Below are 57,671 nucleotides of genomic sequence, written 5' to 3'. Positions count from 1 at the left end.
GACGTCCACCGCACGGTCTTCGACGCGGAGTACCTGGTCCTCGGCCTCGGCGACGTGTACCTGGGCGCCCCCGTGGCCACCCCGCTGGATCCCCGCCACCGCCTGGTCACCACGAAGTACAACCCGGCCCGCACCTGGACCGCCGAGAACTCCGTCGGCATCGGCGGCGCCTACCTGTGCGTCTACGGCATGGAGGGCCCGGGCGGCTACCAGTTCGTGGGCCGTACGACCCAGGTGTGGTCGGGCTGGCAGCAGCGCGGCGCGTTCGAGCCGGGCATGCCGTGGCTGCTGCGGTTCTTCGACCGGATCAGGTGGTACCCGGTGTCCGCGGACGAACTCCTCGACCTGCGCGCGGACATCACCTCGGGCCGTTTCGTCCCGCGCATCGAGGACGGCACCTTCTCGCTCGCCGCGTACGAGGGCTTCCTCACCGAACACGCCACAGCCATCGAGGAGTTCAGGTCGCGTCAGCAGACGGCCTTCGCGGCGGAGCGCGACGCGTGGGAAGCGGCGGGCGAGTTCGCGCGGGCGGAGGCCTCGGCCGCACCGGCCGCCGCACCGGCCGAGGTGTCCGTCCCGCCGGGCGGCCGTCTGATAGAGGCCGAGTACGCGGCGTCCGTATGGCAGCTGAACGTGGCGCCGGGCGACGAGGTGACGGCGGGCCAGCCGCTCCTCGCCCTGGAGGCGATGAAGATGGAGTCCAGGGTGCACGCGCCGGTTCCCGGTGTGGTGACGGAGATCCTGGCCCGGCCCGGCGACCAGGTGGAGGCGGGGACGGCCCTGCTCGTCCTGGCGCCGGCCGCGAACTGAGCGACAGGAGCGAGACCATGTCCAGCACCCTCTCCCGGGTCCATGCCGCCTACGCACGCATCGAGGCCGTCGACCGGCCCGAGATCTGGATCGACCTGCGCCCGCGGGCCGAGGTGGAGGCGGAGGCCCGCGCGATCGACGAGCGGGTGGCCGCGGGGGAACACCTTCCCCTCGCGGGCCGCCTGTTCGCCGCCAAGGGCAACATCGACGTACTCGGCCTGCCCACGACGGCGGGCTGCCCGGCGTACGCCTACGCACCGGAGGCCGACGCACCTGCGGTGGCCCGGCTGCGCGCGGCCGGCGCACTCGCCCTCGGCACCACCAACCTCGACCAGTTCGCGACCGGCCTGGTCGGCACCCGCTCCCCGCACGGCGCGGTCCGCAACGCGATCGACCCGAGCCGGATCAGCGGCGGCTCCAGCTCGGGCTCGGCCGTCGCCGTGGCCCTCGGCATCGTCGACCTCGCCCTCGGCACGGACACGGCGGGCTCCGGCCGGGTCCCGGCCGCCTTCAACGGCATCGTGGGCCTGAAGCCGACCCGGGGCCTGGTCCCGACGGCCGGTGTGGTCCCGGCCTGCGCCTCCATCGACTGCGTGACGGTGTTCGCCCGGACGCTGGCGGAGGCGGAGCAGGCACTGTGGTATGTCACACACCACCCGGACCGCCCCCTCCCGCCCCTCCCCCAGCGTCCCCCGGGCCCCTGGCGCATCGCCGTCCCGCCCCTGACCCAGCTCGGCGAGCTGGACGAGGGCTGGGCCGGGGCCTACGAGGCGGCGGTGGACCGCCTCGCCGCCGCCGGCGCGTCGATCCGCGCGCTCGACCTGACCCCCTTCACCGAGGCGGCCGCGATGCTGTACGAGGGCGCGTTCGTGGCCGAGCGCTACACGGCGGTGGGTCCTTTTGTCGACAAGTTGATCGCGTCCGGCGGCGCGGGCCTCGACCCCACGGTGGCCGGCATCATCACCCGGGCCCGGGACATCCCGGCCCACCGGCTCTTCACCGACCAGGACCGGCTGGCGGACCTGCGCACCCGAGCCCTGGCCGCACTCGGCGACGCGGACGCCCTGCTGCTCCCCACCACCCCCGGCCACCCCACCCTCGCCGAGGTGGCCGCCGACCCGCTGGGCGCCAACGCCCGCCTGGGCCGCTTCACCAACTCCACGAACCTCTTCGACCTGGCCGCGGTGGCGGTACCGGCGGGCGAGGTGGACGGCCTGCCGTTCGGCGTGATGCTGATCGGCCCGGCGTTCACGGACGAGCGGCTGGCCACGATCGCCCGCGCCCTGGAGCCGCGGGTGAGCCTGGCGGTGGTCGGCGCCCACCTGACGGGCCAGCCGCTCAACCCCCAACTCCTGTCACTGGGGGCGGTCCTGGACCGTACGACGACGACGGCCCCGGTGTACCGCCTCCACGCCCTGCCGACGACTCCGCCCAAGCCGGGCCTGGTCCGGGTGGGCGAGGGCGGGGCCGCGATCGAGACGGAGGTGTGGAGCCTGCCCCCCGAGGGCCTGGGCCGCCTGCTCGCGACGCTCCCCCACCCCATGGCTCTCGGCCGCGTCGACCTGGCGGACGGCACCAGCATCCCCGGCTTCCTGTGCGAACCGAGCGCACTGACGAACGCCGAGGACATCACACGGTACGGAAGCTGGCGGCACTACCTGAACGAGGGCTGACGCACCCCACCCGCTTGAGGGCGCGGGAAACTGCGCGACCAGCCACAGCCCACCCGCACCCGCACCCGCACCCGCACCCGCAGACGAACCGCTACCCCACCGACGAGTACGCCACAACCCCCCGCAGCACCAGGTCGACCGCCTTCCGCGCGGTCTTCCCCACGGTCGAGCCCTCCGCAGGTGAGGCCGCCGAGAGCTGCCCGAGCACGTCGATGACCTGCTTGCACCAGCGGACGAAGTCACCGGCCGGCATCTCCGCCTCCCGCAGCACCTCGTCCAGGCCCGTCCCCGAGGCCCACATGTAGACGGCCCAGGCGAAGCCGAGGTCCGGTTCGCGCTGCCCGACGCCCTCGGTCTGGCTGATCCGGAAGTCCTCCTCGAGGGCGTCGAGGCGCCCCCAGATCCGCACCATCTCGCCGAGCGCGGCCTTGGCCTTCCCGGAGGGCAGCTTGGGCGCCATCGCGTCGTCGCCGACCCGGGCCTCGTACACCAGCGCCGAGACGCACGCGGCGAGTTCGGCGGGGCCGAGGCCCTCCCAGACGCCGGCCCGCAGGCATTCGCTGGCCAGCAGGTCGAGTTCGCCGTACAGCCGCGCCAGCCGCTTGCCGTGTTCGGTGACCTCGTCGCCGCGCAGGTAGTCCAGTTCGGTCAGCAGCGCCACGATCCGGTCGAAGGTCCGGGCGATGGTGTTGGTCCGCCCCTCGATGCGCCGCTCCAGCTGGGAGGTGTCCCGGATCAGCCGGTGGTAGCGCTCGGCCCAGCGGGCGTGGTCCTCGCGGTCGTTGCAGCCGTGGCAGGGGTGCGCCCGGATGGCGGTGCGCAGCCGCGCGATCTCCCGGTCGTCGGCGGCCTGCGAGCGCTTCTTGCGGGCCCGTTCCGGCGGGATGTGCCCGGCCTTGGTACGCAGCGCGGAGGCGAGGTCCCGGCGGGACTGCGGGGAGCGGGGGTTGAAGGACTTGGGGATCCGCATCCGCTCCAGCGCCTCGACCGGCACCGGGAAGTCGATGGAGGCGAGCCGCTTGACCTGACGCTCGGCCGTGAGGACCAACGGCCGGGGCCCGTCGTGCTGTTCGAAGCCGCGGTGCCCGTTGGACCGCCCGGCGGGCAGCCCGGGGTCGAGGACCAGGGCGAGACCGGCGTACTTGCCGGTCGGCACATGGATGACGTCGCCCGGCTTGAGCTTCTCCAGGGCGACGGCCGCCTCGGCGCGCCGCTCGGCCATGCCCTGCCGGGCCAGTTCGGTCTCCCGGTCCTTCAGCTCCCGCCGCAGCCGCGCGTACTCCTCGAAGTCGCCGAGGTGGCAGGTCATGGACTCCTTGTAGCCGGCGAGCCCCTCCTCGTTGCGCTGCACCTGACGGGAGATCCCGACGACCGACTTGTCGGCCTGGAACTGCGCGAACGACGTCTCGAGCAGCTCCCGCGAGCGGTGCCGCCCGAACTGGTCGACCAGGTTTACCGCCATGTTGTACGACGGCTTGAAGCTGGAGCGCAGCGGGTAGGTGCGGGTGCCGGCGAGCCCGGCGAGGTGCTCGGGGCTCATGCCGCGCTGCCAGAGCACCACGGCGTGGCCCTCGACGTCGATGCCGCGGCGGCCCGCTCGGCCGGTCAGCTGGGTGTACTCGCCGGGGGTGATGTCGGCGTGCTGCTCGCCGTTCCACTTGACGAGCTTCTCCAGCACCACCGAGCGGGCGGGCATGTTGATGCCGAGCGCGAGGGTCTCGGTGGCGAACACGGCCTTCACCAGGCCGCGTACGAAGAGTTCCTCGACGACCTCCTTGAAGGTCGGGAGCATGCCGGCGTGGTGGGCGGCGATACCGCGCTCCAGGCCTTCGAGCCACTCGTAGTAGCCGAGGACGTGCAGGTCCTCCGGCGGGATCGACGAGGTGCGCTCCTCGACCAGGGCGCGCACCTTGTCCCGCGCCTCGTCGTCGTTGAGCCTGAGACCCGCGTGCAGGCACTGCTGGACGGCGGCCTCGCAGGCGGCGCGGCTGAAGATGAAGGTGATGGCGGGCAGCAGGCCCTCGTTGTCGAGCCGTTCGATGACCTCGGGGCGGCCCGGTGTCCACGCCCGGGAGCGCTGCCTGCGCTCCCGCTCCCGGTCGGCCTCGCGCATGGCCCGGCCGCGTCTGCGGTCCTGGTACGAGGGGCGCTGTGCCTCCATGCGGGCCAGCCGGGCGAGGTCGGGGTTGACGGCCTTCTTGTGGCCCTCGCCCTCCTCGAACAGGTCGTACATCCGGCGTCCGGCGAGCACGTGCTGGAAGAGCGGGACCGGCCGGTGCTCGGAGACGATGACCTCGGTGTCGCCACGGACGGTGTCGAGCCAGTCGCCGAACTCCTCGGCGTTGGAGACGGTGGCCGACAGGGAGACCAGGGTCACGGACTCCGGGAGGTGGATGATCACTTCTTCCCAGACGGCGCCGCGGAAGCGGTCGGAGAGGTAGTGGACCTCGTCCATGACCACGTAGCCGAGGCCGATGAGGGTCTGGGAGCCCGCGTACAGCATGTTCCGCAGGACCTCGGTGGTCATGACGACCACGGCGGCGTCCGGGTTGATGCTGTTGTCACCGGTGAGGAGGCCGACCATGCCGTCGCCGTAGCGGCGGCACAGGTCGGCGTACTTCTGGTTCGACAGCGCCTTGATGGGTGTCGTGTAGAAGCACTTCTTGCCCTGCCGGAGGGCGAGGTGGACGGCGAACTCGCCCACGATCGTCTTGCCGGAGCCGGTGGGGGCGGCCACCAGTACGCCCTTTCCTGCTTCGAGCGCCTGGCAGGCCTCGATCTGGAAGGGGTCGAGGCCGAAGTCGTACATCTCGCGGAACGACGCGAGCGCGGTGGCCTGCTCGGCGGCCCGCTTGCGGGCCGCCGCATACCGCTCGGCCGGTGAGAGGTCCTCTGTCATCGTGCTTTCGAGCGTACCGGTCCCCACTGACAACAGGACGATCATTATCCGGAACATGGGACGACGGACAACGAAGAGGTGCCCGCGTCGGGGGACGCGGGCACCTCCCGGTGGCTGTGGTCGCCCTGTCAGGTCACGTCGTCGTAGCCGTTGACCCGGTCAGGGCCCTCGGGCAGCGCGCGGCTGGCGGAGACGGTCTCGATCTCGCCGATGTCCTCGGGGCTGAGGTCGAGGTCGGAGGCCTCGTCGTCGTCGAGGCCGTCGTCGTCGCGGCGGCGCTTGCGCCGGTCGTTCAGGAGGGAGAACAGGACCGCGCCGAAGTACAGCACCCAGATCGGCCCGGCGAGCGCCAGCATGGAGAGCGGGTCGGTGCTCGGGGTGGCCACGGCCGCGAAGACCGTGATGCCGAGGATCATCGCCCGCCACCAGCCGAGCATGCGCCTGCCGGTGATGATGCCGGTGAGGTTGAGAAACACCAGGAGCAGCGGCAGCTCGAAGGAGAGGCCGAAGACGATCACCATGCGGGTGACCAGCTGCAGCAGGTCGTCGAGCGGCAGCAGGTTGCTCACCCCGTGCGGGGTGAAGCCCATGAGCACCTTGGCGGTGGTCGGCAGGATCTTGTACGCGAAGAACGCGCCGGCGAAGAACAGCGGGACGCCGGTTCCGACGAACGCGTAGGCGTACTTCTTCTCGTGCCGGTGCAGACCGGGGGCGACGAACGCCCACAGCTGGTACAGCCAGACAGGCGAGGCGAACACCACACCGGCCATCAGGGAGACCTGGAGGGCGAGCGTGAAGGGCGCGAGCAGACCGTTGATCGTGATCTGGGCGCACTGCTCGTCACGGGTGGTCTTGTTGATCTCCGAGAAGGTGTGGGCGCAACCGACGGAGTCCAGGATCGGCTTGGTGAGGAAGTCGATGATGTTGTTGTAGAAGAAGGCGGCTACCACCGTGATGACGATGATGGCCAGCATGGCCTTCGCGAGCCGGTTGCGGAGCTCACGAAGATGATCCGCGAGAGGCATCCGCCCCTCGGGATCCCTCTCCTGTTTGCGGGCAGACTTTGGCAACCCACGTCCTCATCTCGTGCGGCAGGCCGGGGGCTACCGGCCTTGCGTCAGCGCTGGGTGGTGTCCGACGGCTCGTTGACCGGGCGGGCGCTGGTCACGTCGCCGGGGGCCGCCTGGATGGTGCGCTGGGCCTGGGACTGCTCGCCGGAGGCGGGCGCCTGGGCGGAGCCGGTGGTGTTGCCGTCTTCCTTCATCGCCTTCGCTTCGCTCTTGAGGATGCGAGCGGACTTGCCGAGCGAGCGCGCCATGTCGGGAAGCTTCTTCGCGCCGAACAGCAGGATGACGACGACGAGGATGAGAATGATCTCGGGGGCGCCGAGCCTTCCGAACATAAGTCTTTACCTTCTCACCGAGGCGGCTGGGTGGGATGCTGTGCGATCCGTCGGACACGCGTCCGAGTGATCGTGCTCTCAGCGATCGTAACGCTCAGGGGTAAACGTCAGGCAATCCCCGTGCGTACTCCCGGTCCGCGGCACGGGCCTCGTTCTCCGTGCCGCGTTCAGCAGCGTACCTTTCCCTGCGGGCACCGTGACAGGGCGAAGTGACGCAAACCGCTTATGGCCCACTACTCACACCGCTCGCACAGCGCGGGTCACAGTGCGTCCACAGTGCGGGCCGCGCTCCCGGCCGCCCGCTCCAGGTCCTCCGCGGCCCGGTTGATACGCCGTGCCGAGTCCGCGACCTGGGCGCCCAGCCGTCGTGCCTCCAGGAAGACCCGGACGGCGAGCACGCCGAGCACGGCGAGACCCACGAAACCCACAGCTACCGCGACCATCGCCCACAACATGGGGCCGAGCCTAGACGGTGGGGTGCAGCCGCAGTGTCCTGACCCCGCCGCCGGTGAGAAGTTCGACGATCCGCTCGCCGGCGGGCTTGCGGACGGCGGCCCCGCAGTCGGGGCAGGTGAACGAGTAGAACGTCGTCTTGCTGGTGGCTCCGATGGCCAGGCGCAGGGCGCTCGCGGTGAGCTCGAAACTGCTCCGGCAGTCCGGGCAGCCGGCTCTGAACACCACGGGGACCACTCTTCTCATCCCGGCGAAGGCGGCCGCGACCGTTATCTCCCGGGCGCCCACGCCGCCCGCACCCGAAGACCCGTCCAGAACCCCCGACGACTCGTTCACCACCCCTGCCCTCCTTCTTGACCGTTCGCCTTCGGCGCGCCCCTCCGGCTCACTCGTGCCCTTCCTCGTCGCCGTGCCCGACGTGGTCGTACGCCGCCAGTGCCTCACGGGCCGCCCGGCGGGCGCTGTCGGCCAGCTCGGGCGGTGACACGATCCGGCCGTCGCCGCCGAGCCTGAGCGCCAGCCGGCGCAGGGAGGCCGGATCGGGGGTGCGCAGAGTAATACGCAGTCCGCCGTCGGGAAGCTCATCCGCGCTGTCGTGCGGGTAGTACTCGGCGACCCAGCGGCCGGCCGGGCCGACCTCGACGACCACCTCGGGGTCCTCGGCGGCCGGCTGCACCAGGGCCTCGGACAGGTCGCGCAGCTCGATCTCGGGGGGTGCGGACGGCTCGTCGAGGATCTTGATCTCGGCGACCCGGTCGAGCCGGAAGGTGCGCCGGGCCTCGGAGCGGCGGCACCAGGCCTCCACGTAGGTGTGCCCGACGCTGACCAGGCGGATGGGGTCGATCTCGCGCTCGGTGACCTCGTCGCGGGCCGGTGAGTAGTAGCGGATCCACAGCCGGCGGCGCTCGGCGATCGCCCGGTCGACGTCGGCGAAGACCCCGCCCTCGGACTCGAAGGTCACCGACAGCCGGGCGCTGGCGTCGCCCGCCTCGCCGGCCGCGGTCTCCACCTTGGCGGTGGCCCGCAGCAGCGCCTGCCGGTCGCCCTCGCGCAGCCCCGGCAACGTCGCGACGGCGCGGGCGGCGACGAGCAGCGCGGTCGCCTCGTCGGCGGCGAGCCTGAGCGGCTCGGCGGCCTCCTCGCCGAGCGCGGACGCGTTGTGCCACCAGATCCGCTCGCCGTCGGTGTCGATGTCCAGCAGATCGCCGCCCCGGAAGCTGGTGCCGCACATGGGCAGCACGTCGAGGTCGGAGACCAGCTCGTCCTCGGTGATCCCGAAGGCGCGCGCCACGTCCGCGATCCGAGCGCCGGGGCGCTCGCGCAGGTAGGTCACCAGGGAGAGCATCCGCCGGGTCTGGTCGATGGCGTTCACGGGCCTGACCGGTTTGCCTGCCACTGCCTTGCTCCGCTCCCCCTCAGCCCTTGGCCACGGCACGCAGCCGGTCCACGACGTCCGCCCGCAGCTCGGCCGGCTCCAGGACCATCACGTCCGGTCCGAACTCCACCAGCCAGGCGTCCAGCCCGTGCCCGTACGGAATCTCCAACTCGTCCCACCCGTCTCCGAGTTCCCGGACCGCGGTGGCCTTCGCCCGAAGGGGGTAGCCGGCGCCGGAGCGCAGCCGGATCAGCGCGGAACGGTCCGCGACCTCACCGGCCCAGCTCGCCACGGTCTCCCGGACGGTGACGACGTCCGGGACCGGCGCGGTGAAGGCGGTGCCCCGGGAGCGGACCTTCCCGGTGATCCGGGACAGCCGGAACACCCGCTCGGCGCCCCGGTCGCGGTCCCAGCCCGCCAGGTACCAGTGGCCGCGCCAGCACTCCAGGGCCCAGGGCTCCACGTTCCGGGTCTCGGGGTGGGCGGCGGTTACCTTGCGGTAGTCGAAGACGACCGGGCGACGGTCCCGGCAGGCCAGCATCAGCGGCTCGAAGGCGGCCTCGTGCACCGGGATCCGCGGCTCCAGGGCGCCGTGCGCCTCGTAGGGGTCGACGTCCTCGGGCAGGCCCGCCGCGCGCAGTTTCTGCAGGGCACCGCTGGCGGCACCGGCCAGCCGGGCCTGCTGCCAGACCTTCGCGGCGAGACCGAGGGCGGCGGCCTCCTCGGCGTCCAGGGTGATGGGCGGCAGGCGGTTGCTGTCGCGGCGCGCGAGGTAGCCGACCTCGCCGTCCAGGTTCTCGACGGTCTCGATCACCAGCCCGAGTTCGCGGAGATCGTCCTTGTCCCGCTCGAACATGCGGCTGAAGGAGTCGTCGCTGCCGGCTTCCAGGTAGGCCTCAATGGATTCCCGCAGCTCACGCTTGCTGAGCGGCCGCCGCGTCCCCAGCAGGCACAGCGCCAGGTTCATCAGCCGCTCGGCCTTGGCAATGGCCATCGACGCCCTTCGCCTTCCCTATGGTGCTCCTGACGGATGACCGTACCGCCCCGGAGTGTCACGGCAAAAGCCAGTCCAAACAATGACGGCCGAAACGGACACGACGCGACAAACACCGAGGGCCCGCGCACACGGCACGGGCCCTCCTCCAGCCGGTTCCCGGTCAGGAGCGGACGGCGCCCGAACGACGCCGGCCGGGGACGGGGATCAGACCCCGAGCAGGTCCACGACGAAGATCAGCGTCTCGCCGGGCTTGATCGCCGGCGTCGGGCTCTGGTCGCCGTAGGCGAGGTGGGCGGGGATGGTCAGTTGGCGGCGCCCGCCGACCTTCATGCCCTGCACGCCCTGGTCCCAGCCCTTGATGACCCGGCCACCGCCCAGCGGGAAGCGGAACGGCGTGCCGCGGTTCCAGCTGGCGTCGAACTCCTCGCCGGTGCTGAACGCGACACCCACGTAGTGCACGGTGACGGTCTGGCCCGCCTGGGCGACCTCGCCGTCACCCTCCCAGATGTCCTTGATCTCCAGGTCGGCCGGGGCCGGGCCCTCGGGGAAGTCGATCTCGGGCTTGTCGATGCTCACGTCTTCTGCTCCTGCTTGTGTACGACACGGAACCCGGACAGTCTTTCATCCCCGACCGGCTCACGCCCCCGCGACTACATCGCCGCAAGAATGTCCACCGTGAACACCAGCGTCGAACCCTTCTTCACCACACCACCGCTCGGCGGGTTGTTCCCGTAGGCCAGGTCCGGCGGCGTGACGACCACGATCCGGCTGCCCACCTTCTTGCCGGTGATGCCCTGCGCCAGCCCCTTGACGACCTGCTGCATCTGCTCGACCGAGAACTGGGCCAGCCGCCCGCTCTCGTACGTCTGCTCGAATACCTTGCCGCTGTCCCAGACCTCGCCCTTGAACTGGCACAGGACGGTCTGCGCCGACTGCACCTCGGGGCCGTTGCCCTCCAGCACGTAGTTCGACACCAGCTGCTTCGGCGGGTCCGCCTTCGGGATCTCGATCGAGGGGGCCTTGCCGTCCGTGTTCGTGCCGATCCTGGGCAGCGCGGCGTCGCTCTGCGCGACCTCCTTGCCCGTGCTGGAGCTCTTCGAGTTGAACGAGTTCAGGATGTCCACCACGAACACCAGCGTGTCCGTGCCCTTGATCCCCGCCTGCGAGTTGCCCGAGCTGCCGTATCCCCAGGTCGGCGGCACGGCCATCAGCACCCGGCTGCCGACCTTCTTTCCGGCCAGCCCGTACCGCCAGCCGTCGATGATGCTGCCCGCGGCGAGCTGCATCAGCAACGGCGTGCGGTCGTAGGACTGGTCGAAGACCTTCGCCGTGGACCAGATCTGCCCCAGGTAGTTGGCCTGGATGAAGTCGTTCTCCGCGACCGTCCTGCCGCTGCCCGCGATCACCGTCTTGACCGCCAGGTTCTTCGACGGATCCGCGCTGCCCTTGGCGACCGTCGGCTTCTCGTCGAACTTCGTGCCCGCCGTGATCGCCGGCAACGGCCCGTCCACGATCTTCGGCGGCGGCACCGAGGCGGACGCCGACGGCGAGGCACTCGCCTTGCTGGAGGAGGACGACTTGTCACCACACCCGGCGAGCGTGACCAGTCCCACGGGAAGCGCGGCAAGGAGAAGAGAGCGTCGGCGCACGGAAGAGCCTCGTAATCGGTCGATCTTGCGGATGGCGTGCGCGCAACTCTACGACGTGAGAAGGGCGCCGTACGGAAAACGTACGGCGCCCGTGTGGCGTTCTGTGCCGATCTCTCACATGCCGGCGATGAGCTTCTCCACCCGGTCGTCGACCGAACGGAACGGGTCCTTGCACAACACCGTTCGCTGCGCCTGGTCGTTGAGCTTGAGATGCACCCAGTCGACCGTGAAGTCCCGGCGCTGCTCCTGGGCCCGCCGGATGAAGTCACCGCGCAGCCGCGCCCGAGTCGTCTGCGGCGGAACCGACTTGCCCTCGAAGATCTTCAAGTCATTGCAGATCCGCGTGGCTTGCCCCTTCTTCTCCAGCAGGTAATACAGACCCCGACGACGGTGAATGTCGTGATAAGCGAGGTCTATCTGCGCCACGCGCGGATGCGACATGGTCATGTTGTGCTTGGCCCGGTACCGCTCGATGAGCTTGTACTTCATCACCCAGTCGATCTCGGTGCCGATCCGGTCCAGGTCCTCGGCCTCGATCGCGTCCAGCGTGCGGCCCCACAGCTCCAGCACCTGCTCGACCGTGCCGGTGCGGATACCGCGCCGCTCGCAGAAGTCCACGGCCTTCTCGTAGTACTCCCGCTGCACCTCGAGGGCGGAGGCCTCCCGGCCGCTGGCCAGACGCACCTTGCGCCGGCCCGTGATGTCGTGGCTGACCTCGCGGATCGCCCGGATCGGGTTCTCCAGGGTCAGGTCCCGCATCACCGTGCCCGCCTCGATCATGCGCAGCACCAGGTCGGTGGCGCCGACCTTGAGCAGCATCGTCGTCTCGGACATGTTCGAGTCGCCGACGATGACGTGAAGTCGGCGGTAGCGCTCCGCGTCCGCGTGCGGCTCGTCGCGCGTGTTGATGATCGGCCGGGAACGCGTCGTCGCCGAGGAGACGCCCTCCCAGATGTGCTCCGCCCGCTGGCTCACGCAGTACACCGCACCGCGCGGCGTCTGCAGCACCTTCCCGGCGCCGCACAGCAGCTGCCGGGTCACCAGGAACGGAATGAGGATGTCCGCGAGCCGGGAGAACTCCCCGTGCCGCGCCACCAGATAGTTCTCGTGGCAACCATAGGAGTTGCCCGCCGAGTCCGTGTTGTTCTTGAAAAGGTAGACGTCGCCCGCGATTCCTTCCTCATGCAGGCGTCGTTCGGCGTCCACCAACAGCCCTTCGAGAATGCGCTCGCCGGCCTTGTCGTGGGTGACCAGTTCGGTCACATTGTCACACTCGGGTGTCGCGTATTCCGGATGTGAGCCCACGTCGAGATAGAGCCGGGCGCCGTTCCGCAGAAAGACATTGCTGCTACGGCCCCATGACACGACACGGCGGAAGAGGTACCGCGCCACCTCGTCAGGCGACAGGCGGCGCTGTCCCCTGAACGTGCACGTGACGCCGTACTCGTTCTCCAGCCCGAAAATGCGGCGGTCCATGACTGAACATTACGCCCGATCCCCTGAGCTGAAACGGGGTTCGACAGCACGATTTGGATCATTTTCCGAACCGGCCGCAACCACCGCACCCCCACCGGGAGCTGCGAGGACCCGCCCCGTGACCGCCAGGACCAGCAACGACACACCACCCGCCGCGCCCGGCACCGCGAACCCCCACAGGGCCCCGCCCGCCTCGACCACCGGCCCCGCCACGCCCGTTCCCACCGACGCGCCCACCGTGAACGTCGTCACAAGCCAGGAGAACGCCTCGGTGACCGTGCCGCCCGGCGCATGCCGGTCCACCAGCACGAACGCACACGCGATCGCCGGCGCCAGGAACACCCCGGCCAGCACGGTGAGCAACACCATGGCCAACGCCCCCGGCATCAGCATCAACGGCAGATAACACACCGCCAGAAGAGCCACCAGCACCCGCAGTCGCCGCGCCGGCTCCCCCGCCCACCGCCGCGCCCCGTAGACACTGCCCCCCACCAGCGCACCCAGCCCCAGCGCCGCCATCATCCAGCCGTACACCACGTCACCCCCATGGCCGTCCGCGTACGGCACCGACGCCACGGTGATGGACCCCATCGCCACCCCCACGAACAGGAACGCCGCCAGCAGTGCCAGCAGCCCGGACGAACGCAGCGCACCCAGCCAGTGCGCCTCACGCGGCGCCGACCGCCACGCGCGCGACGGCGCCGACACCACCACCGAGAGCGCCCCGAGCACCCCCAGCACGTTCACCACCAGCAGCGCCGCCTGCGCCGACCACAGCGACACGCACAGCGTCACCAGCAACGGCCCCGCCGTGAACATCACTTCCTGCGCCACCGCGTCCATCGCGTACGCCGTGTGCACCTGCTCCTCCGCACCCAGGACACTCGGCCACAGGGCCCGCAGCCCGCCCTCCAGGGGCGGGGTGAACAGCCCCGCCGCCGCCACGGCCGCGTACGCCACCGGCCGGGACCCGGTACCCGCGAAGGCGAACACGGCCATCGCCCCGGCCGACGCGAGCGCCGCGGGGAGCTGCACCCGCGGCTGCCCGCACAGATCCACCAGCCGCCCCAGCACCGGCTGACCCACCGCGTTCGCCACCCCGTACACCGCCGCGAGCACCCCCGCCAGGCTGTACGTACCGCCCTCCGCCCGCACGAACAGCACGATCGCGATCGCCGCCGTCGCGTTCGGCAACCGCCCCACCAGCGTCCCCGCCAGCAGCCGGGCCGCGTGCCTCGCCCTGAGGATCTCCAGGTACCCCGCGGCCATGTCCCACCTCCACGTTTTACGTATAACCCCGCCTCCCATACGTACCATGTGCGCTGTTCACACGTCCAGACGAAGGAGCCCACCCCCGGTGCCACCCAGCAGCACGCGCCCCACGAGCCGCGACGTCGCCCAAGCCGCCGGCGTCTCCCAGGCCGCCGTGTCGCTCGTGCTCGGCGACAAATGGCGCGGCCGCGTCTCCGAGGCCACCGCCGAACGCGTCCGCGAAGCCGCCCGCGACCTCGGCTACCGCCCCAACCTCGCCGCCCGCAACCTGCGCCTCGGCCGCACCCGCACCGTCCTCCTCGTCGTCCCCGCCCTCACCACCGAGTTCTTCGCCGGCGTCTACACCGGCGCCGCCCGCGTCGCCTCCGCCCACGGCTTCGGCGTCCTCCTCTACCCCTCCCCCGAAGGCATCGGCCCCGCCCGCAACCCCTTCGCCTCCGCCCAGGCCGCCCTCGACGGCGTCATCGCCTCCTCCATGGCAGCCGACGCCCTCACCGCCATCCGCGGCGACCAGCTCCCCCTCGTCATGCTCGACAGCGACCCCGACGGCAGCCTCGGCGCCGCCACCGTCAACCTCGACATCGCCGACGGCGTACGCCAGACCGCCGACCATCTCCTCGACCTCGGCCACCGCCACTTCCTCCACCTGGCCGCCGACATCGCCTCCTGGACCTTCGAAGTACGCGCACACGAACTCGCGGCCCGCACCTCAGACGTCCCCGGCACCTCACTGCGCACGATCCGCGCCCCGATCTCCATCGAAGACGCCCAGGCCGCCGCCGAAGCCGCCCTCACCACCCCCGGCCCTCGCCCCACCGCCCTCGTCTGCGACGACGACAAACTCGCCGCCGGCGCCTACAAGGCCATCCGCCGCCAAGGCCTGCGCATCCCCGACGACATCTCCGTCACCGGCCTCGACGACCTCGCCCTCGCCACCGCCATCGACCCCGAACTCACCACCGTCCGCCTCGACGCCGAACTCTTCGGCGAACGCGGCATGCAAGCCCTCCTCGCCGTCCTGGACGGCCGCGAACCCGAACACGGAGACATCCCCGTAGAACTCGTCGTACGCGGCTCCACAGCACCCCCACGGCAGCCCTGACCCCGCCAAAACGCCCGCGCCCCGCCCGGAAAACTCCCAGGCGGGGCGCTGAGCGGATGAAACACGAACAGGACTACTCGACGTCCCCGCCGGACTCCTCGGCATCCTCGGCCTCCGCGGCCGTCGCCGCGCCACCCGACTCCAGCAGCCGCGACAACTGCGGACCCACGATCCGCTTGAACTTCCGCTTCTGCGGACGCGTCCGGTCCAGCACCGCGACCTCCAGACGCTCCGCCGGAATCTCCCGCTGCGTGCCGTTCGACTCCCGCGACAACGCCGTCACCGCCAGCTTCAGCGCCTCCGCCAGAGTCATGCCCTCCCGGTGCTCACGGTCCAGATACGTACTGATCTGCTCCGCACTGCCACCGACCGCCACCGAACCGTGCTCGTCCACGATCGAACCGTCGTGCGGCAACCGGTAGATCTGGTCACCCTCCGGAGTCTCCCCCACCTCCGCGACGACCAGCTCCACCTCGTACGGCTTCTCCGCCGCCGACGAGAAGATCGTGCCCAGCGTCTGCGCGTACACGTTCGCCAGACCACGCGCCGTCACATCGTCACGGTCATAGGTGTAACCCCGCAGATCGGCGTAGCGCACACCACCGATCCGCAGGTTCTCGTACTCGTTGTACTTACCGGCGGCCGCGAAACCGATGCGGTCATAGATCTCGCTGAACTTGTGCAGCGCACGGGACGGGTTCTCACCGACGAACACGATGCCGTCGGCGTACTGGAGCACAACCAGGCTGCGGCCGCGCGCGATGCCCTTACGGGCGTACTCGGCACGGTCCGCCATCGCCTGCTGAGGTGAGACATAGAACGGCGTCGACACCGGTATCCGTCCCCTTCCTTAGGGTTCCGTCGAAGTCACTGGGATCACCTTGATAAGAACGCCGACGCCCTACAGCAGCGCCGCGCGGGGACCGTCCGGCTCCTCCAGGCGACGCGCCAGCACCGCACGGGCCAGCCCGGAGGACTCGTCGTCGGTGAGCCGGCGGAAACCGGCGTCGGTGATCACGGTGATGATCGGGTAGATCCGGCGGGCGACATCGGGACCGCCCGTCGCCGAGTCGTCGTCGGCCGCGTCGTACAGAGCCTGCACCACCAGTGTGGTCGCCTGCTCCTCGGACAGGTCGTCACGGAACAGCTTCTTCATCGCACCGCGCGCGAAGATCGAGCCGGACCCGGTCGCGGCGAAGTTGTGCTCCTCCGAACGGCCCCCCGTCACGTCGTACGAGAAGATCCGCCCCTTGTCCCGGTCCACGTCGAACCCGGCGAACAACGGCACGACAGCCAGGCCCTGCATCGCCATGCCCAGGTTGGACCGGATCATCGTCGACAGCCGGTTCGCCTTGCCCTCCAGCGACAGCTGGGCGCCCTCGACCTTCTCGAAGTGCTCCAGCTCCAGCTGGAAGAGCTTCACCATCTCCACCGCGAGACCGGCGGTGCCGGCGATTCCGACGGCCGAGTACTCGTCCGCCGGGAACACCTTCTCGATGTCCCGCTGCGCGATCACGTTGCCCATCGTGGCCCGACGGTCACCGGCGAGCACCACGCCTCCGGGGAAGGTCACCGCCACGATCGTCGTCCCGTGCGGCGCCTCGATCACCCCCTGCGTCGGCGGCAACTGCCGCCTGCCGGGCAGCAACTCCGGCTGGTGCTCACCGAGAAAGTCCATGAACGAAGAGGACCCAGGCGTCAGGAAGGCAGCTGGTAGACGCCCGGTGCTACGAGTGTTGGCTTCCACAAGTTTCCTTCCAGGTAAGCAGCGGCACGGCGAGCGGCGTCGGGCTTGTCCCTCAATTTGCCGATGGCCGAATTGCAGTTGAAGCACAGTACGCCTCGGACCCTACCCGTCTTGTGGCAGTGATCCACATGAACGGGCGGGGCATCTAGGCAGATCGCGCACATCCCGTACTGGGCGGCGGTCATCGCGTCGCGCTCGGCTTCGGTGAGGCCGTAGTTGCGCTTGAGATGACGCTGCCGCCCCTTGACCGCTTTGCAGGCCTTGCAGAGGGTTCCCAGGCCGTCCGAAGCACTGCTGTTCCGCGGCCACTCACCGTGCGGCTTGATCTCGCCGCACGTACGGCAATACCTGTGCCCTTCGGGTGCCTTCACCCTGGGCCGTGCGTTGAGCCCCTTGGCCAGCTGTCTCTGCTGGTGGTACGCGGATGCGCACTCTCTGCAGTAGGCCTGCATGCCATCACGCATGGACTTGTCGCTCGCAAAGGCTGCTCGCGGCTTGTGTTCCTTGCACCGCGAGCAGCGCCTCGCATCCTCTTCGCTCGCCAACCCAGCCCCCCGCCCGCAACCTTCGATTCGAAGGCTACTGGCCGCCCTTCTGAACGAAACTACGAACGAAGTCCTCTGCGTTCTCCTCCAGGACATCGTCGATCTCGTCAAGAACCGAGTCCACGTCGTCGCTCAGCTTCTCGTGCCGCTCCTTGAGGTCCTCGGAGCCCTGCGACTCTGCCGCCTGCTCCTCGACCTCCTCGGTCGAGTGCGTCGCCTTCTGCTGTCCGCCGCCGGTGTCCTTGGTTGCCATGACACTCACCCCGCTCAGTTCGCCCGACATGGTCGACAGGTCGGCATTCCTGCCGATCGGTGATGATCAGACCCTACAAGCCGGGTCCGACATCGGCCCCGCAGTTTCTCCAACGTACGGGGGCCACCTCGATGATTCCCGGGCGCCGGGGTTTTGACCCCGGCGGCCCGGTGCGGTCCGGGGGTCCGTTCAGCCGCCGGAGAGGACCCTGACCAGGTCTTCTGCGGTGCGGCAGCGGTCCAGGAGCGCCTTGACGTGATTTCGCGTTCCGCGTAGCGGTTCCAGGGTTGGGACGCGCTGGAGGCTGTCGCGGCCGGGGAGGTCGAAGATGACCGAGTCCCAGCTGGCGGCGGCGACGTCGTCGGCGTACTGCTCCAGGCAGCGGCCGCGGAAGTAGGCGCGGGTGTCCTCGGGGGGGCTGGTGCGGGCCCGTTCGACGTCGGCCTCGTCCAGGAGCCGCTTCATGCGTCCGCGGGCCGCGAGGCGGTTGTAGAGGCCCTTCTCGGCCCTCACGTCGGCGTACTGGAGGTCGAGGAGGTGCAGCTTGGCGGCGTCCCAGTCGAGGTCGTCGCGGCGGCGGTAGCCCTCCATGAGCTCCTTCTTGGCCACCCAGTCGAGTTCGCCGGAGAGACTCATGGGGTCGTTCTCCAGGCGGTTGAGGGTGTCCTCCCAGCGCTGCAGGACGTCGCGGGTCTGGTCGTCGGCGTCGGCGCCGTAGCGCTCCTCCACGTATTTACGGGAGAGCTCGTAGTACTCCATCTGGAGCTGCACGGCGGTGAGTGTGCGGCCGCTGCGGAGCGTGACCAGGCGCTTGAGACCGGGGTCGTGCGAGACCTGGTGGAGGGTGCGTACGGGCTGGTCGACGGCGAGGTCGACGGCGATGAAGCCGTCCTCGATCATCGACAGGACCAGGGCCGTGGTCCCGAGCTTGAGGTAGGTGGAGATCTCCGACAGGTTGGCGTCGCCGATGATCACGTGGAGGCGGCGGTACTTCTCCGCGTCGGCGTGGGGTTCGTCGCGGGTGTTGATGATGGGCCGTTTGAGGGTGGTCTCCAGGCCGACCTCGACCTCGAAGTAGTCGGCGCGCTGACTGAGCTGGAAGCCGTGTTCGTGGCCGTCCTGGCCGATGCCGACGCGGCCGGCGCCGGTGACCACCTGGCGCGAGACGAAGAAGGGGGTGAGGTGGCGCACGATGTCCGAGAAGGGGGTTTCCCGCTTCATCAGGTAGTTCTCGTGCGTGCCGTAGGAGGCGCCCTTGTTGTCGGTGTTGTTCTTGTAGAGGTGGATGGGCTGGGCGCCGGGGAGTGCGGCGGCTCGTTCGGCGGCTTCGGCCATGATGCGTTCGCCGGCCTTGTCCCAGAGGACGGCGTCGCGGGGGTTGGTGACCTCGGGGGCGCTGTATTCGGGGTGTGCGTGGTCGACGTAGAGGCGTGCGCCGTTGGTGAGGATGACGTTGGCGAGGCCGATGTCCTCGTCGGTGAGCTGGCTGGCGTCGGCGGCGTCGCGTGCGAGGTCGAAGCCCCGGGCGTCCCGTAGCGGGTTCTCCTCCTCGAAGTCCCAGCGGGCCCGGCGGGCCCGGTGCATCGCCGCCGCGTAGGCGTTGACGATCTGGGACGAGGTGAGCATGGCATTGGCGTTGGGGTGGCCGGGGACGGAGATCCCGTACTCCGTCTCGATGCCCATTACTCGCCGTACGGTCATGCGGCCCTCCTTGCCCGGCGGAGCCCTCGGTCGTGGGCTGCGCTCGCGTACCGCTGGCGCTCCGGTGCGTGTGCGGTGCCCGTCCCCGCACTGCGCGACTCGGCGGTAGGAAAGAGCCTAGAACGCCTTTGCGCTGGTGGGGAGATCATTTGCGTCATTGCCTTGCTCGCCTCGGTTTCCGGTTTTGGCCGGAAAAACAGTCGGCTGCGGGTACCCGGTGAGGGCACCCGCAGCCGCCCTGTGTTTTACAGGTACTGTCCGGTGTTCGCCACCGTGTCGATGGAGCGTCCGGTGTCCGCGCCCTGCTTTCCGGTGATGAGGGTACGGATGTAGACGATCCGTTCGCCCTTCTTTCCGGAGATCCGGGCCCAGTCGTCGGGGTTGGTGGTGTTGGGCAGGTCCTCGTTCTCCTTGAACTCGTCCACGCAGGCCTGGAGGAGGTGGGAGACGCGGAGGCCCTTCGAGTTGTGGTCGAGGAAGTCCTTGATCGCCATCTTCTTGGCGCGTCCGACGATGTTTTCGATCATGGCGCCGGAGTTGAAGTCCTTGAAGTAGAGGACTTCCTTGTCGCCGTTGGCGTAGGTGACTTCCAGGAAGCGGTTTTCCTCGGATTCGGCGTACATGTGTTCGACCGCCGTCTGGATCATGCTCTCGACGGTGGTGGCCTTGCTGCCGCCGTGTTCTCCGAGGTCGTCGGCGTGCAGCGGGAGGCGTTCGGTGAGGTACTTGCCGAAGATGTCCTTGGCGGCCTCGGCGTCGGGACGCTCGATCTTGATCTTCACGTCGAGGCGGCCGGGGCGGAGGATGGCGGGGTCGATCATGTCCTCGCGGTTGGAGGCGCCGATGACGACCACGTTCTGCAGGCCTTCGACACCGTCGATCTCGGCGAGCAGCTGGGGGACGATGGTGTTCTCCACGTCCGAGCTGACGCCGGAGCCGCGGGTGCGGAAGAGGGATTCCATCTCGTCGAAGAAGACGATGACGGGGGTGCCCTCACTGGCCTTCTCACGGGCACGCTGGAAGACGAGGCGGATCTGCCGCTCGGTCTCGCCGACGTACTTGTTCAGGAGCTCGGGGCCCTTGATGTTGAGGAAGAAGCTCTTGCCCTGGGCCTGGCCGGTGACCTCGGCGACCTTCTTGGCCAGCGAGTTGGCGACAGCCTTGGCGATGAGCGTCTTGCCGCATCCGGGGGGCCCGTAGAGCAGGACGCCCTTGGGTGGGCGCAGTTCGTGCTCCTTGAACAGGTCCGGGTAGAGGTAGGGCAGCTCGACCGCGTCGCGGATGGCCTCGATCTGGCCGCCGAGACCGCCGATCTGCTCGTATCCGATGTCGGGGACCTCTTCGAGGACGAGCTCCTCGACCTCGCTCTTCGGAACGATCTCGTAGACGTAGCCGGAGCGGGGTTCGAGCAGGAGGGCGTCGCCGGGGCGGATGGTCACGTCCAGCAGCGGCTCGGCGAGCCGTACCACCCGTTCCTCGTCGGTGTGCCCGAGCACGAGGGCCCGCTCGCCGTCCTCGAGGATCTCCTTGAGGGTGACGATGTCGCCGACGCGCTCGTACTCCATGGCCTCGACCACGTTGAGCGCTTCGTTGAGCATGACTTCCTGGCCGCGCCTGAGGTCGTCCAGGTCGACGCTTGGGCTGACGTTCACCCGCAGTTTGCGGCCGCCGGTGAAGATGTCGGCGGTGCCGTCCTCGTTCGCCGTGAGGAAGACACCGAAGCCGGCCGGCGGCTGTGCGAGCCGGTCGACTTCCTCCTTGAGGGCCACGATCTGGTCGCGGGCCTCGCGGAGGGTGTTCGCGAGTCGCTCGTTCTGGGCGGACACGCCGGCCAGGTTCGTCTGCAGCTCGACGATCCGCTCTTCGAGAATCCTCGTGTGTCGCGGAGAGTCGGCGAGCTTGCGTCGCAGGACGGCGATCTCCTGCTCAAGATAGGCGATCTGCTCGGACGGGTCGTCGGACCCTCGTCCCGGGCGGATGCCGCGGTTCATGTCGTCGTCGTGGGCTGCCACGGTCCTCACCTCCTCCAAGGGGAGCTGGACGCTTCCAGACCCTACCTGGGTGGGTGTCGATTGAAACCCCTAGATCACAAAGACTGTCAAGGTGTGTCGTCGGTCACCCATTGCGTTCTCCCTCGTGCCGGGTGGATACCCACTCAACGCGATTCAGAAGCGGCGTGTTCCAGGCCCGGAGTGGTCAAAACCCTTCGTTACTGACCGGAGTTGTCCGCTCCAGTGCCGGTTCAGGGGTTGTGCCCCGGTGGCGGATTTCTTACACAGAGCGACCGGCCGGATGTACTGCGTGTGCACGGCGGCAGGGCCGCGGTTGGCTCGGTTCGATCGGTCGGGTGGCCGGACGCCGCCGTCCCGCGCCGGTGGACGCGCCGTCCGCGCGGGCGCGGGGCGTGCGCGGAGGGCGCTCCGGAGGGTGCGCGAGGAGGGTGCGCGGGGGGCTGGGGGCCGGAGGTAGGGTCGGAGGCGTTCAACACCCGCCGGGGCGGGACCGGGTGACCCCCGGGCCCGGCCGTCCGGCGCTTTCGACGGCAGGAGAGATGACCGTGCAGCAGGAGGCCCTGGCCGGCGACGAGGCGCTCGAGGTCTGGATCGACCAGGATCTGTGTACGGGCGACGGGATCTGTGCCCAGTACGCCCCGGAGGTGTTCGAGCTGGACATCGACGGCCTGGCCTATGTGAAGGGCGCGGACGACGAGCTGCTGCAGGCGAAGGGGGCGACGGTGCCCGTGCCGCTGCCGTTGCTCACGGACGTGGTGGACTCGGCGCGGGAGTGTCCGGGCGAGTGCATCCATGTGCGCCGGGTCGCGGACCGCGTCGAGGTGTACGGGCCGGACGCGGAGTGACTTTCCGGCCACTCCGCGTGGCGTGGGCTGCGGACCTGCCGCGCGGACGCGGTCGACGCGGTCGACGTGGCCGGGGTGGCCGTCAGACGCTGTGGGCGGCGGCCGGGGTGGAGCGGACGAACGCGTGGCCGTTCCACTGCCACTTGGCGCCGGCCTTCAGGTCCGGGCAGCAACTGGGCACATCGTCCGAGGAATAGCCGAGCAGGGTGGCGGTGACCGCTCCGCGGGCGACGGCGAAGTCGGTCACGGTGTAGCGGTCCTTGGGGTCGACCAGGGTGGCGACGACGCGGGGGCTGGTGGCACCGGCGGCCTGGGTGAGGACGTAGACGCCGTCGGGCGGGGTGCCCATGGCCGAGTCGCAGTGGACGACGACCACGGTTTCCGGCCTGCCGTCGCCGTCCAGGTCGCCGCTGGCCTTCTTGACGACCAGCTCCTTGACGGGGCCGCAGTCGAGGGGGAAGTCCACGCCGGTGGTACTGGGCGGCGCGGCGGCAGCGGGGGCGGGTTTCGTCCCGGTCGCGGCGGTGGGCTGGGCGGCTTTGGCCGAGCCCGGCTGGAAGAGGGACGACAGAGCCACCACCCCGGCCACGGCAGCGGCGGTGGCGAGCCAGTGCATGGGGCGGGTGTCGGTGTGAGCGAGCTCCGGGACCACGGATTGCTGCACTAGGAGTGTCTCCTGTGAGGCCTGTGCCGGTGGGGGTGGCCTGCATCGTGCCACACGTCACAGTGGGGAGGGAACGGCGGGGTGGGCTTTCACGGCCGGTGGGGTGCCGCACTGTGATGGGTGGCTTCAACGGGTGAGCGCCGCCGCCGAGTTCCGTGGTGTCCGGGAACTCGGCGGCGGCGCTCGTGCGTTGCTGAGGTTGCGGGGCCGGGCTCAGCGGCCGGCGCCGCCGTCGGCGTTGGGGCCGTCGTAGTCCTCGCCGTAGGCGCCCTTGGCAGGGCGGCGGCGGCGCATGGGCGGCTCGACGCCGTCGGCGAGGCGGCGGGCGGTGAGCAGGAAGCCGGTGTGGCCGATCATGCGGTGGTCGGGGCGGACGGCGAGGCCTTCCACGTGCCAGTTGCGGATCATCGTCTCCCACGAGGTCGGCTCGTTGAAGCAGCCGATCTCGCGGATGGACTCGACGGTCCGGGCGAGCTGGGTGGTGGTGGCGACGTAGCAGCACAGGATGCCGCCGGGGACGAGGGCCTTGGAGACGGCCTCCAGGCATTCCCAGGGGGCGAGCATGTCGAGGATGACGCGGTCGACGTCAGTGTCGGAGAGGTTGTCCTGGAGGTCGCCGACGGTGAGCTGCCAGGCCGGGTGCGGGCCGCCGAAGTAGCGCTCGACGTTCTGCTGGGCGATCTCGGCGAAGTCCGCGCGGCGCTCGTAGCTGTGCAGCATGCCCTGGTCGCCGATGGCGCGCAGCAGGAAGCTGCTGAGCGAGCCGGAGCCGACGCCGGCCTCCACGACGCGGGCGCCGGGGAAGATGTCGGCGAAGGAGAGGATCTGCCCCGCGTCCTTGGGGTAGACGACGGCTGCCCCGCGGGGCATGGACAGGACGTAGTCGGGGAGCAGGGGGCGCAGCGCGAGGTAGGCGACGTTGCCGGTGGTGCGGACAACGCTGCCCTCGGGAGCGCCGATCAGTTCGTCGTGCGGGAAGGAGCCCTTGTGGGTGTGGAAGTTCTTCCCGGCTTCGAGCGTGAACGTGTAGTGGCGACCCTTGGGGTCGGTCAGCTGTACCTGGTCCCCGACCTTGAAGGGCCCGCGCCTGCGGGCGGCACCGGTCGGTTCGGACATGTGAACAGCCTACCGGGCCCTGCGGGCGGCTCGGACCAACGAGGGGCGCCTTCGGTCGTGGGACCGGTGCGGGTGGGTCGTGGGTGCCCGCGCAGTTCCTCCCCCGGCCTTCGACCGGGAGTACCCCCAGCGCCCCTTGCGGGGCGCTCCAGTGCGGGGTGCCTCGAGGGCGGGGTGCCTTCAGGGTGGGACGCCTTCGGGGTGGAGGTCAGGACGGCCTTGCCATTGCCCTGACGAAGGCGCGCTCGACGTCCGCCGCCGAGAGGACGCCGTAGATCTCGCCGGTCTCCTCGACGACCAGGTATTCGGTTGCGGGGGTGGCGCGCAGGACGTCGAGGAGGTCCTCGCCTGCGAGTTCCGCGGAGACCCGCATGCCGTCGGTCAGGTCCTGGGCGAGGCCGCTGACGGCGACCCAGGGGCGGCGGTGTTCGGGTACGCCGACGATCGCGGCCTCGCGGACGAGGGAGAGGGGGTTGCCGTCGGCGTCGACGACGACCAGGGCGCGGGCGCCGGCGGCGTTGGCGCGGCGCAGGGCCTCGGAGAGGGGGGTGTCGGTCTCGACGGGGACGGCGCGGCGGGTGAGGGTGCGGGCGCGCAGTTCCGGGAGGTGTTCGCGGAGCCGGGCCATGCGCAGGCTGTTGCCGGCGCCGGTCCAGATGATCGCGGCGAGGATGGCGGCGAGCAGGGCGTCGGTGACGGCGTCCATGCCGCTGCTGTCGTCGGTGCCGCCGCCGAAGGCGCCCCAGTGGTTGAGCAGCGGGAGGCCGATGAGGACGGAGACGGCGAGGGCCCGGCCGACCCAGGCGGCGGCGACGGTGCCGCTCATGGGTTTGCCGGTGATCTTCCAGACGACGGCGCGGAGCATCCGGCCGCCGTCGAGGGGCAGGCCGGGCAGCAGGTTGAAGGCGGCGACGATGAGGTTGGAGACCATCAGGCCGGCCAGCAGGACGCCGGGGACGGTGCCGGGTTCGACGGGCTGCATGGCGAGGTAGAAGAGGCCGGAGAGGACGAGGGAGAGCAGCGGGCCGACGAAGGCAAGGACGAATTCCCGGCCGGGGGTCTCCGCTTCCTTCTCGATCTCGGAGACGCCGCCGAAGAACTGGAGCTGGATGCGGCGGACGGGGAGCTTGAAGCGGATCGCGGCGACCGTGTGGGCGAGTTCGTGGATCAGGACGGAGGCGTAGAAGGCGATGGCGAAGAAGAGGGAGACGAGGTAACGGGCGGCGCCCAGTTCGGGCAGTACGCGGTCGAGCTGGCCGCCGAAGACCCAGGTGATCAGTGCGGCGACGACGAACCAGCTGGGGGCGACGTACACGGGGACGCCGAAGGGCCGGCCCATGAGCAGTCCGCCGCCGGGTTCCTTGGGCCGCTGCGGCGGCTGTCCCTTGGCCATGCCGGAGCGTGCGGGGGACGGCCCGTCGCCCGGGTCGGGGGCACCGGTGGGTGAGCCGGGTGCGTCGGGTGGCTCCCGGTGGGCCGGTGCCGTGGCCGCCTGGGGTTTCTCCGGTGCCTGCGTGGTCTGCGGTTGTTCCGGCTGTTCGGGGTGTTCCGGTGTCTGCGGGGCCGGGGCCGGGGGCGCGGGCTCCTCGCCGGTCGTCTGCTGCGCCGGTTCGGCGTTGTCCGACCGGGGCTGCCCGCTGCCGCCGCTCACGTCCACGGTGTCCCCTCGTTAGATGCGTCTTCTCCGGTCGATGGTATGCGGCCGTCGCGGCGTGTTCTGCCCCGGCACCCCCTGTGTTGGCCGGGGCGTCGCGCGGGTTGGGTGACTGTCAGTGGCGGGCCGTATGGTCTGTGGTCATGGACAGCAGCATCGGGGACGCCGCGCGGGATCGGGGCGCGGTCGTCGCGCAGGGGGACGGGCCGGTCACGGCGGTGGCGGGCAGGGCGGCCGGGCCGCCGACGTCGTTGTCGCCGTCGCGGGCCAGTGACTTCATGCAGTGTCCGCTGCTGTACCGGTTCCGGGTGATCGACCGGTTGCCGGAGAAGCCGAGTGCGGCGGCGACGCGGGGGACGCTGGTGCACGCGGTGCTGGAGCGGCTCTTCGACGCGCCGGCGGCGGAGCGGACGGCACCGCGGGCCAAGGCGCTGATCCCGGGGCAGTGGGACCGGTTGCGGGAGTCCAGGCCGGAGCTCGGGGAGCTGTTCGCGGAGGATCCGCAGGGCGAGCGGCTGGCGCGCTGGCTGGGTGAGGCGGAGCAGTTGGTCGAGCGCTGGTTCACGCTGGAGGATCCGGTCCGGCTGGAGCCCGTGGAGCGGGAGCTGTTCGTGGAGACGGAGCTGGAGTCGGGGCTGCGGCTGCGGGGGATCATCGACCGGGTCGACGTGGCTGCGACGGGTGAGGTGCGGATCGTCGACTACAAGACGGGCAAGGCGCCGCGGCCGGAGTACGCCGAGGGTGCGCTGTTCCAGATGAAGTTCTACGCGCTGGTGGTGTGGCGGCTGAAGAACGTGGTGCCGAGGCGGTTGCAGCTGGTCTACCTCGGCAGTGGTGACGTGCTGACGTACGACCCGGTCCTCGCCGATCTGCAGCGGGTGGAGCGCAAGCTGCTCGCGCTGTGGGAGGCGATCCGGGAGGCGACGGAGTCGGGTGAGTGGCGGCCGCGTCCGACGAAGCTGTGCGGCTGGTGCGACCACCAGGCGCACTGCCCGGAGTTCGGCGGCACTCCCCCGCCGTATCCGCTGCCGGTGAGGTCGGCGGGGTCCGAGGAGGCGGCGCAGGGCAGAATGGGCGCGGACTAGCAGAAGGAGACTCATCGTGGCCATCCGCGTCCTACTGGTCGACGACCAGCCGCTGCTGCGTACCGGGTTCCGGATGATTCTGGAGGCCGAGCAGGACATCGCGGTCGTGGGCGAGGCCGGAGACGGCCTGCAGGCACTCGACCAGGTGCGCGCCCTCCAGCCCGACGTCGTGCTGATGGACATCCGGATGCCGCGGATGGACGGTGTGGAGGCGACCCGGCAGATCACCGGTCCGGGCCGGGACGGTCCGGCGAAGGTGCTGGTGCTGACCACGTTCGATCTGGACGAGTACGTGGTGGAGGCGCTGCGCGCGGGGGCCAGCGGCTTTCTGCTGAAGGACGCCCCGGCCAACGAGCTGGTGCAGGCGATCCGGGTGGTGGCGAACGGCGAGGCGATGCTGGCGCCGAGCATCACGCGCCGGCTGCTGGACAAGTACGCGACGCATCTGCCGTCCGGTGAGGAGCCGGTGCCGGACACCCTGCACACGCTCACCGACCGTGAGGTGGAGGTGCTGAAGCTGGTGGCGCGGGGGTTGTCGAACGCGGAGATCGCCGCGGATCTGTTCGTCAGCGAGACCACGGTGAAGACGCACGTGGGGCATGTGCTGACCAAGCTGGGGCTGCGGGACCGGGTGCAGGCGGCGGTGTACGCGTACGAGAGCGGTCTGGTGCGCCCCGGCGCGCAGTAGCGGCGGGACGGCCGTGTACGACAGGAAGGGCGCCCGGCTCGTGGAGCGGGGCGCCCTTCCTGTCGTTTGACCGGGCGTCAGCTGCTGGAGCCGCGGCCCAGCTCCCACAGCTGGAGGCTGGCGGAGGAGTTGAGGGCGTAGGCGACGCCGGTGATGTCGTTGCGGGCGGCGACGTACTGCTTGCCCTGCCACAGGGGCAGCACCGGGACGTCGCCGGCGACGTCGTTCTGGATCTCGGTCAGGCTGCCGGCGGCGCTGGCCCGGTCGGCCTCGCGGCGGGACTCGGGGATCAGCGTGTTGATGATCCGGCTGTTGACGTAGGGCGACTTGAGGAAGTTGTCCTTGTCGAGGAACGGCGCGAGGAAGTTGTCGGCGTCCGGGAAGTCGGGGAACCAGCCCATGCCGTAGACGTCGTAGGCGCCCTTGCGTTCGGCCGTCTGGTAGGTCGACCAGGGGGTGCCCTGGATGCTGACGTCGAACAGCCCGCTGCCGTTGAGCTGCTGCTTGAGGACCTCGAACTCCTGCTTGGTGGCCGGACCGTAGTGGTCGGTCGTGTAGTGCAGCGTGAGCTTCACCGGGGTGGTGATGTTCGCCGCGGTCAGCAGGTTCTTGGCCTTGGAGACGCTGGGGTCGCCGTACTTGTTGAAGAAGGAGTTGGAGTGGCCGGTGACGGAGGCCGGGACCAGCGAGTACAGCGGCTCGGCCTGGGAGCCGTACACCTTGGCGACGAGTTCGTCGCGGTTGATGAGCTGGGCCATGGCCTGGCGGACGGCCTTGGCCTTGACGGACGGCGCGTCGGTGTTGAAGCCGAGGTAGCGGATCTCCAGGCCGGACATCTCGACGAGGTCGACGTTCTTGTCGGTGCCGGCGTCGAGCTTGTTGATCTGGGCCGGCGACATGGAGCGGGTCATGACGTCGATGTCGCCCTTGTCGATCGCCTCGCCCATGGCGTCGGCGTCCTTGAAGGAGCGCAGGACGACCTGCTCGTTGTTCACCTTCACGCTGCCCTTGTAGTTCGGGTTCTTGGTGAAGGTGGAGGAGACGAGCTCGTCGTTCTTGACGTCGGCCTTGAAGGTGTAGGGGCCCGAGCCGTCGATGTCGAAGCCGTCGCGGAGCTTGTCCTTCTCGTAGTCCTTGGGGTTCAGGATGCCCGCGACCGGGGTGGACAGCTTGTACGGGAAGGTGGCGTCGGCGGTCTTGAGGTGGAAGACGACCTCGCGGTCGCCCTGGGTCTCGATGGTGTCGATGTTCGTGAGGAGGCCGAAGACACCACTGTCCGACTTGATGCGCAGGGCACGCTCGATGGACCACTTGACGTCCTCGGCGGTGACGGCGTTGCCGTCGGAGAACTTCAGGCCCTCACGCAGCTTGCAGGCGTAGCGCTCGCTGCCGCTGTCGGTGAAGGAGCAGCTCTCGGCCGCGTCCGGGACCGGGTCACCCTCGCCCTTGGGCTGGGACATGAGGGTCTGCACGGTCTGGCGCAGGATGTTCCAGCCGCCGACGTCGTAGGAGTAGGCCGGGTCGAGGGGCGCCGGGGCGTCCTTCGTGGCAGTGAACCCGTCGGTGGTGCCGACGACGATCGCGTCGCTGCTGCTGCTCCCGCTGTCGGATCCACCGCACGCGGCGAGCACCGGAGTGAGCAGGCCGACCACGGCCGGCAGCACCAAAGTCTTACGGTTCATGCTCGAAGTTCTCCAGAGCTGTTCGTGTCCGTGTATCCCGCATACATGGGGTGTCGAAGCGGATCACGGGGGTTACGACGATGTTCTCGCGACGAGATTAGTCGGCGCCCGCAGGACGGTTGGCAGCGGCGTGAGTTGAGGGTCCATCACGCAGGGGAACCGGTCGTGGACGGACCGAAAACCCGACAGCGGCAGGATTAGTGCAGCGTCTCCCCAATCGGGACACAAGGTCGCCCCGTTTCCCCCCGAAGGGGGGTGCTCTGCACAGTCGGGCAACGTTGTCGAGCGTCCTCACACGTGGGGAACGTCACACGCGTATTTCCGTGATGGGGTATCGGAATTCAGCCGGTTGAACAGTTGCGAATTCCGTTGAATGACCACTGCCGGGATTTCGACCATTGGAGCTTTGCACGCTGGGTGAACGGCTAGACCATTTCCGTCATCAGGCCGCGTAGGAAAGCCAGGTCGACCTCTTCCAGGGAGGTCACCACGGTACGCCGTACGGCCGGGGCGATCGGCGCGACCGACGGGACGGCGACCACCTGGCAGCCGGCCGCCTCGGCGGCGGCGACACCGGTCGCGGTGTCCTCGACGACCGCGCACCTGGCCGGATCCACCCCCAGTCCGGCGGCGGCGAGCAGGTACGGGTCCGGGTAGGGCTTGGTGCGCGAGACCTCGTCGCCGGCGACGGACAGGCTGAAGTGCTGGGGGCCGAGCGAGGTCAGGACCCGGTCGATGATGCGCCGGTGCGAGGCGGAGACCAGGGCGGTGGGGATCTGCTGCTCGTACAGCTCGGCGAGGAGCCGCTGGGCGCCCGGCATCAGCGGCAGGGCGGTGCCGATCCGCTCCTCGAAGCCGTCGTTGAGGAGCACGCTGAGTTCGGCGAGGGTGATGGCGGCGCCGGTGGCCTCGATGAGGAACCCGGCGCTGCGGGTCATGGGGCCGCCGACCACGACATGGCGCCAGGAGTCGTCGAGGGCGTGGCCGAGGCGGGCGAAGATCTCGACCTCGACGTCCCACCAGAAGCCCTCGGTGTCCACCAGGGTGCCGTCCATGTCGAGGAGCACCGCCTGGAGGGCCGAGCCTTCCGCCGTACGGGTTCCGAGCGCGGGGACCGTGCTGGTCAATCCACACACCTCCTTGAGGGACGACCAGGCCGGTTCCCATGCGGGGAACCGGCCTGCTGTGGACCGACCAGTGTACGACTTATCCGATCAGTGCGCCGGGTGGGACACGCCTCGGTGCCGGCACACCGCTCAGCGGGCGTTGAAGTACTTCGCCTCCGGGTGGTGGATCACGATGGCGTCGGTGGACTGCTCGGGGTGGAGCTGGAACTCCTCGGACAGGTGGACGCCGATCCGCTCGGGCCGGAGCAGGTCGGCGATCTTCGCACGGTCCTCCAGGTTCGGGCAGGCGCCGTAGCCGAGGGAGAAGCGGGCGCCCCGGTACTTCAGGGCGAACATGTCCTCGACGTCGGCCGGGTCCTCGCCGGCGAAGCCGAGCTCGGAGCGCACGCGTGCGTGCCAGTACTCGGCGAGGGCCTCGGCGAGCTGGACGGACAGGCCGTGCAGTTCGAGGTAGTCGCGGTAGGAGTTGGCCTCGAACAGCTTGGCGGTCTGCTCGCCGATGCGGGAGCCGACGGTGACGACCTGGAGGCCGACCACGTCCGTCTCCCCCGACTCCTCCGGGCGGAAGAAGTCGGCGAGGCAGAGCCGGCGGCCGCGGCGCTGGCGGGGGAAGGTGAACCGGGTGCGCTCGTTGCCCTGTTCGTCGAGGATGATCAGGTCGTCGTCCTTGGAGACGCACGGGAAGTAGCCGTAGACCACGGCCGCTTCCAGCAGGTTCTCCGTCTGGAGCTGGTCGAGGAGGCCGCGCAGCCTGGGCCGGCCCTCGGTCTCGACGAGCTCCTCGTAGGAGGGTCCCTCGCCGGTGCGGGCCTGCTTGAGGCCCCACTGGCCCTTGAAGAGGGCGCCCTCGTCGAGCCAGCTCGCGTACTCCTTGAGCTGGATGCCCTTGATGACGCGGGTGTCCCAGAACGGCGGGGTGGGCACCGGGTTGTCGACGGCGACGTCGGAGCGGACGTGGCCCTCCTCGGGCCGCTCCTCGACCTCGACGACGGCGGTCTGCCGGACCCGGCGCTGCTTGAGCTCGGGGAGGCTGGCGCCGGGCACGCCGCGCTTGACGCCGATGAGTGCGTCCATGAGGCGCAGGCCCTCGAAGGCGTCGCGGGCGTAGCGGACCTCGCCCTCGTAGAGCTCGTACAGGTCCTGCTCGACGTAGGCGCGGGTGAGGGCGGCGCCGCCGAGGATGACCGGGTAGGTGGCCGCGAGGCCGCGCTGGTTGAGCTCCTCCAGGTTCTCCTTCATGATCACCGTGGACTTGACGAGCAGGCCGGACATGCCGATGACGTCGGCCCGGTGCTCGTCGGCGGCCTCGAGGATCGCGGAGACGGGCTGCTTGATGCCGAGGTTGACGACGTTGTAGCCGTTGTTGGACAGGATGATGTCGACGAGGTTCTTGCCGATGTCGTGGACGTCGCCGCGCACCGTGGCCAGCACGATGGTGCCCTTGCCCTCGGCGTCCGACTTCTCCATGTGCGGTTCGAGGTGGGCGACCGCGGACTTCATGACCTCGGCGGACTGGAGGACGAACGGCAGCTGCATCTGGCCGGAGCCGAACAGTTCGCCGACGACCTTCATGCCGTCCAGCAGGGTCTCGTTGACGATGTCCAGGGCGGGGCGGCTCTGCAGGGCCTCGTCGAGGTCGGCCTCCAGGCCGTTCTTCTCGCCGTCGATGATGCGGCGCTTGAGGCGCTCCTCCAGCGGGAGGGCGGCCAGTTCCTCGGCCTTGCCGGCCTTGAGGGACTTGGCGGTGGCGCCCTCGAACAGGGCCATCAGCTTCTGCAGCGGGTCGTAGCCCTCGGCGCGACGGTCGTACACGAGGTCGAGGGCGGTCTGCACCTCCTCCTCGGAGAACCGGGCGATCGGCAGGATCTTGCTGGCGTGCACGATCGCCGAGTCCAGGCCGGCCTTGACGCATTCGTCGAGGAAGACGGAGTTCAGCAGGATGCGGGCGGCCGGGTTGAGGCCGAAGGAGATGTTGGACAGGCCGAGGGTGGTCTGGACGTCCGGGTGGCGGCGCTTGAGCTCGCGGATGGCCTCGATGGTGGCGATGCCGTCCTTGCGGGACTCCTCCTGACCGGTGCAGATGGTGAAGGTCAGGGTGTCGATCAGGATGTCCGACTCGTGGATGCCCCAGTTCCCGGTCAGGTCGTCGATCAGCCGTTCGGCGATCTCGACCTTCTTCTCGGGGGTGCGGGCCTGGCCCTCCTCGTCGATGGTCAGCGCGATCAGCGCGGCGCCGTGCTCCCGCGCCAGCCGGGTGACCTTCGCGAAGCGGGACTCCGGGCCGTCGCCGTCCTCGTAGTTGACGGAGTTGATGACCGCGCGGCCGCCGAGCTTCTCCAGGCCGGCCTGGATGACGTCCACCTCGGTGGAGTCGAGGACGATCGGCAGGGTGGAGGCGGTGGCGAAGCGGCCGGCCAGTTCCTCCATGTCGGCGACGCCGTCGCGGCCGACGTAGTCCACGCAGAGGTCCAGCATGTGGGCGCCCTCGCGGATCTGCTCGCGGGCCATCTCCACGCAGTCGTCCCAGCGGGCGGCCAGCATGGCCTCGCGGAACTTCTTGGACCCGTTGGCGTTGGTGCGCTCGCCGATGGCCAGGTAGGAGGTGTCCTGGCGGAAGGGCACGGTCTGGTAGAGGGAGGCGGCGCCGGGCTCGGGGCGCGGGCTGCGCCCGGGCGGGGTGACGCCCCGGACCTTCTCCACGACCTGGCGCAGGTGCTCGGGGGTGGTGCCGCAGCAGCCGCCGATGAGGGAGAGGCCGTAGTCGCGGACGAAGTTGTCCTGGGCCTCGGCCAGGCCCTCGGGGCCGAGCGGGAAGTGGGCGCCGTCCTTGGTCAGGACCGGCAGGCCCGCGTTCGGCATGCACAGCAGCGGGATGCGCGAGTGCCGGGTGAGGTAGCGCAGGTGCTCGCTCATCTCGGCGGGGCCGGTCGAGCAGTTCAGGCCGATCATGTCGATGCCGAGCGGCTCCAGGGCGGTGAGCGCGGCGCCGATCTCGGAGCCGAGCAGCATGGTGCCGGTGGTCTCGAAGGCCATGGAGACCAGGAGCGGGACCTCGGTGCCGAGGGCCGCCATGGCGCGGCGGGCGCCGAGGACGGAGGCCTTGGTCTGCAGGAGGTCCTGGGTGGTCTCGACGATCAGGGCGTCGGCGCCGCCGGTGAGCAGGCCCTCGGCGTTCTGCTGGAAGCCGTCGCGGATGGTGACGTACGGCACGTGCCCGAGGGTGGGCAGCTTGGTGCCGGGGCCGATGGAGCCGAGGACCCAGCGCTGCCGGCCGTCCCGGGCGGTGAAGTCGTCGGCGGTCTCGCGGGCGATGCGGGCGCCGGCCTCGGACAGCTCGTGGACGCGGTCGGCGATGTCGTACTCGGCCATCGCCGCGTGGTTCGCCCCGAAGGTGTTCGTCTCCACGCAGTCCACGCCGACCGAGAAGTACGCCTCGTGGACGGAGCGGACGATGTCGGGGCGGGTGAGGTTGAGGATCTCGTTGCAGCCCTCGAGATTCTCGAAGTCCTCCAGGGTGGGGTCCTGCGCCTGGAGCATGGTGCCCATGGCTCCGTCGGCGACCACCACGCGTGTGGCGAGCGCCTCCCGGAGCGCGGACACCCGGGTCCGGCTGTCGGCGGAAGGGGACGGTGGCAACGAGGCCATGAAGGGCTCCCTTGGATGCGACGGCTGTCGGCTATGCGGCTTCCCCGGGTGGACCCGGCTATGGACGCACGGCGCCAGCGTAACCGGGAGTGGGCTTGGATGGGCAGGGCGTCCATGTGGCGGACGAGTGGCCGGCGGGGCGGGCAGTATGACGCCGGCCATGGCGTTTCGGCCGCTCACGGGTCATGGTGCGGGGCGGACGCGTGTGGCCGGGCACCGAAGGGTGGGCCACGCGTGAAGTAACGGATGTCGACGGAGCATTAGCGGTGAGTCGGCATGGACCGGTAGTGTTCGGCATTGCCGAACGATGGTTACGGCGTCGTGACGGTGAGGGTCACAGGGGACGGAGGCATAACGGCGATGGCACGGAACATCCAGTCGCTCGAACGGGCGGCCGCGATGCTGCGGCTGCTCGCGGGCGGCGAGCGACGGCTCGGCCTGTCGGACATCGCCTCGTCGCTGGGCCTCGCCAAGGGCACCGCCCACGGGATACTGCGCACCCTCCAGCAGGAGGGGTTCGTCGAGCAGGACGACGTCTCGGGCCGCTACCAGCTGGGCGCCGAGCTGCTCCGGCTCGGCACCACCTACCTGGACATCCACGAGCTGCGGGCGCGGGCGCTGGTGTGGACGGACGACCTGGCCCGCTCCAGCGGGGAGAGCGTCTACCTGGGCGTGCTCCACCAGCAGGGCGTGCTGATCGTGCACCACGTCTTCCGGCCCGACGACAGCCGGCAGGTGCTGGAGATCGGCGCCATGCAGCCGCTGCACTCCACGGCCCTCGGCAAGGTGCTGTCGGCCTACGACCCCGTGGCGCACAGCGAGGCGCTGGAGGCCGACCGCAAGCCCTTCACCGACCGCACCACCTGCGACCTGGACGCCTTCGAGCACATCCTGGACATCACGCGGGCCCGGGGCTACGCGGCCGACGTTGAGGAGACGTGGGAGGGCGTGGCCTCGGTCGCGGCCCCGATCCACGACCGCCGCCGGATGCCGGTGGGCGCGGTGGGCATCACCGGTGCGGTGGAGCGGCTCTGCAAGGACGGGGAGCTGCGGCCCGACCTGATCGCGGCGGTGCGGGACTGCGCCCGTGCGGTCTCGCGGGACCTGGGCGCGGGCCGGTTCTGACGGCACACCCCGGCACACCCTTGATCGACGACCGAGGCCGGTTCGCATGTGGCGGACCGGCCTCAGCCGTACCCTGAGATGGACATAACAGGGCAAATGCGCAGATCAGCGGAGTTTACGCAGGACACCCGGCGGACAACCCGACTCGGCCCGACTCATCGATAACCCACAGCAATCAATAACGATCGCGTTTTCGATAACAGAACTCTTGACGCACGCGTAACGCCGGGGCAAGACTCCCGTCCATCGGTCGGCATTGTCGAACACCTACCGGCAATACGCGCTAGAGTGTGACAACGCCAAAGGCCGACATCGCTCTCACCCCCGAGGGCGCCAACACCCCGAAGGGACTCGGGGTTCGGCTTCCCTGGACGAAGGACAAAGGAGTCGCGGGTGTCCAGCTCCGACATCTTCATCGGCGAGACCATCGGTACCGCCATACTCATCCTGCTCGGCGGTGGCGTCTGCGCCGCCGTGACCCTCAAGGCCTCCAAGGCCCGCAACGCCGGCTGGCTCGCCATCGCCTTCGGTTGGGGCTTCGCCGTCATGACGGCCGTCTACATCTCCGGACCGCTGTCCGGTGCCCACCTCAACCCGGCCGTCACCGTCGCTCTCGCCATCAAGAACAGCGACTGGAGCAACGTCCCGGTCTACTTCGCCGGCCAGCTGCTCGGCGCGATGATCGGCGCCTCCCTGGTGTGGGTCGCCTACTACGGCCAGTTCCACGCGCACCTCACCGACAAGGAGATCGTCGGCGGTCCGGGCGCGCAGGCCACCACGGCCAAGGCCGTCGAGGCCCAGGAGAAGGGCGCGGGACCGGTCCTCGGCATCTTCTCCACCGGCCCGGAGATCCGGAACGCGGTCCAGAACCTCGCCACGGAGATCATCGGCACCGTCGTGCTGATCCTCGCGGTCCTCACCCAGGGCCTCAACGACAAGGGCAACGGCCTCGGCGTGCTGGGCGGCCTGATCACCGCCCTGGTGGTCGTCTCGATCGGTCTCTCGCTCGGCGGCCCGACGGGCTACGCCATCAACCCGGCCCGTGACCTCGGCCCGCGCATCGTGCACGCGCTCCTCCCCCTGCCCAACAAGGGTGGTTCCGACTGGAGCTACGCCTGGATCCCGGTCGTCGGCCCGCTGATCGGCGGAGCCATAGCCGCGGGTATCTACAACGTCGCCTTCGCCTAGACAGCAGGCCTCGCCGCAGAAGCAGACGTACCGCCACACACCACGGATCTTTGAGGAGCACACAGTGACCGACGCCCACACCGCGGGTCCCTTCATCGCCGCGATCGACCAGGGCACGACCTCCAGCCGCTGCATCGTCTTCGACAAGGACGGCCGTATCGTCTCGGTCGACCAGAAGGAGCACGAGCAGATCTTCCCGAAGCCGGGCTGGGTCGAGCACAACGCCAACGAGATCTGGACCAACGTCCAGGAGGTCGTCGCCGGGGCCATCCAGAAGGCCGGCATCACCCGCGACGACATCAAGGCCATCGGCATCACCAACCAGCGCGAGACCACCGTGCTGTGGGACAAGAACACCGGTGAGCCCGTCCACAACGCCATCGTCTGGCAGGACACCCGCACCGACGCCCTCTGCCGGGAGCTCGGTCGCAACGTCGGCCAGGACCGCTTCCGCCGCGAGACCGGCCTTCCGCTGGCCTCCTACTTCGCCGGCCCCAAGGCCCGCTGGCTGCTCGACCACGTCGACGGCCTCAAGGAGCGCGCCGAGGCGGGCGACATCCTCTTCGGCACCATGGACACCTGGGTCATCTGGAACCTGACCGGCGGTGTCAACGGCGGCAAGCACGTCACCGACGTGACCAACGCCTCCCGCACCCTGCTCATGAACCTGCACACCATGCAGTGGGACGACAAGATCGCCGAGTCCATCGGGGTGCCCCTGCAGATCCTGCCCGAGATCCGCTCCTCCGCGGAGGTCTACGGCGAGGTCACCGGCGGCAAGCTCGGCGACCTGCTCGGCGGCATCCCGGTCGCCTCCGCGCTCGGCGACCAGCAGGCGGCCCTGTTCGGCCAGTGCTGCTTCTCCGAGGGCGAGGTCAAGTCCACCTACGGCACCGGCACCTTCATGGTGATGAACACCGGTGACAAGATCATCAACTCCTACGCGGGCCTGCTGACCACGGTCGGCTACAAGATCGGCGACCAGCCGACCCAGTACGCGCTGGAGGGCTCGATCGCCGTCACCGGCTCGCTGGTGCAGTGGATGCGCGACCAGATGGGCCTGATCTCGACCGCGGCCGAGATCGAGACGCTCGCGCTCTCGGTCGAGGACAACGGCGGCGCCTACTTCGTGCCGGCCTTCTCCGGCCTGTTCGCCCCGCACTGGCGCTCCGACGCCCGCGGTGTCATCGCCGGCCTGACCCGGTACGTCACCAAGGCGCACCTGGCCCGCGCCGTCCTGGAGGCCACCGCCTGGCAGACCCGCGAGATCGCGGACGCCATGGTGAAGGACTCCGGCGACGAGCTGGTGGCCCTCAAGGTCGACGGTGGCATGACCGCCAACAACCTGCTGATGCAGACCCTCGCCGACGTCCTGGACGCACCCGTGGTGCGCCCGATGGTCGCCGAGACCACCTGCCTCGGCGCCGCCTACGCCGCCGGCCTCGCCGTCGGCTTCTGGTCCAGCACCGACGAACTGCGCGCCAACTGGCGCCGGGCCGCCGAGTGGACCCCCCGCATGGACGCGGAGACCCGCGACCGTGAGTACAAGAACTGGCTCAAGGCCGTCGACCGGACCATGGGCTGGATCGACGACGAGAGCTGACGAGAGCGTGCACCGCTCTCACGATCGAGCTCTGACGAGGAGTAAGAACCCGACATGACCAGTCAGTCCACCCTGCAGTCCGTACCTGCCCTGGGGACGCACCCGGCCTCCGGCTCGCTTCCGAGCCGCGCCGAGACCAGGGAGCAGCTCTCCAAGGCGTCGTACGACCTTCTCGTGATCGGCGGCGGCATCCTGGGCATCTCCACCGCCTGGCACGCCGCGCAGTCCGGGCTCAGGGTGGCACTGGTCGACGCCGGCGACTTCGCCGGCGCCACCTCCTCCGCCTCCTCCAAGCTGCTCCACGGCGGTCTGCGCTACCTGCAGACCGGCGCGGTGAAGCTGGTGGCGGAGAACCACTTCGAGCGCCGTGCGGTCTCCCGCCAGGTGGCCCCCCACCTGGCGAACCCGCTCACCTTCTACCTCCCCGTGTACAAGGGCGGTCCGCACGGCGCGGCGAAGCTCGGGGCGGGCGTGTTCGCCTACTCCGCGCTCTCCGCGTTCGGTGACGGCGTCGGCCACCTGCTCTCCCCCGCGCGGGCCCAGCGGGACGTGCCGGAGCTGCGTACCGAGAACCTCAAGGCCGTCGCGGTGTACGGCGACGACCAGATGAACGACGCGCGCATGGCGCTGATGACGGTCCGCGCGGCCGTCGAGGCGGGCGCGGTCGTCCTGAACCACGCCCAGGTCACCGGGCTGCGCTTCACCCGGGGCCGGGTGACCGGTGCCGACCTGAAGGACGCGGTCTCCGGCGAGGAGTTCGGCGTCAACGCCCGCCTGGTGCTGAACGCGACCGGCCCCTGGGTCGACCACCTGCGCCGGATGGAGGACCCGAACGCGGCCCCCTCCATCCGTCTCTCCAAGGGCGCCCACCTGGTCCTGAAGCGGACCGCGCCGTGGAAGGCCGCGCTGGCCACCCCCATCGACAAGTACCGGATCACCTTCGCCCTCCCCTGGGAGGACATGCTGCTGCTCGGCACCACCGACGAGGAGTACGAGGGCGACCCGGCGGACGTCTCCGTCACCGACAAGGACATAGCCCAGATCCTGGACGAGGCCGCGTTCTCCGTCCGGGACCAGCAGCTCGAGCGCGACCTGATCACCTACGCCTTCGCCGGCCTGCGGGTGCTGCCGGGCGGCCCCGGCGACACCGCCAAGGCCAAGCGGGAGACCGTGGTCACCGAGGGCCGGGGCGGCATGCTGTCCGTCGCGGGCGGCAAGTGGACCACCTTCCGGCACATCGGCCGCACCGTGATGGAGAAGCTGGAGGCGCTGCCGGGCCACCCGCTGGGCGACGACTTCGAGCCCATCGCCTCGCTGCCCAAGAAGCTGCCGCTGCCCGGCGTCGCCAACCCCCGTGCCGTCGCCCACCGACTGCTGGTGGACAACCCGGCCCCGGGCCCGCGGATGGCCGCCGACACGGCGAAGCACCTGGCCACCCACTACGGTTCGCTGGCCTTCGACATCGCGCGCCTGGCCAACGAGGACCCGCTGCTGGCCGAGCGCGTCCACCCGGACGCCCCGGAGATCTGGGCGCAGGTCGTCTGGGCCCGCGACCACGAGTGGGCCGAGACCGCGGACGACGTGCTGCGCCGCCGTACCACCCTGACCATCCGCGGCCTGGCCACGGACGACGTCCGGGCCAAGGTCCAGGGCCTGCTCGACAAGAGGTGACCCCAGGAACAGGCGGCTGCCGGGTCCTCCCCTGACCGTCCCGGCAACCGCTGAAGACCCGGCCCCGCCGTACCGGGGGCGGGCGACAGGAGGGGCGGCTCCCATCCCCTGGGGAGCCGCCCCTCTCGCATGCCCGCCGCACGGCGGTATGCCGTCGCCTCGTGCCTCCGGTACCTGCCCGCACGGCGCCTCTCACCACCAACCGCCCCCCGAACACACCCGCACGCTCCCTCACACGTGTTTCGAACAGCGGGTTTGCCGAAGGTCCTGCGACTAGAACGGGCGTTACAGCACGACGGCACGACGGCAGGCGGTGCCGGCACGGCACGATCCGGGAGCGGCGTATGCACGGCGGATGGCAGAGCGCCCGGGTGCGGCGGCGCCTGGGGTTGTCGGCGTGCGCGGCCGCGCTCGCCGCCCTCACGGCCGTGCTGCGGTTCTCGTGGGACGACGCCGCCACCGAGGGCGTCCTGGTCTCGGCGATCGGCACCCTGGTGTCGGTCGCCGCGCTCGTGGCCGACGTGCTGCGCGGCGACGCGGACCCGGCTCCGCGGTCGGCCGAGGAGGACCGGCGCCGGGCCGCCGACGCACTGGCCGAGGCCGTACGCGAGCAGTGGGCGGCGGAGGCCCGGCTGCGGCGGCTGCAGGACCCGGAGCCGATCGAGGTGGGCTGGGCGCCCGCGGACCGGCGGCTCGCCGACCACCCGGAGAACGTGGGGCGCGGCGACCGGCTCCCCGCGCCACGGGCGTGGCGGGTCGAGGACCTGGCCGCGTGGTTCGCCGGCCTCCCCGGCCGCCGACTGGTGGTCCTGGGCGGGCCGGGCTCGGGCAAGTCCGTGCTGGCGATGCGGTTCGTCCTCGCCCGGCTCGCCGCGCGGCGCCCGGGGGGACCGGTGCCGGTGCTCTTCCCGCTGGCCGGCTGGGACCCCCGGCGGACCGGGCTGCGCGACTGGCTCGCGGACCGGCTGGCCGCCGACTACCGCCCGCTGGGCGCCGTGCTCGACGGGTCCCGCACCCTCGCCCGCTCCCTGCTGGACACCGGTCTGGTGCTGCCGGTCCTCGACGGCTTCGACGAACTGGCCCGGCCCGCCTACGGGGACGCCGTACGCCGGATCAACGCCGAACTGGACGACGACCTGCCCCTGCTGCTCACCAGCCGCCGTGCGGCCTGGTCGGTCGCGGTGGCCGACGGCGACGTGCTCACCGCCGCCGAGGTGATCGAACTCCTGCCCCTGGACCTGGCCCAGGCCTCGGCCCACCTGGAGCGGACGGCACGGCCGCTGCGCACCGCGGACGGGGCACCCGGCACCGTGTGGACGCCGGTGCTGCGGGAACTCGCCCGGCACCCGGGCTCCGCTCCCGCCCTGGCGCTCGCCACACCCCTGATGGTGACGCTGGCCCGCGCGGTGTACGGCGACACCTCCCGGAACCCCTCGGAACTCCTCGACCGGGAGCGCTTCGCCTCGGTGGGCGCGGTCGAGGAGCACCTGCTCGGGGCCTTCGTCCCGGCCGCCTTCGCGGACGCCGATCCGCGGGCCGCCGCGGACGCGGTGCGGCGGCTCACCCTGCTGGCGCGGGAGCTGCACCGGCGGGACACCGGACGGCTCGCGTGGTGGGAGCTGGAGTCGCTGCTGCCGCGGGCGCTGCGGGTGTTCGGGCCGGGGCTGCTGTCCATGGCCGTGCTCTCGGCGCTGCTGCTGCCCGTCACGGTCACCCGTGCCGTGCACCGGCTGACGGGTGTGGAGGACGTCCTGTCGCTCGTCGCCGCGCTGGTGGGACAGACCCTGGGCTTCGCCTTCGGGGTCGCCCGGCTGCTGCCCGACGGCACCGGCCGGCCGGGCGGCGGGCCGGCGGGCGAGCCGGACCGGCGGTTCCTCGTCCGGCAGGGGCTGACCGCCGTCGGGGTGACCGGGGCGCTGTGGGCTGGCTTCGCGTACGCCGACGACCTGCGGTTCGGTTTCCGCTTCGGGTCGGTGACCGACGGCTGGCTGCCCGATCTGCTCGGCGGGGGGCTGTTCTCCCTCCTGTTCACCCTGTTCTTCGGCACCGCGGGACTGTCCCGGCGGCCGGTGCCGCTGGGGCTGCCGTGGAGCGGTGCCGGGGAACGCGCGACGGCACGGCTGTGCGGGGCGGTCCTGCTGCTCGGCGGGGCGGGTACGGCGGGGACCGTGCTGCTGGGGCGGACCGGTGATCCCTGGACGCTGCTGGTGGGCCTCACGGCGGCGGGAGCGGGCACCGCCCTGCTGGTGAGCGCCGGGCACCGGGCCGGACGGGAAGGCGCGCTGCCGGCCCGGCCCGGGCGGGTCGTGGGGCGGTTCGCGGCGGGCATGGCCCGTGGCACCGCCGTCACGCTGCTGACCGGCGTCACCGCCTGCACGGTCGCCGGGCTCGCGGCCACGGGCGTGACCCTCCTCAAGTCCGGTGCCGTGCCCGACCTCGCCGGACGGCAGCTCGACGGCTGGCGGTTCGGCGAGCGGGACGGGGTCAGGACGGCGGCCACGGCACGGCCGCTGCGGGGAACCCTGCTGGTCCCCGGTTCCGGGGCCCGTCCGATCGCCTACCCGTGGGGCGCGGAACCGCCCGACTGCACGATCCCGCTGGTGCCGGAGCGCCGGTGCGTCGTCTTCCGCTCGCCGGAGACGGCGTTCGAGTCGCGGGGCGGGGTGGTGACCGTGCGCCTGCGCCTCGCCGGCCCGTCGGCCGGCGGGCGGACGACGGTCGCGTACGCGGCCGACCTGCGGTCGGTGCTGCCGCCGCAGGCCCGTGGCTGGCTGGCCCAGGGCCCGGCGGCGGCGTTCGCGGCCCGGGTCCTGCCGCCGTTCGTGGCCGCCGGGGTGCTGGTCGGGCTGGTGGGCGGGTGCGTGTGCGGGGTCTACCGCGCGCTGAGCGTGCCGTCCGACACCATGCGCGCGACCGGCCCGGGGTCCTCCCTGCACACGGACCGCACGGCGTCCTTCACCCGCGGCGGTGTCGTCGCCCTGCTCGTCGCCTGTGTCTGTGTGCCGGTGGTGCTGCTGCCCGGCGACTGGGGCGGACTGGTGCACGTCGGCACCCAGTTGTGGCTCCCGATGGGCGCCACGGCGGTGGCCCTGGGTGCCTGGGGCCGGTTCGCCGTCGCCCGGGTCTGGCTCGGGGCGACGGGCAGGCTGCCCTGGCGGCTGATGGCGTTCCTGGAGGACGCCCACCGGCGTGGTGTCCTGCGCCGGTCCGGGGCCTACTTCGAGTTCCGGCACCTGCGGCTGCAGTCGCACCTGGCACACGACGGCACCCCGGCCGGCATTCCGCCCCGGCCCCGCGAGGCGCCGGCCGGGCCGGTCAGGGAGAGTGGCGACAGGCCCCGCTAGGCGGGTCCGCGCGCCGTGAAGGGGCGTGCGGAAGGCTGGCCGCGGAAGCCTGACCAGGCCGCATAATGTGAGCCGAGACATCGGATGTCTGAGCGACAGGGAGGCCGGTATGGCAGTCACCGATGAGGCGATCGAGAAGATCAAGGACATGATCGTCTCCGGTGCGCTGCGCCCCGGAGAACGGTTGCCGAAGGAGAGCGAGCTCGCCGCCGAACTGGGCCTGTCCCGCAACTCGTTGCGGGAGGCGGTGCGGGCCCTGTCGCTGATCCGGATCCTGGACGTCCGGCAGGGCGACGGCACGTATGTCACCAGCCTGGACCCGCAGTTGCTGCTGGAGGCGATGAGCTTCGTCGTCGACTTCCACCGCGACGACACCGTCCTGGAGTTCCTCGCGGTGCGCCGGATCCTGGAGCCGGCCGCGACCGCGATGTCCGCCACCCGGATCAGCGAGCAGCAACTGGACGCGCTGGACGCCCAGTTGGATGCGCTCGGCGCCGAACCCTCGGTGGAGGAACTGGTCGCCTGCGACCTGGAGTTCCACCGGGGCATCGTGCAGAGCTCGGGGAACTCGGTGCTGTGCTCGCTCCTTGACGGGCTGTCGGGCCCGACCACCAGGGCGCGGATCTGGCGCGGTCTGACCCAGGAGGACGCGGTCGCCCGGACCCTGCGGGAGCACCGGGCGATCCTGGCGGCGCTGCGCGACCGGGACGCGGAGGCGGCCCGGTCCTGGGCGACCGTGCACATCGCGAGCGTGGAGCAGTGGCTGCGCAGCAGCCTGTGAAGCGCTTGCCGGCTTCCTGGAACCGGTGGTGTTCGAGGGCGGCGAACGGGGCAGTGATCCGTTCACTCCCCCGTGCAAGGGGGCTGCGGGCGCCCCCGCCTCACGCCGTAAGGTTGGGGCGTACGCGAGGGCACGTCGGAAGGAGGCACTGGGTGATCGAGCTGGAGGGGGTTCCCGAGCTGATCGACCCAGTCATGGTGGCCGCGTTCGAAGGCTGGAACGATGCCGGCGACGCCGCCTCCACCGCGGTCGCGCACCTGGAGCGGGAGTGGAAGGGCGAGGTGTTCGCGGCGCTCGACGCCGAGGACTACTACGACTTCCAGGTGAACCGTCCCACGGTGTGGATGGACGCGGGCGTGCGCAAGATCACCTGGCCGACGACACGGCTGTCGGTGGTCCGGGTCGGCGGCGACAAGCCGCGGGACCTGGTGCTGGTCAGAGGCATCGAGCCGTCCATGCGCTGGCGCTCGTTCTGCAACGAACTGCTCGGCTTCGCCCACGAGCTGGGCGTCGAGCTGGTGGTCGTCCTCGGCGCGCTGCTCGGCGACACCCCGCACACGCGTCCGGTGCCGGTCAGCGGGGTCACCTCGGACGCGGACCTGGCGCAGCGGATGGACCTGGAGGAGACCAAGTACGAGGGCCCGACGGGCATCGTCGGCGTCCTCCAGGAGGCGTGCACGCATGCCGGTGTGCCGGCGGTCTCGCTCTGGGCGGCCGTCCCGCACTACGTCTCCCAGCCGCCCAACCCGAAGGCCACGCTGGCCCTGCTCAACCGCCTGGAGGACCTGCTCGACCTGCGGATCCCGCTGGGCGAGCTGCCCGAGGACGCCCGCGCCTGGCAGGTCGGGGTGGACCAGCTGGCCGCGGAGGACAGCGAGGTCGCCGAGTACGTGCAGACGCTGGAGGAGGCCCGGGACACCGCGGAGCTGCCGGAGGCCTCCGGCGAGGCGATCGCCCGGGAGTTCGAGCGCTACCTGCGGCGCCGGGACGTGAACCCGCCCGGCGGGCACGCCACCGCGGACGGCAGCGACAGCGCGTCGTATCTGCGGGACAACCCCGGCAACCCGGCCGGCCGGGCCCGGCCGCCGCGTCCGCCGAAGCCCGACACGCCCGGGAGCACCGGGAATGCGGGGAAAACCGGGGAGGACGGGGACACCGGCGGGGACTCCGGGACGGACGGCGAGGACACCTCCGAGGACTGAGACAGGGGCGGTACGCGTAGTGCGTACCGCCCCTGTTCGTCGGGTGTCAGCCTTCGGGTGTCAGCCGTCGGATGGCGGCCGTCGGATGGCGGCCTCGTGCCGGTGGGGGCTGAGCGCGCGATTCCGCCGCCGGCCGAGCGACGCGGGCAGTCCCGGCGCCCCTCTCGGGGCGCGGGACTCCACGTCTCCTTAGAGGGCCACGCCCAGCAGGGCGTCCACCGCGCGGGACACCACGCCCGGTGCGCCGGTGTCCGTGCCGCCCTGCTCCTGCTGGAGGGCCGCCCAGCGGTCCACCGCGGCCAGGGCGGCCGGGGCGTCCAGGTCGTTGCCGAGGGCCTCGCGGATCTCCTCCACGAGGGACTCGGCGGGCGGTCCGTCCGGGCGGGAGACCGCCGCGCGCCAGCGGTCCAGGCGGGCCACCGCGTCGGCCAGCACCTGGTCGGTCCACTCCCAGTCGGAGCGGTAGTGGTGGGCGAGCAGGGCGAGGCGGATGGCGGCGGGGTCGACGCCGTCCCGGCGGAGCCGGGAGACGAAGACCAGGTTGCCCTTGGACTTGGACATCTTCTCGCCGTCGAGGGCGACCATGCCGGCGTGGACGTAGGCCTTGGCCATCGGAAACTCGCCGGTGAGCACCTGGGCGTGCGAGGCGCCCATCTCGTGGTGCGGGAAGGCGAGGTCGGAGCCGCCGCCCTGGACGTCGAAGGTCATGCCGAGGTGGTCGAGGGCGATGGCCACGCACTCGATGTGCCAGCCGGGGCGGCCACGGCCCAGGGAGCCGCCGTCCCAGCTCGGTTCGCCCTCGCGGGCGGCCATCCACAGCATCGGGTCGAGCGGGTTCTTCTTGCCGGGACGGTCGGGGTCGCCGCCGCGCTCGGCGGAGAGCAGCCGCATGGCGGCCGCGTCGAGGTTCGAGACCTTGCCGAAGTTCGGGTCGGACTCGACGGAGAAGTAGACGTCGCCTTCCAGTTCGTAGGCGGCGCCGAGGTCGCGGAGCCGCTCGACCAGCGGCACGATGCCCGGTATGGCCTCGACCGCGCCTATGTAGTGCTGCGGCGGCAGCATCCTGAGGGCGGTCATGTCCTCGCGGAAGAGGGCCGTCTCCTGCTCGGCGAGGGCGACCCAGTCGACGCCGTCGCGCTCGGCGCGCTCCAGGAGCGGGTCGTCGACGTCCGTGACGTTCTGGACGTAGTGCACCTGCCGCTTGGTGTCGAGCCACACGCGCTGAACCAGGTCGAACGCGTTGTAGGTCGCCGCGTGCCCCATGTGGGTCGCGTCGTACGGCGTGATGCCGCAGACGTAGATGCGGGCGACGGGACCGGGGTCGAGGGTGACCAGACCGCCGGTCGCGGTGTCGTGGATCCTCAGGTCGCGGCCCTGACCAGGCAGGGCGGGGACCTCGGAAGCGGGCCAGGCATGCATGTACATGAGCGTAACCGGACCTGAGTTCGGTATACGAACCGGACGGCCGGGAAGGCACTCTTGATCTCGGGGCCGGAATGTGCTGGTGAGGGCTATACGGGCGGCCAGGGGATGGCCGGCCACTCCCCGCTGGGTTCCGGATGTCTTCCGGTGGTGAGCAACGTCTCCACCCGCGCGCGGGTGGCGTCCAGTTCCGCGGTGGTGATCAGCTCGGCCAGGCGGGTTCCCAGCCGCCCGCCGAGAGCCTCGCGCAGGCCCATGAGGACCTCGACCGCCTCGCCCGTCAGGTCCTCCCCCGCCCACCCCCACAGCAGGGTGCGCAGTTTGTTGTCGACGTTGAAGGTGACGCCGTGGTCGATGCCGTAGAGCCGGCCGTCGGCGGTGGGCAGCAGATGGCCGCCCTTGCGGTCGGCGTTGTTGATGACCGCGTCGAGGACGGCGAGCCGGCGCAGCCGTTCGTCGTCCGCGTGCACCAGCAGCGCCGTCCTGTCGTCGCCGACGTCGGCGAGCCCGATCGCCTTCCAGCCGGGTTCCGGCTCCTCCGCGTCCACCAGGGCGAGCAGTTCGGCGCCCCCGGGGTCGACGTCGATCCACAGCTGGACCATGCCCTCGCCGTACGGCCCGTCGCGCAGCACGGTGGGCGGGACCAGGTCCCATCCGGTGGCCGCGGCGACCTCGTAGGCGGCCACCTCGCGCTGGGCGAGGGTGCCGTCGGGGAAGTCCCACAGCGGGCGCTCCCCCGCTACCGGCTTGTAGACGCAGGACGCCTCCCGGCCGTCGTGCGCGACCGTGCAGAACAGCGCCGCGTTGGAGGCGTCGCGGATGCGGCCGCGTACCTTCAGCTCACCGTGGGCGAGCAGCTCGGCGGCGGTCACGCTCCGCGGCGGTATCCGTTCTGGCGCGGACATACGTGTCCTTCCGGGTCGAGCGGGAGGCTGCACAGCGGGCACGGCGGCCGCCCGGCGTTGACGACGTCCAGGGCGCGCTTGGCGAAGGCCCTGGCCTGCGCGCCGGTCAGCCGGACCCGCAGCATCGGGGGCCCGTTCTCCTCGTCCTGCAGGAGCCGCTCCTCGGCCTCGGCGAGGTCCTCCTCGGAGTCGGCCTCCAGCTCCACGAGGGCCTGCGCCTCGACGATCATGCGTTCTTCCTCGCCGTCCCAGGCGAGCGCCATGGTGCCGACGCGGAACTCCTCCTCGACGGGGGTGTCGAGGGGGGCGCTGTCGCTGATCTCGGCGGGCGCGACGGCGGGCACGGCCGCGTTGCCGCCGCTGCGGCGCACGACCTCGTCGAGGAGTTCGTCCATGCGTTCGGCGAGCGCGGCGACCTGGGTCTTCTCCAGGGCCACGCTGGTCGTCCGGGGGCCGGCCGTGGCCTGGAGGAAGAACGTACGGCGTCCGGGCATTCCGACCGTGCCCGCGACGAAACGGTCCGGCGGATCGTAGAGGAACACCTGACGGGACACGTCCTGTCTCCATGAGTCGAGAGTGCGGGGGTTCGGGCGGGCGACGCCACGGTCGCTGGGCCGCTTACGTGGATCGCTTCACCCTACTGCGGCTGACGATCACGGCGCGCCGGCGCCGCCACCGACCGGGGCGTCTTCCCCGGGGGGTTCCTCGCGGGGGGCGAGGGAGGCGAAGTCCCCGGTGTCCCCGAGACGAACGAGAAACGGCCTGAGGCGGGTGTAACGGATCGCGGTGATGGAACACGGTTCGACGGAGATCCGCTGGAAGAGGTCGAGATGCAGACCGAGCGCGTCCGCGACGAGGGACTTGATGATGTCACCGTGCGAGCACATGAGAAAGACGGCGTCCGGGCCGTGGTCGCGCTCCACGCGCGCGTTCCACTCGCGGACCGCCTCGGCGGCGCGGGTCTGCATGGCGCGCATGGACTCGCCGCCGGGGAACGCGGCCGCCGACGGATGGGCCTGGACGACCTCCATCAGCGGCTCGTCATTGAGTTCGGCGAGCTTGCGGCCGGACCAGTCGCCGTAGTGGGCCTCCCCGATCCGTTCGTCGGTGTGGGCGGTGAGCCCGGGGCGGGCGTCGAGCAGCGGGCGGACCGTCTCCTGGCAGCGTTGCAGCGGGCTGGTGACGAGTTCGGAGATCGGCAGCCCGGCGAGCCGGCCGGGCAGCGCGGCGGCCTGGGCGGCCCCCCGCTCGTCGAGGGCGACGCCCGGCGTCCAGCCGGCGAGCACACCCGAGGTGTTGGCGGTGGACCGTCCGTGCCTTACGAGGATCAGCGTGGGCATGCGGCCCAGGGTAGGCGCACCCCGAAGTGCACCGGCGCGCGGGCGACTGGAGAATACTCTCCGTGATCGTCGATTGCGCCATCTACCGGGACGGGGAGCGGACGGAGACGCCGCAGGACTTCTCCGACGCCCTCGCGGAGGCACGCGCGCGCGGCGACAGCTTCCTGTGGATCGGCCTCTACGAGCCGACGGAACGCGAGTTCGACCTGGTCACCGACGAGTTCGGGCTGCATCCGCTGGCCGTCGAGGACGCGCTGACCGCGCACCAGCGGCCCAAGCTCGAGGTGTACGACGACTCGCTGTTCGTCGTCCTGAAACCGGTGACGTACGAGCCGAAGAGCGACACGGTGACCTCCGGCGAGCTGATGATCTTCATCGGGGACTCCTTCGTGGTGACCGTGCGTCACGGGACGCCCTCGCCGCTCGGCGACATCCGGCGGCACCTGGAGGAGCAGCACGAGATGCTGAAGCAGGGGCCGACGGGGGTGCTGCACTCGATCTCCGACGCGGTCGTCGACAACTACCTGCTGGTCGCCACCGAACTGCAGAACGACCTGGAGGAGCTGGAGGCCGAGGTGTTCTCGCCGAGCGGCGGCGGCTCCCGGCACACCGCGTCGCGGATCTACACCTTCAAGCGGCAGATCCTGGAGTTCCGCCGGGCGACGGTGCCGCTGGCGCTGCCCATGACCAAGCTGGCGGGGGTGGGCCCGTACGGCAGCGGTGCGACCGTGCCCTTCGTGCACACGGAGGCCCGGCCGTTCTTCCGGGACGTCAACGACCACCTGCTGCGGGTGAACGAGAGCGTGGAGGGCCTGGACCGGCTGGTGTCGGACGTCCTCGGCGCCCATCTCGCGCAGATGAGCGTGCGGCAGAACGACGACATGCGGAAGATCTCCGCGTGGGCGGCCATGGCCGCGGTCCCCACGATGATCGCGGGGATCTACGGCATGAACTTCGACCACATGCCCGAGCTGCACTGGATCTGGTCGTACCCGGCCGTGATCCTGATCATGGCCTTCCTGGAGACGGTGCTGTACCGGCTGTTCAAGCGCCGCGGATGGATGTGAGCCGGTTCACCGACGGCGCCGGGACTCAGGCGAACTCGGGGGTGGGGGCCGCCGGGCCGCCCAGGGCGTTGCGGCGCTCCGGCATCCGCAGGGAGACCATGCGGCGCCAGCCGACGGCGCGTTCGTAGGCGTAGACGGCGTGGATGCCGGCCGCCAGGAGCGCGGACCTGGCCCTCGGCCAGCCGAGGACGCGGCCCATGTGGGCCATGACGGCGAGGCTGACGTCCCGGTAGACGCGGATCTCGGCCAGGGCGCACGCGCGGAGCGTGCGCTGGATGGTGCGGCCGTGCCCGGCGGCGGCGAACCGCAGCAGTTCCTCGTGGCAGTAGGCGAGGTGGTTGTCCTCGTCACCGGCGATCATGCGCACCGCGCGGCCCACGTCCGGGTGGTCGGCGAAGTACCGGCGCAGCAGCTCCATCTGCTCGGCGGCGCGCTGCTCGGTGACCCGGCTGTGGGCGAGGTAGGCGACGATGTCCGGCACGGTGAGCGGCTGGTCGGCGCGGAGCCGGTCGTGGGCGAGCCCGATGCCGTGCCGTTCCAGGATCATCGTGTAGTCGGTGTCGGCCGGCACCGGGACGGGCGCCAGCCCGCGCTTCTTCAGCAGGGCGTGGAAGATGCGCCCGTGCTTGTCCTCGTCGGCCCCGTGGCGGGCGATCTTGGGGGCGAGGGCGCGCTCGCTCCGCGGTACCAGCGCGGCGATCCGCGCGTTCTCCCAGCCGCCCTGCGACTCCCCGCTGGCCGCGATGGAGCAGAAGAGCCGGAAGGACTCGTCGTTGTCGAGGATCTCCTGGAACAGACTCCTGGCCGAAAGCATCGTGGGCACCTCTCCGGAGGACTCACCAGACCCGCAAAGAACGAGTCAAATGCCACGTCGGAGGGGCTGCAACAGGTGTGCGGGCGAACTGGGCCGAAAGGAGGGGCGGCGGGGTCACGCCGAGGGCGTAACCGTGCGGGCGCGGGCGCGTTGTTCTGCGTGACGGCCGTGGCGGGGAAGACCCCCGAGCCCCCACCACGGCCGTGGACTTCTCTCACCTCTCAGGTGTTCACGCGAGCCCGGCGCGCTCCAGGGCCTCGGCGCCGGCCCGCAGCGAGGCGAGCCGCTCGTCCAGCGCGAAGCCGGCGGGCGCGAGGGAGAGCGTGGTGACCCCGGCGGCCGCGTAGGCCTTCATCCGGTCGGCGATCCGGTCCACGGAGCCGAGCAGCGTGGTCTGGTCGATCAGCTCCTGCGGTACGGCGGCCGCCGCCCCGTTCTTGTCCCCGGACAGGTACTTGTCCTGGATCTCGGCGGCCTCCCGCCCGTAGCCCATGCGCTGGGCGAGCTGGTTGTAGAAGTTCTGCTTGCGGCTGCCCATGCCGCCGACGTACAGCGCGGTGTAGGGCCGGAAGGTGTCGGCGAGCGTGGCCACGTCCTTGTCGTCGCCGACGGCGAGCGGCAGCGTCGGGCAGATGTCGAAGCCGTCCAGGGTCAGGCCGGCCTTCTCCCGGCCCGCGCGCAGGTACTTCACGGCCGTCTCCTCCAGGTGCTCGGCGGAGGGGAAGATCAGCAGCGCGCCGTCGGCGATCTCGCCGGTCTGCTCCAGGTTTTTCGGGCCGATCGCGGCGATGTAGACCGGGATGTGCTCGCGCTCCGGGTGCACGGTCAGCCTGATGGGCTTACCGGGGCCGCCCGGCAGCGGCAGCGTCCAGTGCTCGCCCTCGAACGACAGCCGTTCCCGGGTCATCGCCTTCCGCACGATCTCCACGTACTCGCGGGTGCGGGAGAGCGGCTTGTCGAACTTGACGCCGTACCAGCCCTCGGAGACCTGCGGTCCGGAGACGCCGAGGCCGAGCCGGAAGCGGCCGCCGGAGAGGGAGTCGAGGGTGGCGGCGGTCATCGCGGTCATGGCGGGCTGCCGGGCCGGGATCTGGAAGATGGCCGAGCCGACGTCGATGCGCTCGGTCTGGGCGGCGACCCAGCTGAGCACGGTGGCGGCGTCGGAGCCGTAGGCCTCGGCGGCCCAGCACACGGCGTACCCGAGCCGCTCGGCCTCCTGCGCCACGGCCAGATTGTCCCCGTCCATCCCGGCGCCCCAGTAGCCGAGGTTGATCCCGAGCTGCATGGCCGTTCCCCTTACCGATCAGTAACGTCGCTGTTGCGGAGACCTTAGCGCGGTCGTTTCGTCTGGGGGAGATCGGTCGTGACGCGGCCGCGGGTCGTGGGGGCTGCTCGCACCCACGCGCCGGAGCCGGGAAATCGGCAAGGCCCCGCGCCCCCTGGGGAGGGCGACTACCGCATCTCACAGGCCACCGCTGCCCTGTGAAATCGGTTATCCACAGGCAACCCAACGCACCAGCTCTGGCCAGTAATCTCGCGGGCATGGAGCAGAGGCATCTCGGCCGTACCGGCCTGCGTGTGTCCAGAATCGGACTCGGCACCCTCACCTGGGGCCGGGACGTCGACGAGCACGACGCCGCGGACATGCTGAAGGCGTTCTGGGAGGCCGGCGGAACCCTCGTCGACACCGCGGACGTGTACGGCGACGGTGAGGCCGAGTACCTGCTCGGGCAGCTCATGGAAGGGCTGGTGCCCCGCCGGGACCTCGTCATCTCGACGAAGGCGGGCAGCGTCCCCGACCCCGACCGGCGTTTCAACGGCTCGCGCGGCCACCTGCTCGCCGCCCTGGACGCCTCCCTGGCCCGCCTGGGCACCGACCACGTCGACGTCTGGCACGTGCACGCCTACGACCCGGACACCCCGCTGGAGGAGACCCTCCAAGCCCTCGACCTGGCGGTGAGCAGCGGCCGTGCCCGGTACGCCGGGGTCTCCAACTTCTGCGGCTGGCAGCTGGCGAAGGCGGCGACCTGGCAGCTCGCGGCGCCGGGCAACCGCACCCGGCTGGCCAGCACCCAGCTGGAGTACTCGCTGCTGCAGCGGGGCGTGGAGCGCGAGGTGCTGCCCGCCGCCCTCGACCTCGGCATCGGCCTGCTGCCGTCCTCCCCGCTGGGCCGGGGCGTGCTGACCGCGAAGTACCGCCACTCCACTCCCCCGGACTCGCGGGGCGCCTCCGAGCATCTGGCGCTGTTCGTCGAGCCCTACCTCGACGACACCGCGACCCGGATCGTGGACGCGGTGCAGACGGCGGCGGACGGGCTCGCGGTCACCCCGCTCCAGGTGGCGCTCGCGTGGGTGCGGGACCGGCCGGGCGTGGCCGCGCCGATCGTCGGCGCGCGCAACGCGCAGCAGCTCGCGGGGGCGTTGTCAGTGGAGGCACTTACGCTTCCTGACGAGATCTGCCGGGCGCTCGACGACGTGTCGGCGCCCGTGCACCGCTATCCCGATCACGACTGGAGCACGCTGTGAGCACGGAGCCGGGGCTGGGCGCCCATCCCGAGGCCGACGAGGACACGACGGCCGGGGGGACGACGGAGACCGGCCACCTCACCGACAGAGCGAACGGCGACGGCAGCGACGGGGTCGCGGCGGACGGCGGCGGCAGCGGCAGCGGCAGCGGCAGCGGCAGGGCCGAAACGGACGGAGCGGGCGGCGACGAGGGTGCCGAGTCCGTCTCCGAGGCGGCGGAGGATGACGCGGCGGTCGGCCGGGCCCGCTCCGGGGACGACGCGGGTGGACCGGGGAGCGGCGAGGACACGACCGAGCAGTCCGAGGTGAGCGGCGAGGACACGACCGAACAGCCAGAGGCGAGCGGCGAAGGCACGACCGAACAGCCAGAAGCGAACGGCGAAGGCACGACCGAACAGCCAGAAGCGAACGGCGAAGGCACGACCGAACAGCCAGAAGCGAACGGCGAAGGCACGACCGAACAGCCAGAAGCGAACGGCGAAGGCCCGACCGAACCGTCCGAGGCGAGCGGCGAGGGCACGGCCGAACAGCCAGAGGCGAATGGCGAAGGCGCGACCGAACCGTCCGAGGCCGCGGCCGAGCTGGCCGCTCAGCGGGTCGAGCGGGAGCGGATCGAGCGGCGGAAGGCCGAGAAGTCGGCGCCGATCGACAGCGGGGCGAAGCTCAGCGGCAAGGCGGCCGACCTGCTCGCCGCGATCCGGGCCGTGGAGGGCGGCGGAAAGCCGGCGACCACCGTGTTCGCCGCCCCGGAGCCGTCCCCGCGCGCGGCGGCCCCCGTGCCGGAACCGGTCCGGCGGCCCCAGCCCGCGCCGGCCGCCGCCGTGCCCGCCGTGGAGACGATCGGGGCGGTACGACGGGTCCTGACCGACGGCGGTGCGCCGGAGTCGCTCGCGCCGCAGGTCGCCGCCGCTCTCGGCGAGGGTGCCGAGTCGCTGCTCCGGGAGGATCCCTGGCAGTTGCTCCGGGTCACCGGGGTGCGGCCGGACCAGGCGGACAGGTTCGCGCGGGCGCTGCTCGGCGCGGAGTGCGGTCCGGACGACGAGCGGCGCGGCCGCGCGGTGACCGGCTGGCTGTTGGAGCAGGCGGCCGTGGCCGGGCACACCGCGCTGGAGATGCCGGCGCTCACCGCCGCGCTGACCCGGGGCGCGGTGCCCGACCCGGAGGCGGCCGTGCAGGGCGCGCTCGCGGAGGGCGAGGCGCTGGTCTTCCGGGACCCGCTGGATCCGGCCGCCCCGGAGCCCGAGGACGACGAGGAGGAGCGGCCGGTCCGGATCCTGGTCGCCCTGGAGCGGTACGCGCTGGCCGAGGAGAGCCTCGCCGACGGGCTGGCCCGGCTGGTCAACTCCCTGGCCAAGGAGGCCCCGGAACCCTGGGAGGCGGTCGCGGCGGCGGCCTCCGGCGGCGCGGCGGAGCTGGCGCGGGCGGTCGCCGGGCACGGCCTGGTGCTGCACACGGGCGGCGAGGCGGCCCGCGCCGAACCCGCGGCCCTGCTCGCCGCCGCCCGCGCGGCCGGGCTGCGCGCCTTCGCGACCACCCACACCCCGGACGGCAGCCGGCGCCTCGCGGGAGGCGCGGGAGCCGTCGGCACCGTCGCCGACCTGCTGACCGGCGTCGCGGGGCCCGGCCGGGACGCGGACGGCGCCCTGGCCCTGGACCTGCTGATCGTGCTGGACGCGCCCCAGTTGGACGTGGAGGGTGCGGCGATGCTCGTGGAGGCGCTGCCCGACGGCGCCCGGCTGGTGCTGAGCGGGGATCCGGCGGCGCTGTGGTCCGCGGGCGCAGGGCGGGTCTTCGCCGACCTGCTGGCGGCCCGCGTCTGCCCGCAGATCGCCTCCCGCACGCCCGACCCCGGCCCGCTCGGCGAGTTGGTCTCCGGGATCGGTGTGGGCGAACTCACCCAGGTCGAGGCGCCCGGCAAGGAGGTCGTGATCGTGCCGGTGCGGGACGCCGGTGAGGCGGTGCACCGTGCGGTGCAGCTGGTCGCCGACTCCGTGCCGCGCGCGATCGGCGTCCCCGCCGGGCAGACCGTGGTCATCACCCCGGGCCACGGCGGGGCGGCCGGCACCCGCGCCCTCAACACCGCCCTCAAGGAACGGCTCAATCCGGGCCCCGGCCGCTTCGGCGGCTTCGACCCCGGTGACCGGATCGCCTACTCCCCCGCGCCGGGCCGCACGGTGCCGGGTGAGGTGGTGACGGCCGACGCCGACGGGCTGCACCTGTCGTGCGCGGGCGCGCCCGTGGTCGTACCGAAGGAGCGGGTGGAGCAGTCCGTGCGCCACGGCTGGGCCCTGACCGCCCACCAGGCGGTGGGCAGCCGCTGGGCGGCGGCGGTCGTGGTGCTGCCGGGGGACGCGGTCCAGTCCCTCAGCCGCCCCTGGGTGTACACGGCGTTCAGCCGGGCGGAGCGCCATCTGTCGGTGGTCCACGGTGTGGAGCAGGCGCTGCCGAAGGCGGTGGCCGAGACCCTGCCGAAGCCGCGGACGACCCGCCTTCCGCTGTTGCTGACGACACAGGTTCCCGCGGCGGACTGACCGGTTCCGCCGCCGTGCCGACTCTCACAGCGACGGCGACGGCGACGGCGACGGTGAGGGCGATCGGCCGCGACGGCGCCGGGCGGCGGTGCCCGTCCGGCCTCGACCGCCGGAGGGCACCGCCGCCCGGCGGATCAGCGCTCGGCGTCCAGCGGCTCCAGATCCTCGTCCTCGTCCAGGTCGATGACGTCCAGTTCGTCGGTCTCCGCCGCGTCGTCGCCGTCGTCGCCGTCCTCGTCGTCCTCGTCGTCCTCGTCGTCGAAGACCGCGCTGACGTCGAATCGGCACACCACCCGCTGCGGGTCGACGCCCTCGAAGGGCACCTCCAGCCACTCGCCGGGTTCGGCCGGCTCGTCCGCCGCGGTCACCCAGAGCGTGGAGTCGCCCTCCTCCAGGCCGAACTCCTTGTGCCGGGAGGCGATCTCGTCCGGCTCGAACTCGCCGAACAGGACGCCCAGCGCCCCGTGGATCGTGGCCGCCGCGTCCCGGTCCACGCCGGGGCCGTCGTCGTACTCCGCCGCCTCGACCCGCTGGGCCTGTGCCAGCAACCGCTGTGGTTCCGCCACGGCGTAGTCGCGACGGATCAGCACGCTGATGGCGTTCGGCTCCTCGGGGCCGGCGTACGGCGGCAGCGACTCGTCCGCACCGGGGATCTCGAAGGGTGTGACCTCGTCGTAGCAGTCGTACAGGAGCTCGTCGTAGACCTCGGCGGCCGCGGCCAGCTCGTTGAACGCCTCGTAGACAGCCGGGTCGTCCTCCCCCGACCTGCGTTCGACCGCGGCCAGATGGCGGTCGAGCGCGGTCTTGACCGCCTCGGCGGCGGCGCGTACCTCGGCAGCGGTGGGCTGCGCAGCATCAGACATAGTGCAGACGCTATCCGTACCGGGCACCAGCCCGCACAATAGATGCGATGCCGGAATACGAATTTGTCGACGTGTACGTACCTCGCGGGGTGTCCCGCAAGGAGGCCACACGTCTGCTGACGGACCATGCCGAGTACGGACACTGGGAGTTGGACCGACTGAGCCTCATGCGCGACGGCAGCCGCAGGGTGCGGTTGCGCCGGCGGATCATCCGCCAGGTGCGTGCCACATGGTGAGACTGGCCGACTGACGGAAAGGGCCCCGCGTCGACGGGGCCCACTCCGTTCCACGCACCGTCCCCGGTGCGTCACCGTCCGTGCGCTACGCCGCGGCGCGCGCCCTGCGGTAGAGCACCGCGCCCGCGAGCAGCGCGCCCGCGCCCGCCGGGAGCGCGAGACCCAGCGGCACGTCACTGCCCGTGTGCGCGAGTTGCGGCCCGGTGACCGGCCGGCTCACCGAGGCGCGGCCCAACGGTCCGACGTGACTGGAGCCGTGGGAACCGGTCGGGACGGTCCCACCCCCGGAGTGGGCCGGGGGCGTGCCGGGGTGGTGCTGTCCAGGGGTTCCCGGATGTCCCGGAGTCCCGGGGTGTCCCGGCTGCCCGGGCGGGTTGTTCCCGCCCCCTCCGTGTCCAGGGGGAGTGCCATGGCCCCCGTGCCCACCGTGACCGCCGTGACCCCCGTGCCCGCCGTGGCCGGGCGGCTGCGTGGGGTGACCGCCACCCGGATGTCCGGGGTGGCCGGGGTGCCCGGGGTGGCCCGTGTGTCCGGAACCCCCGTCGTTGGCGCACTCGTTGCCCAGCGCGGCGTTGCCGACGCCGATGATGTTGACGCTGTTGCCGCAGACGTTGACCGGCACGTCGATCGGCGCCTGCACGGTGTTGCCCGAACCGACGCCGGGAGAGCCCGCGGTGTGGCCCCCGGCGTGCGAGCCGCCGCCGTGGCCGGCATGGCCGCCGTGGTCGCCGTAGCCCGTCGAAGCGCCGCCACCGCCGCTGGGGTTGGCGCACTTGTTGCCCATCGACGGGTTGAGGGCGCCGACGACGTTCACGGTGTTGCCGCAGACGTTCACCGGCACGTGCACCGGCGCCTGCACCGTGTTGCCGGAGAGCACGCCGGGTGAGTCGGTGGCGGAGCCGACGGCTCCCGAGTCGGCGTGGGCGTAACCGCCCGCCGCGGCGATGACGCCGGTCGCCGCGGCCACTGTCATAAGTCCCTTGCGGGTACCCTGTCGCATTTTCTGAATTCCCCCTTGCCTTCGTACCTGACCTTGCATTCACCGCAGGGAAAACCCGCGGGAAAACCGGCCGGGGGCCGGGGGGGGGGGGGGGGCGCCGGGGGGGGGGGGGAGTAGCCCCCCCCGGGGGGGGGGGGGCGGGGTTTTTTGTGGGTTTGGGGAGGGGGGGGGGGGGAGCCCC

Annotated in this window: 48 protein-coding genes (1 of these 48 running past the window's edge); 17 read left to right on the top strand and 31 right to left on the bottom strand. The window is 71.2% G+C overall.

The window, feature by feature from the left end:
* Both AB0472_RS03500 and atzF read left to right on the top strand, forming a co-directional pair.
* Positions 1-810, top strand: the 3' end of a protein-coding gene (locus tag AB0472_RS03500) for a 5-oxoprolinase/urea amidolyase family protein (protein ID WP_366353014.1). 2,703 nt of this gene lie to the left of the window's left edge; the window shows 810 of its 3,513 coding nt (coding positions 2,704-3,513); its start codon lies beyond the left edge, outside the window; the stop codon is at positions 808-810.
* A 17-nt stretch (positions 811-827) separates the two neighbouring features.
* Positions 828-2,483 carry an allophanate hydrolase gene (gene atzF / locus AB0472_RS03495; protein WP_366353013.1) on the top strand — a complete coding sequence of 552 codons (1,656 nt, stop codon included), beginning with the start codon at positions 828-830 and terminating at the stop codon, positions 2,481-2,483.
* 91 nt (positions 2,484-2,574) lie between these two features.
* On the opposite strand, the gene AB0472_RS03490 is transcribed toward atzF, so the two are convergent.
* The 11 genes from AB0472_RS03490 to AB0472_RS03440 all read right to left on the bottom strand — a co-directional run bounded on the left by AB0472_RS03490 (position 2,575) and on the right by AB0472_RS03440 (position 14,003).
* Positions 2,575-5,427: a DEAD/DEAH box helicase gene (locus AB0472_RS03490; protein ID WP_366353451.1), complete on the bottom strand. Its 2,853-nt coding sequence runs from the start codon at positions 5,425-5,427 to the stop codon at positions 2,575-2,577.
* An 83-nt stretch (positions 5,428-5,510) separates the two neighbouring features.
* On the bottom strand, positions 5,511-6,452 hold the full coding sequence (gene tatC, locus AB0472_RS03485; protein ID WP_366353012.1) for a twin-arginine translocase subunit TatC: 942 nt from the start codon (positions 6,450-6,452) through the stop codon (positions 5,511-5,513).
* Positions 6,453-6,499: 47 nt separating this feature from the next.
* A complete protein-coding gene (tatA, locus tag AB0472_RS03480) occupies positions 6,500-6,784 on the bottom strand; it encodes a Sec-independent protein translocase subunit TatA (protein WP_366353010.1) in 285 nt (94 codons plus the stop codon).
* A 260-nt stretch (positions 6,785-7,044) separates the two neighbouring features.
* Positions 7,045-7,239, bottom strand: a complete 195-nt coding sequence (locus tag AB0472_RS03475) for a hypothetical protein (RefSeq protein ID WP_366353008.1) — start codon at positions 7,237-7,239, stop codon at positions 7,045-7,047.
* 10 nt (positions 7,240-7,249) lie between these two features.
* Positions 7,250-7,483, bottom strand: a complete 234-nt coding sequence (locus AB0472_RS03470; RefSeq protein ID WP_366353449.1) for a hypothetical protein — start codon at positions 7,481-7,483, stop codon at positions 7,250-7,252.
* A 139-nt stretch (positions 7,484-7,622) separates the two neighbouring features.
* Complete coding sequence (locus tag AB0472_RS03465; RefSeq protein WP_366353006.1) at positions 7,623-8,633, bottom strand: WYL domain-containing protein; 1,011 nt, start codon at positions 8,631-8,633, stop codon at positions 7,623-7,625.
* 19 nt (positions 8,634-8,652) lie between these two features.
* Complete coding sequence (locus AB0472_RS03460) at positions 8,653-9,606, bottom strand: WYL domain-containing protein (protein WP_366353004.1); 954 nt, start codon at positions 9,604-9,606, stop codon at positions 8,653-8,655.
* Between the two features lie 207 nt (positions 9,607-9,813).
* Positions 9,814-10,185: an FKBP-type peptidyl-prolyl cis-trans isomerase gene (locus tag AB0472_RS03455; protein WP_093505093.1), complete on the bottom strand. Its 372-nt coding sequence runs from the start codon at positions 10,183-10,185 to the stop codon at positions 9,814-9,816.
* 74 nt (positions 10,186-10,259) lie between these two features.
* Positions 10,260-11,258, bottom strand: coding sequence for an FKBP-type peptidyl-prolyl cis-trans isomerase (locus tag AB0472_RS03450; RefSeq protein WP_366353003.1), 999 nt, complete (start codon positions 11,256-11,258; stop codon positions 10,260-10,262).
* A gap of 114 nt (positions 11,259-11,372) precedes the next feature.
* Positions 11,373-12,734: a Pup--protein ligase gene (pafA, locus tag AB0472_RS03445; protein WP_062672158.1), complete on the bottom strand. Its 1,362-nt coding sequence runs from the start codon at positions 12,732-12,734 to the stop codon at positions 11,373-11,375.
* Between the two features lie 9 nt (positions 12,735-12,743).
* Positions 12,744-14,003 (bottom strand): MFS transporter, encoded by a 1,260-nt coding sequence (locus AB0472_RS03440; protein WP_366353001.1) that lies wholly within the window; start codon positions 14,001-14,003, stop codon positions 12,744-12,746.
* An 88-nt stretch (positions 14,004-14,091) separates the two neighbouring features.
* Here AB0472_RS03440 and AB0472_RS03435 point away from each other — a divergent pair, with 88 nt between their 5' ends.
* Positions 14,092-15,108 (top strand): LacI family DNA-binding transcriptional regulator, encoded by a 1,017-nt coding sequence (locus AB0472_RS03435; protein ID WP_366353000.1) that lies wholly within the window; start codon positions 14,092-14,094, stop codon positions 15,106-15,108.
* A gap of 73 nt (positions 15,109-15,181) precedes the next feature.
* Here the strand turns inward: AB0472_RS03435 and prcA are convergent, their stop codons facing one another.
* The 6 genes from prcA to arc all read right to left on the bottom strand — a co-directional run bounded on the left by prcA (position 15,182) and on the right by arc (position 21,366).
* Complete coding sequence (gene prcA, locus AB0472_RS03430) at positions 15,182-15,940, bottom strand: proteasome subunit alpha (RefSeq protein ID WP_351958915.1); 759 nt, start codon at positions 15,938-15,940, stop codon at positions 15,182-15,184.
* A 69-nt stretch (positions 15,941-16,009) separates the two neighbouring features.
* Entirely contained in the window at positions 16,010-16,855 is an 846-nt protein-coding gene (gene prcB / locus AB0472_RS03425) for a proteasome subunit beta (protein WP_366352997.1), read from the bottom strand.
* Entirely contained in the window at positions 16,807-17,319 is a 513-nt protein-coding gene (locus AB0472_RS03420; RefSeq protein ID WP_366352996.1) for an endonuclease VII domain-containing protein, read from the bottom strand. The genes prcB and AB0472_RS03420 overlap by 49 nt, the downstream gene beginning before the upstream one ends.
* Before the next feature lie 115 nt (positions 17,320-17,434).
* The gene (locus AB0472_RS03415) at positions 17,435-17,653 is read right to left on the bottom strand and encodes a ubiquitin-like protein Pup (protein WP_132889128.1); all 219 of its coding nucleotides are present in this window, start codon (positions 17,651-17,653) and stop codon (positions 17,435-17,437) included.
* 189 nt (positions 17,654-17,842) lie between these two features.
* Positions 17,843-19,354: a depupylase/deamidase Dop gene (dop, locus tag AB0472_RS03410; protein ID WP_366352993.1), complete on the bottom strand. Its 1,512-nt coding sequence runs from the start codon at positions 19,352-19,354 to the stop codon at positions 17,843-17,845.
* A gap of 245 nt (positions 19,355-19,599) precedes the next feature.
* Positions 19,600-21,366: a proteasome ATPase gene (gene arc, locus AB0472_RS03405; protein ID WP_366352991.1), complete on the bottom strand. Its 1,767-nt coding sequence runs from the start codon at positions 21,364-21,366 to the stop codon at positions 19,600-19,602.
* A 539-nt stretch (positions 21,367-21,905) separates the two neighbouring features.
* On the opposite strand from arc, the gene AB0472_RS03400 reads away from it, so the two are divergent.
* Positions 21,906-22,211 carry a ferredoxin gene (locus AB0472_RS03400; protein WP_351704035.1) on the top strand — a complete coding sequence of 102 codons (306 nt, stop codon included), beginning with the start codon at positions 21,906-21,908 and terminating at the stop codon, positions 22,209-22,211.
* Positions 22,212-22,293: 82 nt separating this feature from the next.
* On the opposite strand, the gene AB0472_RS03395 is transcribed toward AB0472_RS03400, so the two are convergent.
* The 3 genes from AB0472_RS03395 to AB0472_RS03385 all read right to left on the bottom strand — a co-directional run bounded on the left by AB0472_RS03395 (position 22,294) and on the right by AB0472_RS03385 (position 25,648).
* Positions 22,294-22,875: a hypothetical protein gene (locus tag AB0472_RS03395; protein ID WP_366352987.1), complete on the bottom strand. Its 582-nt coding sequence runs from the start codon at positions 22,873-22,875 to the stop codon at positions 22,294-22,296.
* A 213-nt stretch (positions 22,876-23,088) separates the two neighbouring features.
* Positions 23,089-23,991 carry a tRNA (adenine-N1)-methyltransferase gene (locus AB0472_RS03390; protein WP_089103073.1) on the bottom strand — a complete coding sequence of 301 codons (903 nt, stop codon included), beginning with the start codon at positions 23,989-23,991 and terminating at the stop codon, positions 23,089-23,091.
* Between the two features lie 208 nt (positions 23,992-24,199).
* Positions 24,200-25,648 carry a site-2 protease family protein gene (locus AB0472_RS03385; RefSeq protein WP_366352985.1) on the bottom strand — a complete coding sequence of 483 codons (1,449 nt, stop codon included), beginning with the start codon at positions 25,646-25,648 and terminating at the stop codon, positions 24,200-24,202.
* Positions 25,649-25,788: 140 nt separating this feature from the next.
* Here AB0472_RS03385 and AB0472_RS03380 point away from each other — a divergent pair, with 140 nt between their 5' ends.
* Together AB0472_RS03380 and AB0472_RS03375 are read left to right on the top strand one after the other, a co-directional pair.
* On the top strand, positions 25,789-26,730 hold the full coding sequence (locus AB0472_RS03380) for a RecB family exonuclease (RefSeq protein ID WP_366352983.1): 942 nt from the start codon (positions 25,789-25,791) through the stop codon (positions 26,728-26,730).
* Positions 26,731-26,746: 16 nt separating this feature from the next.
* Positions 26,747-27,418, top strand: coding sequence for a response regulator transcription factor (locus tag AB0472_RS03375; protein ID WP_030608351.1), 672 nt, complete (start codon positions 26,747-26,749; stop codon positions 27,416-27,418).
* 77 nt (positions 27,419-27,495) lie between these two features.
* On the opposite strand, the gene AB0472_RS03370 is transcribed toward AB0472_RS03375, so the two are convergent.
* The 3 genes from AB0472_RS03370 to metH all read right to left on the bottom strand — a co-directional run bounded on the left by AB0472_RS03370 (position 27,496) and on the right by metH (position 33,872).
* Positions 27,496-29,100, bottom strand: coding sequence for an ABC transporter substrate-binding protein (locus AB0472_RS03370; RefSeq protein ID WP_366352982.1), 1,605 nt, complete (start codon positions 29,098-29,100; stop codon positions 27,496-27,498).
* Positions 29,101-29,525: 425 nt separating this feature from the next.
* Entirely contained in the window at positions 29,526-30,227 is a 702-nt protein-coding gene (locus AB0472_RS03365; RefSeq protein ID WP_366352980.1) for an HAD family phosphatase, read from the bottom strand.
* Between the two features lie 129 nt (positions 30,228-30,356).
* The gene (gene metH, locus AB0472_RS03360) at positions 30,357-33,872 is read right to left on the bottom strand and encodes a methionine synthase (protein ID WP_366352978.1); all 3,516 of its coding nucleotides are present in this window, start codon (positions 33,870-33,872) and stop codon (positions 30,357-30,359) included.
* A 360-nt stretch (positions 33,873-34,232) separates the two neighbouring features.
* On the opposite strand from metH, the gene AB0472_RS03355 reads away from it, so the two are divergent.
* From AB0472_RS03355 to AB0472_RS03325, 7 genes are all read left to right on the top strand, one after another.
* Positions 34,233-34,997 (top strand): IclR family transcriptional regulator, encoded by a 765-nt coding sequence (locus tag AB0472_RS03355; RefSeq protein ID WP_351490182.1) that lies wholly within the window; start codon positions 34,233-34,235, stop codon positions 34,995-34,997.
* A 393-nt stretch (positions 34,998-35,390) separates the two neighbouring features.
* Entirely contained in the window at positions 35,391-36,185 is a 795-nt protein-coding gene (locus tag AB0472_RS03350) for an MIP/aquaporin family protein (RefSeq protein WP_366352976.1), read from the top strand.
* Positions 36,186-36,249: 64 nt separating this feature from the next.
* Positions 36,250-37,788: a glycerol kinase GlpK gene (gene glpK / locus AB0472_RS03345; protein WP_093505058.1), complete on the top strand. Its 1,539-nt coding sequence runs from the start codon at positions 36,250-36,252 to the stop codon at positions 37,786-37,788.
* Between the two features lie 54 nt (positions 37,789-37,842).
* The gene (locus AB0472_RS03340) at positions 37,843-39,459 is read left to right on the top strand and encodes a glycerol-3-phosphate dehydrogenase/oxidase (protein ID WP_366352974.1); all 1,617 of its coding nucleotides are present in this window, start codon (positions 37,843-37,845) and stop codon (positions 39,457-39,459) included.
* Positions 39,460-39,803: 344 nt separating this feature from the next.
* The gene (locus AB0472_RS03335) at positions 39,804-42,803 is read left to right on the top strand and encodes a hypothetical protein (protein WP_366352972.1); all 3,000 of its coding nucleotides are present in this window, start codon (positions 39,804-39,806) and stop codon (positions 42,801-42,803) included.
* A 109-nt stretch (positions 42,804-42,912) separates the two neighbouring features.
* Entirely contained in the window at positions 42,913-43,584 is a 672-nt protein-coding gene (locus AB0472_RS03330) for a FadR/GntR family transcriptional regulator (RefSeq protein ID WP_366352970.1), read from the top strand.
* A gap of 152 nt (positions 43,585-43,736) precedes the next feature.
* On the top strand, positions 43,737-44,786 hold the full coding sequence (locus tag AB0472_RS03325; RefSeq protein ID WP_366352968.1) for a PAC2 family protein: 1,050 nt from the start codon (positions 43,737-43,739) through the stop codon (positions 44,784-44,786).
* A gap of 189 nt (positions 44,787-44,975) precedes the next feature.
* Here AB0472_RS03325 and mshC read toward each other — a convergent pair whose 3' ends face one another.
* The 4 genes from mshC to AB0472_RS03305 form a co-directional block, all read right to left on the bottom strand.
* Positions 44,976-46,205, bottom strand: coding sequence for a cysteine--1-D-myo-inosityl 2-amino-2-deoxy-alpha-D-glucopyranoside ligase (gene mshC, locus AB0472_RS03320; protein ID WP_366352966.1), 1,230 nt, complete (start codon positions 46,203-46,205; stop codon positions 44,976-44,978).
* Between the two features lie 92 nt (positions 46,206-46,297).
* Positions 46,298-47,113: an SCO1664 family protein gene (locus tag AB0472_RS03315; RefSeq protein ID WP_366352964.1), complete on the bottom strand. Its 816-nt coding sequence runs from the start codon at positions 47,111-47,113 to the stop codon at positions 46,298-46,300.
* Complete coding sequence (locus tag AB0472_RS03310; protein WP_366352962.1) at positions 47,077-47,667, bottom strand: DUF3090 domain-containing protein; 591 nt, start codon at positions 47,665-47,667, stop codon at positions 47,077-47,079. Before AB0472_RS03310 ends, AB0472_RS03315 begins: the two co-directional genes overlap by 37 nt.
* Positions 47,668-47,766: 99 nt before the next feature.
* Positions 47,767-48,453 (bottom strand): histidine phosphatase family protein, encoded by a 687-nt coding sequence (locus tag AB0472_RS03305; RefSeq protein ID WP_366352960.1) that lies wholly within the window; start codon positions 48,451-48,453, stop codon positions 47,767-47,769.
* A gap of 62 nt (positions 48,454-48,515) precedes the next feature.
* Between AB0472_RS03305 and corA the strand changes: the two genes are divergently transcribed.
* On the top strand, positions 48,516-49,520 hold the full coding sequence (gene corA / locus AB0472_RS03300; RefSeq protein ID WP_366352958.1) for a magnesium/cobalt transporter CorA: 1,005 nt from the start codon (positions 48,516-48,518) through the stop codon (positions 49,518-49,520).
* 25 nt (positions 49,521-49,545) lie between these two features.
* On the opposite strand, the gene AB0472_RS03295 is transcribed toward corA, so the two are convergent.
* Positions 49,546-50,334: a ferritin-like domain-containing protein gene (locus tag AB0472_RS03295; protein WP_366352956.1), complete on the bottom strand. Its 789-nt coding sequence runs from the start codon at positions 50,332-50,334 to the stop codon at positions 49,546-49,548.
* A gap of 229 nt (positions 50,335-50,563) precedes the next feature.
* Positions 50,564-51,619, bottom strand: coding sequence for an LLM class F420-dependent oxidoreductase (locus AB0472_RS03290; protein WP_366352954.1), 1,056 nt, complete (start codon positions 51,617-51,619; stop codon positions 50,564-50,566).
* A gap of 257 nt (positions 51,620-51,876) precedes the next feature.
* Here AB0472_RS03290 and AB0472_RS03285 point away from each other — a divergent pair, with 257 nt between their 5' ends.
* Positions 51,877-52,860, top strand: coding sequence for an aldo/keto reductase (locus tag AB0472_RS03285; protein WP_366352952.1), 984 nt, complete (start codon positions 51,877-51,879; stop codon positions 52,858-52,860).
* A complete protein-coding gene (locus AB0472_RS03280) occupies positions 52,857-55,391 on the top strand; it encodes a helix-hairpin-helix domain-containing protein (protein ID WP_366352950.1) in 2,535 nt (844 codons plus the stop codon). Before AB0472_RS03285 ends, AB0472_RS03280 begins: the two co-directional genes overlap by 4 nt.
* A 134-nt stretch (positions 55,392-55,525) precedes the next feature.
* Here the strand turns inward: AB0472_RS03280 and AB0472_RS03275 are convergent, their stop codons facing one another.
* Complete coding sequence (locus tag AB0472_RS03275; protein WP_366352948.1) at positions 55,526-56,254, bottom strand: hypothetical protein; 729 nt, start codon at positions 56,252-56,254, stop codon at positions 55,526-55,528.
* Positions 56,255-56,301: 47 nt separating this feature from the next.
* On the opposite strand from AB0472_RS03275, the gene AB0472_RS03270 reads away from it, so the two are divergent.
* Positions 56,302-56,490: a DUF5703 family protein gene (locus tag AB0472_RS03270; RefSeq protein WP_046732800.1), complete on the top strand. Its 189-nt coding sequence runs from the start codon at positions 56,302-56,304 to the stop codon at positions 56,488-56,490.
* Between the two features lie 85 nt (positions 56,491-56,575).
* On the opposite strand, the gene AB0472_RS03265 is transcribed toward AB0472_RS03270, so the two are convergent.
* The gene (locus AB0472_RS03265; RefSeq protein ID WP_366352946.1) at positions 56,576-57,490 is read right to left on the bottom strand and encodes a chaplin; all 915 of its coding nucleotides are present in this window, start codon (positions 57,488-57,490) and stop codon (positions 56,576-56,578) included.
* Positions 57,491-57,671: the final 181 nt, after the last annotated feature.

The organism is Streptomyces sp. NPDC086777 (genome assembly GCF_040702065.1).
GTDB lineage: Bacteria > Actinomycetota > Actinomycetes > Streptomycetales > Streptomycetaceae > Streptomyces.
The sequence above is the reverse complement of the archived record's forward strand: the minus strand, read 5'-3'. Positions and strand labels throughout refer to the sequence as shown.

Excerpts from the sequence above, each read along its gene's own strand:
- AB0472_RS03340 (WP_366352974.1), top strand. The coding sequence starts at position 37,843 with ATGACCAGTCAGTCCACCCTGCAGTCCGTACCTGCCCTGGGGACGCAC.
- AB0472_RS03460 (WP_366353004.1), bottom strand. The coding sequence starts at position 9,606 with ATGGCCATTGCCAAGGCCGAGCGGCTGATGAACCTGGCGCTGTGCCTG.
- AB0472_RS03440 (WP_366353001.1), bottom strand. The coding sequence starts at position 14,003 with ATGGCCGCGGGGTACCTGGAGATCCTCAGGGCGAGGCACGCGGCCCGG.
- dop (WP_366352993.1), bottom strand. The coding sequence starts at position 19,354 with ATGACCGTACGGCGAGTAATGGGCATCGAGACGGAGTACGGGATCTCC.
- AB0472_RS03390 (WP_089103073.1), bottom strand. The coding sequence starts at position 23,991 with ATGTCCGAACCGACCGGTGCCGCCCGCAGGCGCGGGCCCTTCAAGGTC.
- AB0472_RS03315 (WP_366352964.1), bottom strand. The coding sequence starts at position 47,113 with ATGTCCGCGCCAGAACGGATACCGCCGCGGAGCGTGACCGCCGCCGAG.
- pafA (WP_062672158.1), bottom strand. The coding sequence starts at position 12,734 with ATGGACCGCCGCATTTTCGGGCTGGAGAACGAGTACGGCGTCACGTGC.
- mshC (WP_366352966.1), bottom strand. The coding sequence starts at position 46,205 with ATGCATGCCTGGCCCGCTTCCGAGGTCCCCGCCCTGCCTGGTCAGGGC.
- AB0472_RS03470 (WP_366353449.1), bottom strand. The coding sequence starts at position 7,483 with ATGAGAAGAGTGGTCCCCGTGGTGTTCAGAGCCGGCTGCCCGGACTGC.
- AB0472_RS03305 (WP_366352960.1), bottom strand. The coding sequence starts at position 48,453 with ATGCCCACGCTGATCCTCGTAAGGCACGGACGGTCCACCGCCAACACC.
- metH (WP_366352978.1), bottom strand. The coding sequence starts at position 33,872 with ATGGCCTCGTTGCCACCGTCCCCTTCCGCCGACAGCCGGACCCGGGTG.
- AB0472_RS03335 (WP_366352972.1), top strand. The coding sequence starts at position 39,804 with ATGCACGGCGGATGGCAGAGCGCCCGGGTGCGGCGGCGCCTGGGGTTG.
- AB0472_RS03490 (WP_366353451.1), bottom strand. The coding sequence starts at position 5,427 with ATGATCGTCCTGTTGTCAGTGGGGACCGGTACGCTCGAAAGCACGATG.
- AB0472_RS03330 (WP_366352970.1), top strand. The coding sequence starts at position 42,913 with ATGGCAGTCACCGATGAGGCGATCGAGAAGATCAAGGACATGATCGTC.
- AB0472_RS03285 (WP_366352952.1), top strand. The coding sequence starts at position 51,877 with ATGGAGCAGAGGCATCTCGGCCGTACCGGCCTGCGTGTGTCCAGAATC.
- AB0472_RS03290 (WP_366352954.1), bottom strand. The coding sequence starts at position 51,619 with ATGCAGCTCGGGATCAACCTCGGCTACTGGGGCGCCGGGATGGACGGG.
- AB0472_RS03400 (WP_351704035.1), top strand. The coding sequence starts at position 21,906 with ATGACCGTGCAGCAGGAGGCCCTGGCCGGCGACGAGGCGCTCGAGGTC.
- AB0472_RS03270 (WP_046732800.1), top strand. The coding sequence starts at position 56,302 with ATGCCGGAATACGAATTTGTCGACGTGTACGTACCTCGCGGGGTGTCC.
- atzF (WP_366353013.1), top strand. The coding sequence starts at position 828 with ATGTCCAGCACCCTCTCCCGGGTCCATGCCGCCTACGCACGCATCGAG.
- AB0472_RS03420 (WP_366352996.1), bottom strand. The coding sequence starts at position 17,319 with ATGCGTGATGGCATGCAGGCCTACTGCAGAGAGTGCGCATCCGCGTAC.
- AB0472_RS03265 (WP_366352946.1), bottom strand. The coding sequence starts at position 57,490 with ATGCGACAGGGTACCCGCAAGGGACTTATGACAGTGGCCGCGGCGACC.
- AB0472_RS03295 (WP_366352956.1), bottom strand. The coding sequence starts at position 50,334 with ATGCTTTCGGCCAGGAGTCTGTTCCAGGAGATCCTCGACAACGACGAG.
- tatA (WP_366353010.1), bottom strand. The coding sequence starts at position 6,784 with ATGTTCGGAAGGCTCGGCGCCCCCGAGATCATTCTCATCCTCGTCGTC.
- AB0472_RS03355 (WP_351490182.1), top strand. The coding sequence starts at position 34,233 with ATGGCACGGAACATCCAGTCGCTCGAACGGGCGGCCGCGATGCTGCGG.
- AB0472_RS03370 (WP_366352982.1), bottom strand. The coding sequence starts at position 29,100 with ATGAACCGTAAGACTTTGGTGCTGCCGGCCGTGGTCGGCCTGCTCACT.
- AB0472_RS03275 (WP_366352948.1), bottom strand. The coding sequence starts at position 56,254 with ATGTCTGATGCTGCGCAGCCCACCGCTGCCGAGGTACGCGCCGCCGCC.
- AB0472_RS03380 (WP_366352983.1), top strand. The coding sequence starts at position 25,789 with ATGGACAGCAGCATCGGGGACGCCGCGCGGGATCGGGGCGCGGTCGTC.
- AB0472_RS03475 (WP_366353008.1), bottom strand. The coding sequence starts at position 7,239 with ATGTTGTGGGCGATGGTCGCGGTAGCTGTGGGTTTCGTGGGTCTCGCC.
- AB0472_RS03415 (WP_132889128.1), bottom strand. The coding sequence starts at position 17,653 with ATGGCAACCAAGGACACCGGCGGCGGACAGCAGAAGGCGACGCACTCG.